The organism is Paenibacillus sp. FSL R5-0623, assembly GCF_037974265.1.
In the GTDB taxonomy this organism is placed as follows: Bacteria; Bacillota; Bacilli; order Paenibacillales; family Paenibacillaceae; genus Paenibacillus.
Map to the genome: position 1 here is coordinate 6,861,958 of NZ_CP150233.1, position 57,671 is coordinate 6,919,628.

Annotated in this window: 40 protein-coding genes and 1 pseudogene (2 of these 41 only partly in view); 15 read left to right on the forward strand and 26 right to left on the reverse strand. The window is 41.7% G+C overall.

The features are described from left to right. Positions 1–405 carry the 3' portion of an ABC transporter ATP-binding protein gene (locus MKY92_RS30030; protein WP_339298654.1) on the forward strand. It extends 396 nt beyond the left edge of the window, so 405 of the gene's 801 nt are visible here — the last part of the coding sequence; its start codon lies off the left edge, out of view; it ends in the stop codon at positions 403–405. A 235-nt stretch (positions 406–640) separates the two neighbouring features. Here the strand turns inward: MKY92_RS30030 and MKY92_RS30035 are convergent, their stop codons facing one another. From MKY92_RS30035 to MKY92_RS30050, 4 genes are all read right to left on the reverse strand, one after another. Continuing rightward, positions 641–1,780, reverse strand: a complete 1,140-nt coding sequence (locus tag MKY92_RS30035) for a 5-methyltetrahydropteroyltriglutamate--homocysteine S-methyltransferase (protein WP_339298655.1) — start codon at positions 1,778–1,780, stop codon at positions 641–643. A 192-nt stretch (positions 1,781–1,972) separates the two neighbouring features. Then, positions 1,973–3,826 carry a hypothetical protein gene (locus tag MKY92_RS30040; protein ID WP_339298656.1) on the reverse strand — a complete coding sequence of 618 codons (1,854 nt, stop codon included), beginning with the start codon at positions 3,824–3,826 and terminating at the stop codon, positions 1,973–1,975. A gap of 11 nt (positions 3,827–3,837) precedes the next feature. Beyond that, positions 3,838–6,129 (reverse strand): glycosyltransferase family 2 protein, encoded by a 2,292-nt coding sequence (locus MKY92_RS30045; RefSeq protein ID WP_339298657.1) that lies wholly within the window; start codon positions 6,127–6,129, stop codon positions 3,838–3,840. After that, on the reverse strand, positions 6,129–7,223 hold the full coding sequence (locus tag MKY92_RS30050; RefSeq protein WP_339298658.1) for a bifunctional glycosyltransferase family 2/GtrA family protein: 1,095 nt from the start codon (positions 7,221–7,223) through the stop codon (positions 6,129–6,131). The genes MKY92_RS30045 and MKY92_RS30050 overlap by 1 nt, the downstream gene beginning before the upstream one ends. A 397-nt stretch (positions 7,224–7,620) precedes the next feature. Between MKY92_RS30050 and MKY92_RS30055 the strand changes: the two genes are divergently transcribed. Further along, positions 7,621–8,343 (forward strand): YheC/YheD family protein, encoded by a 723-nt coding sequence (locus MKY92_RS30055; RefSeq protein WP_339298659.1) that lies wholly within the window; start codon positions 7,621–7,623, stop codon positions 8,341–8,343. An 85-nt stretch (positions 8,344–8,428) separates the two neighbouring features. Here the strand turns inward: MKY92_RS30055 and MKY92_RS30060 are convergent, their stop codons facing one another. The 8 genes from MKY92_RS30060 to MKY92_RS30095 all read right to left on the reverse strand — a co-directional run bounded on the left by MKY92_RS30060 (position 8,429) and on the right by MKY92_RS30095 (position 18,288). After that, positions 8,429–8,770, reverse strand: coding sequence for a hypothetical protein (locus tag MKY92_RS30060; RefSeq protein ID WP_047841001.1), 342 nt, complete (start codon positions 8,768–8,770; stop codon positions 8,429–8,431). A 277-nt stretch (positions 8,771–9,047) separates the two neighbouring features. Next, positions 9,048–9,608 (reverse strand): DUF4303 domain-containing protein, encoded by a 561-nt coding sequence (locus tag MKY92_RS30065; protein WP_339298660.1) that lies wholly within the window; start codon positions 9,606–9,608, stop codon positions 9,048–9,050. Positions 9,609–9,636: 28 nt separating this feature from the next. Next, entirely contained in the window at positions 9,637–9,915 is a 279-nt protein-coding gene (locus tag MKY92_RS30070; protein WP_339298661.1) for a hypothetical protein, read from the reverse strand. Positions 9,916–9,927: 12 nt separating this feature from the next. Continuing rightward, positions 9,928–10,545, reverse strand: a complete 618-nt coding sequence (locus tag MKY92_RS30075; RefSeq protein ID WP_339298662.1) for a hypothetical protein — start codon at positions 10,543–10,545, stop codon at positions 9,928–9,930. Positions 10,546–10,882: 337 nt separating this feature from the next. Further along, positions 10,883–11,428, reverse strand: a complete 546-nt coding sequence (locus MKY92_RS30080) for a 50S ribosomal protein L25 (protein ID WP_339298663.1) — start codon at positions 11,426–11,428, stop codon at positions 10,883–10,885. A gap of 366 nt (positions 11,429–11,794) precedes the next feature. Next, positions 11,795–12,913: a GNAT family N-acetyltransferase gene (locus MKY92_RS30085; protein ID WP_339298664.1), complete on the reverse strand. Its 1,119-nt coding sequence runs from the start codon at positions 12,911–12,913 to the stop codon at positions 11,795–11,797. A gap of 203 nt (positions 12,914–13,116) precedes the next feature. Then, positions 13,117–15,240 carry a 5'-nucleotidase C-terminal domain-containing protein gene (locus MKY92_RS30090; protein ID WP_339298665.1) on the reverse strand — a complete coding sequence of 708 codons (2,124 nt, stop codon included), beginning with the start codon at positions 15,238–15,240 and terminating at the stop codon, positions 13,117–13,119. Between the two features lie 366 nt (positions 15,241–15,606). Continuing rightward, on the reverse strand, positions 15,607–18,288 hold the full coding sequence (locus tag MKY92_RS30095; RefSeq protein WP_339298666.1) for an Ig-like domain-containing protein: 2,682 nt from the start codon (positions 18,286–18,288) through the stop codon (positions 15,607–15,609). 568 nt (positions 18,289–18,856) lie between these two features. Here MKY92_RS30095 and MKY92_RS30100 point away from each other — a divergent pair. Further along, positions 18,857–19,480 (forward strand): hypothetical protein, encoded by a 624-nt coding sequence (locus tag MKY92_RS30100; protein WP_339298667.1) that lies wholly within the window; start codon positions 18,857–18,859, stop codon positions 19,478–19,480. A 179-nt stretch (positions 19,481–19,659) separates the two neighbouring features. On the opposite strand, the gene MKY92_RS30105 is transcribed toward MKY92_RS30100, so the two are convergent. Continuing rightward, the gene (locus MKY92_RS30105) at positions 19,660–21,024 is read right to left on the reverse strand and encodes an extracellular solute-binding protein (RefSeq protein ID WP_339298668.1); all 1,365 of its coding nucleotides are present in this window, start codon (positions 21,022–21,024) and stop codon (positions 19,660–19,662) included. Between the two features lie 203 nt (positions 21,025–21,227). On the opposite strand from MKY92_RS30105, the gene MKY92_RS30110 reads away from it, so the two are divergent. Together MKY92_RS30110 and MKY92_RS30115 are read left to right on the forward strand one after the other, a co-directional pair. Further along, positions 21,228–21,941: a response regulator transcription factor gene (locus MKY92_RS30110; RefSeq protein WP_145324950.1), complete on the forward strand. Its 714-nt coding sequence runs from the start codon at positions 21,228–21,230 to the stop codon at positions 21,939–21,941. Further along, positions 21,934–23,880: an ATP-binding protein gene (locus MKY92_RS30115; protein WP_339298669.1), complete on the forward strand. Its 1,947-nt coding sequence runs from the start codon at positions 21,934–21,936 to the stop codon at positions 23,878–23,880. Before MKY92_RS30110 ends, MKY92_RS30115 begins: the two co-directional genes overlap by 8 nt. Before the next feature lie 172 nt (positions 23,881–24,052). Here the strand turns inward: MKY92_RS30115 and MKY92_RS30120 are convergent, their stop codons facing one another. Further along, positions 24,053–24,715, reverse strand: a complete 663-nt coding sequence (locus tag MKY92_RS30120; RefSeq protein WP_339298670.1) for a DNA alkylation repair protein — start codon at positions 24,713–24,715, stop codon at positions 24,053–24,055. Positions 24,716–24,953: 238 nt separating this feature from the next. On the opposite strand from MKY92_RS30120, the gene MKY92_RS30125 reads away from it, so the two are divergent. Continuing rightward, entirely contained in the window at positions 24,954–25,910 is a 957-nt protein-coding gene (locus tag MKY92_RS30125; RefSeq protein WP_339298671.1) for a YndJ family transporter, read from the forward strand. An 85-nt stretch (positions 25,911–25,995) separates the two neighbouring features. Continuing rightward, the gene (locus tag MKY92_RS30130; RefSeq protein ID WP_339298672.1) at positions 25,996–26,448 is read left to right on the forward strand and encodes a HEAT repeat domain-containing protein; all 453 of its coding nucleotides are present in this window, start codon (positions 25,996–25,998) and stop codon (positions 26,446–26,448) included. A gap of 220 nt (positions 26,449–26,668) precedes the next feature. Here the strand turns inward: MKY92_RS30130 and MKY92_RS30135 are convergent. Together MKY92_RS30135 and MKY92_RS30140 are read right to left on the reverse strand one after the other, a co-directional pair. Beyond that, a pseudogene (locus MKY92_RS30135) lies at positions 26,669–28,159 on the reverse strand (aldehyde dehydrogenase family protein). A 28-nt stretch (positions 28,160–28,187) separates the two neighbouring features. Next, positions 28,188–29,273, reverse strand: a complete 1,086-nt coding sequence (locus MKY92_RS30140) for a 5-methyltetrahydropteroyltriglutamate--homocysteine S-methyltransferase (RefSeq protein WP_339298673.1) — start codon at positions 29,271–29,273, stop codon at positions 28,188–28,190. Between the two features lie 274 nt (positions 29,274–29,547). On the opposite strand from MKY92_RS30140, the gene MKY92_RS30145 reads away from it, so the two are divergent. Continuing rightward, the gene (locus MKY92_RS30145) at positions 29,548–31,572 is read left to right on the forward strand and encodes a right-handed parallel beta-helix repeat-containing protein (RefSeq protein WP_339298674.1); all 2,025 of its coding nucleotides are present in this window, start codon (positions 29,548–29,550) and stop codon (positions 31,570–31,572) included. On the opposite strand, the gene MKY92_RS30150 is transcribed toward MKY92_RS30145, so the two are convergent. Continuing rightward, on the reverse strand, positions 31,537–32,094 hold the full coding sequence (locus MKY92_RS30150) for a hypothetical protein (RefSeq protein ID WP_339298675.1): 558 nt from the start codon (positions 32,092–32,094) through the stop codon (positions 31,537–31,539). The two genes, MKY92_RS30145 and MKY92_RS30150, sit on opposite strands and share 36 nt — an antisense overlap. Positions 32,095–32,468: 374 nt before the next feature. On the opposite strand from MKY92_RS30150, the gene dndB reads away from it, so the two are divergent. The 7 genes from dndB to MKY92_RS30185 all read left to right on the forward strand — a co-directional run bounded on the left by dndB (position 32,469) and on the right by MKY92_RS30185 (position 41,368). After that, positions 32,469–33,572 carry a DNA sulfur modification protein DndB gene (gene dndB / locus MKY92_RS30155; RefSeq protein WP_339298676.1) on the forward strand — a complete coding sequence of 368 codons (1,104 nt, stop codon included), beginning with the start codon at positions 32,469–32,471 and terminating at the stop codon, positions 33,570–33,572. After that, a complete protein-coding gene (dndC, locus tag MKY92_RS30160) occupies positions 33,562–35,067 on the forward strand; it encodes a DNA phosphorothioation system sulfurtransferase DndC (protein ID WP_339298677.1) in 1,506 nt (501 codons plus the stop codon). Before dndB ends, dndC begins: the two co-directional genes overlap by 11 nt. An 18-nt stretch (positions 35,068–35,085) precedes the next feature. After that, a complete protein-coding gene (gene dndD, locus MKY92_RS30165) occupies positions 35,086–37,092 on the forward strand; it encodes a DNA sulfur modification protein DndD (RefSeq protein ID WP_339298678.1) in 2,007 nt (668 codons plus the stop codon). Then, positions 37,089–37,454, forward strand: a complete 366-nt coding sequence (locus MKY92_RS30170) for a DndE family protein (RefSeq protein WP_069012346.1) — start codon at positions 37,089–37,091, stop codon at positions 37,452–37,454. Before dndD (MKY92_RS30165) ends, MKY92_RS30170 begins: the two co-directional genes overlap by 4 nt. A 21-nt stretch (positions 37,455–37,475) precedes the next feature. Next, positions 37,476–38,606 (forward strand): aminotransferase class V-fold PLP-dependent enzyme, encoded by a 1,131-nt coding sequence (locus tag MKY92_RS30175; RefSeq protein WP_339298679.1) that lies wholly within the window; start codon positions 37,476–37,478, stop codon positions 38,604–38,606. Between the two features lie 360 nt (positions 38,607–38,966). Beyond that, positions 38,967–40,991, forward strand: coding sequence for a DNA sulfur modification protein DndD (gene dndD / locus MKY92_RS30180; protein ID WP_339298680.1), 2,025 nt, complete (start codon positions 38,967–38,969; stop codon positions 40,989–40,991). A gap of 2 nt (positions 40,992–40,993) precedes the next feature. Next, on the forward strand, positions 40,994–41,368 hold the full coding sequence (locus tag MKY92_RS30185) for a hypothetical protein (RefSeq protein ID WP_339298681.1): 375 nt from the start codon (positions 40,994–40,996) through the stop codon (positions 41,366–41,368). A 57-nt stretch (positions 41,369–41,425) separates the two neighbouring features. Here the strand turns inward: MKY92_RS30185 and MKY92_RS30190 are convergent. The 9 genes from MKY92_RS30190 to MKY92_RS30230 form a co-directional block, all read right to left on the reverse strand. Next, a protein-coding gene (locus MKY92_RS30190; RefSeq protein WP_260411030.1) for an IS3 family transposase occupies positions 41,426–42,753 on the reverse strand; the annotation gives its coding sequence in 2 pieces (ribosomal slippage) (positions 41,426–42,384 and positions 42,384–42,753; 1,329 coding nt in all). 116 nt (positions 42,754–42,869) lie between these two features. Continuing rightward, complete coding sequence (gene dptH, locus MKY92_RS30195) at positions 42,870–48,248, reverse strand: DNA phosphorothioation-dependent restriction protein DptH (protein WP_339298682.1); 5,379 nt, start codon at positions 48,246–48,248, stop codon at positions 42,870–42,872. After that, positions 48,196–49,572 carry a DNA phosphorothioation-dependent restriction protein DptG gene (gene dptG, locus MKY92_RS30200; RefSeq protein ID WP_339298683.1) on the reverse strand — a complete coding sequence of 459 codons (1,377 nt, stop codon included), beginning with the start codon at positions 49,570–49,572 and terminating at the stop codon, positions 48,196–48,198. The genes dptH and dptG overlap by 53 nt, the downstream gene beginning before the upstream one ends. Continuing rightward, positions 49,572–51,845 (reverse strand): DNA phosphorothioation-dependent restriction protein DptF, encoded by a 2,274-nt coding sequence (gene dptF / locus MKY92_RS30205; protein WP_339298684.1) that lies wholly within the window; start codon positions 51,843–51,845, stop codon positions 49,572–49,574. The genes dptG and dptF overlap by 1 nt, the downstream gene beginning before the upstream one ends. A 920-nt stretch (positions 51,846–52,765) precedes the next feature. Beyond that, complete coding sequence (gene rlmH, locus MKY92_RS30210) at positions 52,766–53,245, reverse strand: 23S rRNA (pseudouridine(1915)-N(3))-methyltransferase RlmH (protein ID WP_339298685.1); 480 nt, start codon at positions 53,243–53,245, stop codon at positions 52,766–52,768. Between the two features lie 677 nt (positions 53,246–53,922). After that, the gene (locus MKY92_RS30215; RefSeq protein ID WP_017691462.1) at positions 53,923–54,090 is read right to left on the reverse strand and encodes a CxxH/CxxC protein; all 168 of its coding nucleotides are present in this window, start codon (positions 54,088–54,090) and stop codon (positions 53,923–53,925) included. Between the two features lie 206 nt (positions 54,091–54,296). Further along, positions 54,297–55,268: an MBL fold metallo-hydrolase gene (locus MKY92_RS30220; protein ID WP_339298686.1), complete on the reverse strand. Its 972-nt coding sequence runs from the start codon at positions 55,266–55,268 to the stop codon at positions 54,297–54,299. Between the two features lie 391 nt (positions 55,269–55,659). Further along, positions 55,660–56,184, reverse strand: coding sequence for a hypothetical protein (locus MKY92_RS30225; RefSeq protein ID WP_339298687.1), 525 nt, complete (start codon positions 56,182–56,184; stop codon positions 55,660–55,662). A gap of 295 nt (positions 56,185–56,479) precedes the next feature. Then, positions 56,480–57,671, reverse strand: the 3' portion of a protein-coding gene (locus tag MKY92_RS30230; protein ID WP_339298688.1) for a trypsin-like peptidase domain-containing protein. It continues 77 nt past the right edge of the window; only the last 1,192 of its 1,269 coding nucleotides appear in the window; the start codon falls outside the window, past its right edge; its stop codon occupies positions 56,480–56,482.

The window sequence follows — 57,671 nt, forward strand, 5'->3', positions numbered from 1 at the left end:
ACCGAGTTTGCCAATCACAATATTGATGAGCTTTCAGGTGGACAGCGTCAGCGTGTGTGGATTGCCATGGCGCTGGCGCAACAGACAGATATCCTTTTTCTCGATGAGCCTACGACCTTCTTGGATATCACGTATCAAGTCGAGATTCTCGACCTGCTTACCGAGCTGAATCGTAAACACGGAACGACCATTGTAATGGTCCTGCACGATATCAACTTATCGGCGCGATATGCAGATCATATCTTTGCACTTCACACCGGAAAACTTGTGGCTGAGGGTAAGCCCGCAGAGGTGATAACTGCCCCACAGGTTAAAGACATTTTCGGATTGGAATGTACGGTCATAGAAGACCCCGTTTCGGGATCACCGATGGTGGTGCCTAAAGGACGATATCATGCGAGATAGACAAATAGCGGCAATTGCGACAAAGATTCCTTTGTCCTAAATGTCGCTTTTTTTTGTGGTCCACCACCTCTTCCTCAGCATGCCGCTTCCTGATCCGTTAATCTCATCTCTATCCCATTGTTTCACTCTCTTGGCGGTTATGGGCTCTGATCAAACATGCACTCAAAAGTGAGGATACACCAAAAAGCCATACGGATGATGGTCCGTACGGCTAAGATGAATGACGTTGAAAAAGTTACTTCCAGAGCTCTTCAGCAATTTCCTTAATGAAGGCAAGCTTGCGCCATTGTTGTTCCTCGGTCAGATGGTTGCCTTCTTCCGTGGAAGCGAAGCCGCATTGTGGGCTCAGGCAGATTCGATCCAGATCAACATATTGTGTAGCTTCCTCAATCCGTTTCAGGATATCTTCCTTGTTCTCCAACTCTCCGAATTTGGAAGAGAAGAGGCCAAGTACAACCTGCTGATTGTCCTTCAGGAAACGAAGTGGTTTGAAGTCACCAGCCCGTTCCGTATCAAACTCCAGATAGAATCCAGAGTAGTTATCGATGCTCAGAAGTGTCTGCGCAATCGGCTCATAACCGCCACCAACTCCTGCAAATGTCGAAACATAATTACCGCGGCAGACATGAGTGGTTACCACGAGGTCTTCCGGCAGGCCAGATACCACATCTTCGTTCAGTTTTGCGAGTTCGTTGGCGTACTCTTCCACATTAACGCCAATCTGCTCCATCACTGTGATGAACTGTTGATCACACAATGCACCCCATGTGCAATCATCAATCTGGATGCTGCGGCAGCCGGCTTCATAAAAGGCCAAGATGGATGCTTTGTACGCCCCGGCAATGTCCGAGAGAAGCTCTTGGCGGTTCGGGTAGATGGCCTGTGTGCTTTCCTTGTTATCTGCCCGGTCCAATTCGAATAGGAACTGTGCAGCTGCTGGGATGGACTGACGGGCAACAACGTCTTCCCCAGCCGCTTCTTTCAAGAAGGCATAATGCGCTACAAATGGATGACTGCTATAGCTGATTTTGCCGCTCAGACGAGCTGTTTCCGGTCTGGATGTCGCACCGTTGAATCGGTAGCCTTCCTCAATGATCGTCCGCTCTACACCATCCAGTCCCCAGAAGAAGTCCAGATGCCACCAAGAGCGGCGGAATTCGCCGTCCGTTACAGCCTGAAGGCCAACTTCTTTTTGCTTCTGTACAAGTTTCACAATCTCGGCATTCTCCACTTCATTCAACTGTTCCGTGGTAATTTCGCCGTTTTGGTATTTTAATCGGGCATCCTTCAACGCACTCGGGCGCAGGAAACTGCCAACAATATCATATCGAAATGGAGTGACTGTTCGTTGTTTAGGTTCTGTTTGTAGGCTCATAGTTTAATCTCCCCGTTTATCATTATAGAGTTAAATATAACATATCCGATCGGAATAACTGTTCTACGAAAGAGTTATAGCCCGCTATAGGTATTAGCTATAGCGGGCTATATTTAAGGAGACTCTATATACAATCATGTATTCCATCTTACCTGACCGGATACCCGGAACAGGGTTTCAACATCTATGATCTCAAGTCAACGTAAGAACGATCTGGTCCCCGGAACGGGTGATTTTGTAGATCCCCTCTTGCATGTCGATGCCATAATGCTTTTTCAGCAACCACTTGGCGTTGAGATCGGTCTCGACAACCACGAGATAATCGTAGCCGCTCAGAAGGTTGTCCATATTATCCTCATAGAACAACACAATCCCGTCCACATGAGGAGCATACAAGAAATACTTCCCTACATATTGCATGTAATAGTTCGTGACCTGCTGGTCTCTGTCTGAGGCGTAGAAGAGATATCTGTTATTATCCTCTTGCCCACCTGGGTACCACCGATCACCAGTAACCGCATGAATCTTGTAAGGGAGCGTTGTATCATAGCTTTGGGCGATAGACACGATACCATTGTATTCGGACAAAAGGATGGTGGCCGCAACCGCCATACAGCCGATAATGCCTTTTTGATAATGGCCTTTCGTTTCAACCGTCTTAAAGGACTGATAATCTGGTACTTCACCGATCCGATAGTGGAATGAACGCTCCAGGTCAATCGCAGCGCACAACACCAGCCCACCGGCGAACAGCACCACGATACTGGACGCATAACGTTCAAATCCAGCCAGGACAATTGCTTCATCCAATGGCATGGAGAAGAGATACAACGCCAGAATACCCGCATAGTATAGTAATAGCACAACGTCCAAAGCAATTAATGCTTTCCACAAGTTCCACTTCTTCTTGAGCACCACGATGGCAAATACAGATGCTGCAATCGCGATAAGCTGGAAAATAACAATGCCGATCACTGGCCGTGTCGTCAGATCCGTACTGGCCTTCAGGAAAGTCCACAGAATCTCACGCATCTGCTCTGGTGTTTTGCCGGCTTGAATCCCCGAGGTAGCCACATCGAACTTGTTATCAATCCCTTGGAACACCATCGCCATTCGCCAGCTCCAGCCGAAGTAGGGAATCAGCGCGCCACAGATCGTACCCACTACAGCGAGCGCTGTTTTCCGACTGAACTTTTGCTTATGTTTTAGCCATGTATACACTAAGAAAATCAGACTGATCACGGCGAAAATAATACCCGTGCTTTTGATAATGGTCAGTAATCCCGCAAGCGGAAGAACAACAATACATGCCTTTTTGATCTCATTACGATATTGGTAGATCACCGCCAAGATCGCGAGCGCGTAAATGGGAAGTAGGAAATCCACGAGCAAATTAGTGATCCGAATCGTAAGATTGAAAAAAGAAAGTGTAGATAACCCGAGTCCAAGAAAAGCATACAGAAGAAAGCGTTTCTTCTCCGAAACAATGCCAAACATGGCATAAAAACAGGAAAAGATAAGCAAACCTTGTGCCAAAAGCATCACGGACTGGGAGTGCCCCATGAAGCGACAGACATAATAAATGAAAGATGAAGTCCCCAGCGGATAGTTTTTAAAATCAATCAGGTTGGAGTCTGGCGTCGGAAAGGCATCTGTAATCAGCATCTGCTTCAATACGATAGCCCAGTGTGAGAAATTATCGTAATGTGTTAATTGGTTCTGAAAGAGTACCAGCAAGAAAACAAAGGTCCCTGCCAGAAATGAAAATTGGAATATAGAAAAAGACATACGTAATGATGCCCCTCGGCGCAGCCTGAGAAACAACATTCCCCCATATAAAAGTAAACCTGCAATCAGGATGACAAGGCTGCCCGTAAAGAGCTGCCCTGCCAAACCACTTAGAAAAACAAGGCAAGCAATCGAGGAAAATACAAATACAGGGATGAACTCCCAACGTAGTGAAAGTGCCTTCCGTACAAACTGCATATAACCAAGAAAGGAGAATATCAATAAAACTCCCATCACAAAATGAAGCACAATGAGCATCTCTATCTCTCCTAACCCTCTCTGGTGGAACGATCGGAATGTGGCTCAATCAAATCAGTCAACAATTGGTCGATCAGGCCCTTCTCCACAATATCATCGATATTCTCCACCGAGAGAAGCACTTCGCGCTCACGGGCTGTCGTTTTTCCCGTATGTTGCAAAATGACTTCAATATTACTCTTCGTATAAAAAGTAACGACCGCTCCTGCCGCAATATCACCATGGAAACCCGTCGCGGAGAAGAAACGATAATTGAAGCTGCGCAGCGTACAGCTAGCATCATTGGTGAAATGAACTGGAAGCTGAAGGGATAGCCGCGGCATTTTTCGCTGATCCGATCTGGGTTGAACAACCCGTCTTTTCACATTACGTAACATATCGTCATAAGCCGTATCCCACAGATTCATCTGCTCTGGCAATGAGTGTTTACGGTCGTAGATGATTTGCATGTATTGGCGGTTATCATTCTCATCAATCGGCTGAACCGTTGCGGAGTAACGCCAGCCCTCTCCATCCTGTTTCACATAAACGATGACTGCATCGAGATTGGCCTCATACCGGTCGGTTTTGACAACCAGTGAGATGATCTTCTGCTCAGCCAAATAAATGGGATAAGGAACATAGAAGGCAATACCTTGCTCAGATACATCCACCGTCTTGGCCTGATAACGCAGATTGTTGGCTTGGTCATGAATCGTCACATCCTCCTGCGCCCGAATCCGTTCTGTCTCCCGGTACGCACGGCGGCCGATCATGAAGAACAGGGCGTAACACAGCGCAATCATGTTATGAATCAGCCAGAAAATAATGATACTGCTGAAGAACAGCGCAATGCCGTACTTGCCATTGACATACCGAATCACGGCTGCAATGGAAAGCAACAGCAAGAAGATATGCGGAAGTGCATATAACAGAGCAGACATCCATTGTCGACCGCTTGCTCTGCTTTTGTTGGTGACCTTGAATTTTTTCTCGCGAATTCCCAGCGTCTCCAGGAGAACCGGCCAGATCAAGTAAGGCATGAATATGGTATCGATAACCTGACTCCATCGCTGATTCCGAATATTGCTGGATAAATATCGCATGGATACACTATAGAAGAAATAAGATGGAAGCCAGAATATTAGGATTTGCCAGAAGGTTGTGTTCACAATCTGGAAGTCGAATAACGCAAATAAAATAGGTGCCAAAATGAAAATCAACCGGTTAAAGAAGGACCACCAGTATAAGAAACTGCTTAAGTAGGTCACTCTCGTCCAGAAAGGCAGCTTTCCAGATATGGGTGCACGCGTATTCTGCAGGCTCTGAATGATACCCCGTGCCCAACGAATTCGTTGTTTAATCATGCTCTTCACTGTTGTTGTTGTCTGCCCGGCAGCTTGAACCTCTTGAGTCGCATAGGTAATATAACCTTCCTGCTGCAAGCGGATGCTTGTCTCAAAGTCCTCGGTGATTGTATTGAGCGGAAAACCTCCGATGTCTTCCATACCCTGCCGGGAAATGATCGTATTACTTCCTGTATAGGCTACTGCATTGGAAGCATTACGCAGGATGTTTACTTCTCTGGAGAAGAAATCCTGTTCATTCGGAATGCCTTGCTCTGCATACAGGTTGAACTGGAATAGATCCGGATTGTAGAAGCTTTGCGGGGTCTGCACCAGACCAAGCTTGAACTTAGGGTCCATCTCGTCCTCTCGGCGAGGACGCCATACCTCATTCTCCTTAATAAACGTGGAGAGCATGAAATAGGGTACCGTTTTCATCAAAAAGGTGTGCTGTGGAATCATATCCGCATCAAAGGTTGCAATGAGCGGCGAAGAGCTTTTGCTCAATGCATTGTTCAGATTACCAGACTTGGCATCCTTGTTTCCGGGGAACCCCATATATCCCACGCCAAATTGTCTGGCAAGCTCCTCCACCTCAGGTCTTGCTCCATCGTCACAGAGATAGATATGAACCTTCTGCTTGTCCGGGTAATCCATGAACGTACAGGCATTAACGGTTTTATATAACAGATCAACAGGCTCATTATGCGTAGCAATAAATACATCCACATCCGGATAATACTCCGGCGGAACGATTGGAAAGTCGAGCTGTGTACGTTCTTTTTGCATTTTTTGAAAGAATAATTCAAAGGTTGTCAGTACGGTGACCGTTTCAGCAACAATCAACAGCATACCAAAAATGACGTTCAGAACGCCCTCACCCCATGGCAACGTAAAGAACGTACGCCATACCAAATAAATCGACATCAGGATCATCGTGATGACAAAAAAGATATTCTGCCTTTTTTCGTTTTGCACTACAACTGCTTCCTCCTTGCTGCAAATACCCATCTTCGCTGCAATTGGAAACTGAGCAGGAACAGCAAGGCATCACAGACGAATTTCGCCAATTTCTCATCTACGAAGAGAACGGTATGGAATATATATACTCCGGTACTGGACAGCAAGATCACTACTCCGCATAACGTCAGATAGCGCCATAGACTTCCCTGGCTATCCTCCTTGCGGAATACAAAGTATCTGTTCAGTACATAGTTGACCACAATGGAAATAACCCTCGCAATCACGGTTGCAAGCAGAATTCTTAAATAGTGTTGCTCACCCAACACGGGCCGCAACGCGTCGATCAAAAACCAGGCGATGCCCAAATCCACAACAGAACTGGCCACCGATGATGAAATGAACCGCAGGAAATTGGAGAACAACACCCCCATGACCCGAGCACTATCCTGGATCGCTTTAAAATGAGTGCCTGCATTGCCATTCTCATAAATGACTTGAATTGGCATCGTATGAATCGGTATGCCAGACTGAATGCACGAGATGAGCATCTGCAGCTCATATTCAAATCGAGTGCCGCGAACATCCTGCATAAACGCAAGTAACCCTGGACCGAAGGCACGAAGCCCAGTCTGGGTATCTGACAGCTTTTTACCATACAGCATGGCAAAAATAAAGGAGGTCATCCGATTGCCTAACAGGGACTTTGGGGGTATATTCCCCTCGCTGAAGTTCCTTACCCCGAGCACCAACGAATCCGGATGAAGCCTTGCTTCTTGGGCTATGCGGTATACATCCTCAGCTGCGTGCTGTCCGTCTGAATCAGCGGTTACAACGAAGGAAGATGCGTCGAATTGCCGACCAATATACTCAAATCCGGTCTTGAGTGCCGCACCCTTCCCCTGATTTTCCGCATGAGTCAGCAGAGCACAACCGTCCTCACGAAGCTCCTCGAAAATCGACTGGTAGGCCTCACCAGATCCGTCGTCCACAATAACAATATTAGTAAATCCATACTCTCGCAATTGCCTTACATAGGCTGGAAGTCTCTCATCCGGTTCAAGCGATGGAATGAGGATGATCGTTTCGCCGTTTTGTCTACCTCTAATCATCCTGATAAGCCTCAATTCGACATATTTTCACAGATTCTTTTTTGAATATTGTGAGTATAACATCGAAAAGGCATACAGTAAACGAATAACTTGTATATATATTGGTAAAAAAGTTGCAGTCTTTTATAAACTAATTCATAGGCGAAAAATACTAGTAGAGGGTTAGTCTAGCACTACTCAAACAATTGCACATTCGGCTCTCGTTTCAGCACATGTACCAGCATGGCGTGAATGAACGCCTCCCCAGAATGCAATCGTTTCTCGTAATAGTTCATCTTCTGTCTCCATCGACCGATTGGACATGCTTCGACTTACAAATCTGGACGAATGGCCACTTATGCGGATCACGAATTTGATTTAGAATTACCGTAGACGATTGAAAAAGGCTGTGATTCCAATGTTATTCGAAAGAGACAAATGGTTGCAGTATGGCATTCTGCGCGATGAGCCCTCTCTTGCTGAACGGTTGCCAGAAACACAGTTGCTTGAGAAGGATACGCTAACGAAGATGCTTCTTCAATATCCCAGCGTTGTACTGAAACCTCGCGATGGGAGTTACGGAAGGGATATCCTGTTCATTAGACGAGACGGCGCAAAAGCCTATCGTATTCAAAATGAAAATAACACGGTCACCATGAGAGACAACGATCAGTTACTCGAATGGCTCGAACAAACAAACAAAAGTGATGAATATATTGTCCAAAAGCGTCTGCAGCTTGCTCAAATTAAACACAGGCCGTTCGACATTCGGATCATGGTTCAGCGCAAAAAAGGCTCCTCGTCCAATTGGAACGTGACAGGTTCCTATGCTAAAGTTGCGGCACAAGGATACCAAGTCACCAATGTGAATAACCGCCCCATTCCAGTCCTTAAGGCACTGAGACTAGCTCGAATTGGAGATCGGCGCTTACTTGTCAAAGCGGAACAAGTTGCACGATTAGCTGCCAAACGATTGGGAGAGCATTACCCTATGCTTAGACAAGTTGGGTTCGATATAGCCATCGACAAGAAACTGCGAATTTGGATTATCGAAGGCAATTATCAACCAGCCTTACGGCCTTTCCGACTTTTGAAAGATTCCTCGATGCACCGAAGAATATTATGGTACAAAGAACATTAAACCGAAAAAGAGACGACCTGCCTATTACTCCGGGCAAGTCGTCTTTTCATGTTTCGTACCTAATCTTGATATTAACTCTCTTCGATTATTTCCGGCATTTTCTAATCGCACTTGTAACACGCGTCACTCGGAACTGATTTACCCCTACCTGTATAATGGCGAACTGGCTGTACGACGTACCAGAAGAGGTATACGGTTCAGCCTCAATATTTCCACTCGGTGTTCTAACCGTCGCGGTGATTCTAGTTACCAGGCACACACCACGGTCGGATGATCTCCAAGTCTCGTCACGCTGAACACTATATCTATCGTTACTACAAAAGATGGATGCATACTCCACTACTCCACTCGCATTAAACGAAGTAGAGTTATAGATCTGAACAGGGTCATAACCACCTCTAGGTGCTCCAGGTCTTCTATTTCCCATTCTCAAAACCTCCTTTTTTATTGATAGTCTATTAAATGCAATTAAATAGTTTTAGTGAGGTATAAATGTGGACAAGGCAGAAAAAGTGTGTTTGTACAGTGGTAGAGGGGGAACTGGTAGCTTCTGATGTCGTAGCTCAAACACGAAAAAGAACCACCCTTTAATGTACAAAGGTAGTTCGGGAAATTTGATCGTCTACTATTTTCCGATTCAGTAAGATTGTCTAGATTAAGTCGTATGTATGCCTTGCGAGCATCGTAGTAACGCTCCTGATGCCCTATTCTGCCGCCTCCGCCAACCATGCTTGCACAGCCGAAGACTCCGCCCGATTCAAACGTAAGGCAATTTCAGTATTGATCTTATCCGGTGGCATGACTTCAACAAGGACACATACGGACTCTCGAGGTTGATTTAAGGCAAATATACCTTCATCATCGAGCATTTTCATCGCCAGCTCCATGGCGTTTAACCTCACATCCAACTCGCAATTCCAATCATCATACTCCAGTTCCACAATGAAAGGACGCTCGTTATATCGTTGTTTGACACCGTCAAAGTACTCATCCCCAAAACAGCAATAGGGCGAATCTGCATACGACCATTTGATGAGATCCGCAATCGTGGATACCGGCGTATCACTTTCCTCTGCTTGCCTAGCCAACTCCAATGCCAAAGCTTCCCACGACCAAGCAGAGATGCTTGGCGCATGTCCTTCTCCAGTAGTGTATAACGTACAATAATAGTAACGTTCACCATTTTCAAAAAGAGTGCAAAAAGATGTTCTGGCGGCAGCGGCGATCTCTATGGCCAGTGTCTCTATTTCTTGCATTGGCTTCATGAATAGAGTTCCCCTTTCCATTCGTTGATCATTTGCCCCTTCGATATGAATTGGCTATTTGGACTAGATACCAGACACCCGCACCCACAAGTGCAGCAAACACCAGATTAATGCAGCCGAACACGATGAGTGACTTTGCTTGGCCTGGACCGATCCGGAAAGCGGTAACAAGCTGGAAGACAGCCGGTAGCAAAAATGCCAGCCAGGAGATAGTTATAAGCTTTTCTGTTCTGAAGCTCCACCATACTGCGGAACATGAGGCAACTAGCAGTACCCAGGTACAGATAATATTTAGGGCGGACATCATTTCAGCCCCCTCCTATTTGCCATGAATCACAAGTCCATATTTATTGAAGATCCACGATTGGCTCAAGTCGTGCATTGCATCATGGCTTATACGCACAGAGGGCTTTTGCTCCTTCATCGCATCTGCATCACGGGCTGAGAAGCGAAGGGGTTTGGTCATTTTTTTGATAGATTCTCTTATTTCATCAAAAAACGCATAGGTCAGCGGCTTATGGTCCCGGATATCCTCATAAATATAGTACTTTCCTTTTTCATCTTCCGAATTAACTTGAAAACCTTTCGGAAATGAAATCAAGATACACGGCAGTTCATCCTCTGCCCATTGTCCGTGATATGGAAAAGAAACCCCTTCATTTCTTACAAAAAATCCTGAACTTTCTTGATCTGATGCAATAGAAATAGAGTAAACAAAGAAGGGATGGATGTCATCTCTCTTTTCTCCTGCCACAAAATACTGATAGAACGTCTGATACGCCTCGTACACCTGATTATAATCATGCTCTGTTCGGGCAGCATTGGTACGATAGAATTGCGCTTGCCGATGCTCCAAAAGCTGCAAAAGGCTTTTAAACTCTTCAGGAGTGATGAAGAATCTCAGTTTATAGAATCCGCTATTCTTTAATTTGTCCATTTCTTTTCGCTCACCGCCCTGTTTAGAAATGTTATGCCAATTGACCTTAGCGGTTCAGGTTCAACTATATATGTATCTTATTTCCATTATAGTGATTACCTTTCCTGAGTCTACCTACTTTACACCTGAATTTTGCGAATGAACTGAGAAAGGGTAGCGAAATATAAGGATCATTGCGCTTGTACGCGAGCAAAAGACATGCGTGAGGTAATTCCAGGCTACCCCTCCTTGTGAGGATGGGAGCACGCCAACATCTCGTAATCAGCACAAATTAGCCGTACGGATGATCACCCGTACGGCTAATTTTGAATTATTCAGCTTTGCGAATTTGGAATTGTTAAGGTTTAACTACAGAGAGAAGAGACTCATTCCCCTCAGAGATCACTGTCACATCTGGAGCAAACGTTGCATCACTTACATGTAACGTTTCTCCAAGTTCCATAGTACTAATGTCAAATTCAATCGACGTTGGCAAGTGTTTCGGCAAGGCTTCCACTTCAATAGAAGATAATTGGACTTGCACGACTCCGCCCTGTTTTGTACCAATCGGTGTGCCGTTGAACTTCACAGGAATTTTAGTACGCAGGATCTCATTGGTCTGCACCTGCTGAAAATCCACATGAAGTAAATCCCGTGTAACTGGATCACGCTGGAGATCTTCCAACAATACAGTCAATGAGCCTTTCTCCTCAAACTGCAGTTCGATAAAACCAGACGTACCCTGCTTCAACCATTTTTGAAATTGTATTGTTGGAATATGAATCATTTCATTCTCCGTATTTTTGCCAAACACAATACCTGGCAAACGCCCGGATTTACGTAAATCCCTAAGTCGGGATGTATTTAATGGAATGCGGGTCTCCGCCACAAAACTAGTAGTCATGCTATGTTCGCTCCTCTTTATTAAATGATATTTTCACATTTTTCATAGTCATCCAACCATCCCCTGTTGGGGCTAAAGAGAGAAACATAGCATCACCACCTCCATATACGATCCAATTGATTTTAAAATACATTTAATGTAAGCACCCACAATATACATGAAGGCACTCTACTCCGAAGAGTAGAATGCCTATGGGATGCTTCAACCCTATCATAGAAACCTAGATTTGTCGATTTAACCCCATAATATGATCAAAAGTGTCTCCATCCAGTCCACATCGTTGATCAGCGTAGAGACCACCCCAACGTGGAGTGGCCTTCATGTCCTCATCTCTAATTTATATATCCTTAATACTCGTTGGATTCGTCAGAATTTATCTATCTTGTACCAGAATATCGGGAGTGGAAACCATCCAACGGGCGCAGCAACTGCCATATAACGACCATGTTGTGTAAGCAGAAGCGCCTGAGCCTGCTGCTTATCAAGGACAACAGCATCGGTCTTAGCAGACCGCTCGACAGTCACACCACTCGCATCCACTCGCGCAGTAATTGGCTGACCGTCCATGACTGTTGAGAACTCCCCCTCTACTATCCCTGTGGTCTTGAACTTGAGTGTCAGATATGCCTCCAATACATTGGCAAAGTCCAGAATATGATACATATCCGATGTCTCAATAACATAGTCTTCCGCAATGTTGCCAAGTGTCGTATTCAGCGGAATATCATATTCCGGTGTAAATATAGATATACGATCTGTTCTGCTATGTACCATATAAGCCTTAATCGTCCGCGAAATATCTGCCGCATTTTCCAACGCAAATTCAGATATTTCATCGCCTGTTTCGTTTACAATTAGATACCCAATCAGTTTACCTTGATCCAGAACGCCCAGCGCCTTTTGATGGAGGCTACCGAAAATAAGTGGCAATTGCTGCACTGCACGTTCAACATAAGCAAGCCGCGAGGTGTTGATGTTATGTGCAAAGGACTCTGCTCCTTCAATCTCGAAGAACGGCCTGAAAGATATTCCTGTGTCGTTCACATGTTTTAAGCCATGGCGCACATTAGCCTCTCCCACAATATACTTGAGCTTTACACCGCCAAGCGTGAAGCCAAAATACTCATACCTCTGCCGCTGACCATATAATACAACCATATCACACGTATTGCGTAATTCCTCAAGCCACATGTCCATGAGCACCTTCATATGTCCTTCGCCACGCGCCCGTGGATGGACCGATACAGTACCTAAATAGCCGGTTCGCAGGGTATAGCCACATACCGTCAGGCGCTCTGGAAAAACAGCTACCTGCGCGCGCAGCCTGCCTTTCTCATCTACAGCTACCTTATGCATGGCAGAAGAATCTACGTTCTTCCCATACCCTTTTGGCATCAGGGTTTCAAAATCCAAGTGAAAAGCATAGTTGGCTAAATCGATACATTCTTCACGCTCATCTGGAGTTGCCATTCTGTATTCAGTCATTTGCCCTATCCTTTCATAACATCAATATTGATAAACAGCCTTCCAAAACATAATTCTAGGAGCATATTCAATATCCTGCCCAGCAGCGTAGAAGAGATCGACCGCATGTAAGCATGAAAAAAACACATCCCTAATTGGGATATAACCTTCTCCCAATCGGATGTGTTTTCCTGTTTTCATATAAAATTTGACTAAGTTCTACATTATGAAGCTTTTGCTGCAACAGCTTTTTCAATTAATGCTTTGGCATCGTTAGTAGTAAGACCTTGTTTAGGTTGAAGTGATTTTTTATCTGTTCCAGCAAAAATACCTTTGTCAATCAGTTTTGCCATAGGTTTAATTGCATAGGCAGACACGGATTTACCATCTTCGAAACTAGCAATAATCGTAGCAGCGTCTTTATCAGTCGCTTGATCTTTTACCAATTTAGCAAGAATGGTAGCTGCTTCTTCACGTGTAATATCCCGATCAGGATAGAAGTTTCCACCATAACCTTGAATGAATCCAGCATGCGTAGCTTCAGCGATTGCATCTGCATATGCAGCATCAGCCGCAACATCCTTGAATGCAGGTGCTGTAGCTACTTCGTTAAGTTTCAACATGTCGACCAGAGCACTTACAAATTCAGCACGAGAAATGACTTCTGTTGTTACAGGTGTTTCTGTTGGCTCAGTAGATGCTGCCAGGTTTGTGATACGTCCTTCATTTTTAGCTTCGATGCTACCGCCTTTATACGTATCTACGATGTACTGGTAGAATACATCCAGATCGATAGGACCTGCCAGGGATGATTTAGCATCCACTAGCACTTTATAGTTATCTCCACCTGCAGCCATAAAGTTGTTAACTACAGCCGTATATGTTTTTGCAGGGTCAATCGTTGTTCCATCTTCAAGACTGAGACCAGTAACACGCTCTGCGACAGGCTTATTGAAATCTGCAGTGTATTTCAAACCAGAGATTTGGAGTGTTTTGGTATTAGGTGTACCGTCAGCATTGGTACCCCATTGCTGCTGCAACAAGGTTTTAACCTGTTCGCCAGTCAGCTCAAGTTTTACTAGAGTATTACCAAACGGTTGGATTTTGGCAAGATCAGCAAAGGTCACATCGCCTTGTGGCAGATCCGCACGAATACCGCCTGGATTCATAAATGCAAAGTCAGCAGCACTTGCCTTATCCCCAAAGTCTGCTTCACGCATTGAATCTGCAATGAGGTTACCTAGAGGGGCTTCGTTATTATAAGCATCTGTACGGGTAACAGAACCATCCGTTGTACCTACTGGCTTCGTCAGCTCAGGATGCTTGTCTAATGATTTTTTAATAATAGCTAAAGATTCAGGGTCTTCTTTTACACCCTCTTGGAAAGTCGTTGTAACAGTCGCTGATTTTTCAGTTACATCCCCGGTAGCAGGGTCAATCATCAGCTTGATATCTTCAAATGCCGTGCCATAGGAGTAAGCTTGAACGATCAACTTTCCATTCACTTCACCGTTAGCCAAAGCATGATTGTCACCTGCAACGATAACGTCAACAGGGGAATCCGCCGGTAAAGCTTTTGCCAGATCAGCTGCTTCTCCAGTGGTTACGCCTTCTTTGGTTGATGCTGGATCATGTGCCAAAACAATGATCGTTTCTACACCTTGGTCTTGCAATTCTTTAGCATATTTATTAACGGCTTCCACTTCTTCTTCTGCGCTTAAGAAACGTACGCCAGCTGTCCCAGATGGAGATACTTTGGCAGGTGTGGATTTCGTCACTAGTCCGATGAATCCAATTTTGACTCCGCCCACTTCTTTAATCACATACGGCTTAATCAATGTTTTTCCTGTGGCAGTTTCAATCACGTTTGCATTGACGTAATCAAATTTTGCACCGGCATGCGTTACCTTACCTTCTTTTGGATCAAGGCCACCAAAGATCTGTGCCTTTAAAGCAGCGACACCTTGGTCGAATTCGTGATTCCCTAAGGACCCTACATCGAAGCCCATCATATTCATCCATTCCATGGTAGGCTCGTCACGATCCAAAGATGAGGCTGGAGCAGATGCACCAACAGAGTCTCCATTATGGAATAGTAGGGAGTGTTCATATTTGGCTTGAGCTTCTTTGAGATAGGTTGCTAGAATTGGAGCCGTTCCTGCCTTCTTATCACCCACGATTGATGTGGTATCTAACTGACCGTGGAAATCATTGATTCCAATCAAGTGTACTTCTACATCGTTACCTGCGGCAGAGACAGAACCTGCTGCGCCCAATAGTTGCGTGAGTAATAGTGCAGCGGTGGCTACACGCAGTGTGCTTTTACCCAAAACTTTTTTCCAAAACATGAATGAAAAAACCCCTCTCCAATTTTAGATCCTGAGATATTTTACCATAGTTCAATTCATAAAAATCATTAAATATATAAAATGGATGTAAAAAGTTGAGAGATTGATAGAACAGCAACATGACATGTTACATTTCAGCCAAAACTTCACTATTGGTACTCTGACACGCAGCTCAATTCTTCTTACGCTATCACCTACTGGGTACGTTCGACATAGTACACTGGCACTGGCTAAAAAAAAAGACACCCTGCAGGGTGCCTTAGTTTCTTCATATAATATCTCAAAACACTCAGACGACGAGGTATCTATCTTTTACTCCAACTTGCTTTCCTCTTTATAGAGGTAGAGATGTTTCTCGGTTGACTACTATTCTGCTTTGGTTTTATCTATCATGTTCATTAATATAACAACAGCCTCTGCTCTGGTGGTTTGCGCTTTAGGTTTGAAATCGTTGTTACCCATGCCTTCTACAAGACCAAGTTCCTTCAGAGCTTCCACAGAAGTTTTCGCCCAAACAGGAATAGATTTGTCATCTGCAAAAGACGTTGTAGCATTGCCTGTAATAGATACCTTTATCGCATTCGCAACCATCACTACCATCTCGGCACGTGTTATATTGGTGTTCGGACGGAACGTGTCGTCCGGATAACCGCTAATAATGCCTTCTTGCACGGCTTGCGAGACTGCCATTTTGGCCCAAGTTCCGATCTCGGTTTTATCTGAGAATACCAGTTCCAATTCTGCTTTTTGTGAACTCAATGCACCCATCAGCATAACTGAGAACTCGGCACGTGTGATGTTCTTCCCCGGATTGAACGTTCCATCCGGATAACCGTTGATGATGCCTTTGCTTGAAGCTTGTTTAATTCTTGCTTCAGCCCAGTGTCCCGAGATATCGCTAAAACCAGGTTCCGTCGTGGGTTCAACTGGATTATTCAAGACCGGCTTCCCGCTAATTTTATCTATAACAAGGACAGCATACTTCGTAAAGTGATTAACCTCAACTATGATTTGGTTCCCTTTTATAATGCCTCCGTCCACTTTCTCCCATGCCTTGTTCACTTCATTATAATAATATACAGCTGTCGAATGATGACTCTCAAGACCTGATGAATCAAATGTAAAGGTCATTTTTACCGGCTTGAGGAAGTTCTCCGGGAAATTCTTCAAAAGCTCAAAAACTGGGCTGGCCAGAATCTCTTTATTTGTTAGCAAAATTTCGGTATTAGACACTTTATCAATCGATAGAGTCAGTTCTTGAGATGATCCTCCTGCTGGAATTGAGATCTGAATCTCTTTACCTAAGCTAACCAACCCTGATTTTCCCACCGGAACGGTTATTTTACCCGTTGTTGAAGTGACTGTATTGTCTATAGGAGCCATTGGTGCTGAAGGAGTACTCGGACTTGTTGTTTGTACGGGCTGTACAGTGAAAACTGAATACGGATTGGACTCCGTTATCCCCTGTCCTGCATTACCGGCACCATTGGACACTCCATTATTCTGAAGGGTAATAACATTGACCGATTTGTTAACGTTACCTTGAGGTGTTAACGTTGCTGTCCACGTCACACCCCCATCGGATGATTGAACAGCACTCAGTGTACCACTTGCAACCGTCAGATCTGCATTATCAAAACCCGACACGGCCTCAGAGAATGTGATCGTTACCGCTGATGTTTTGCCACTGGTCAGCGTTGTATCGGCTACAACAATCGTTGCTGTTGGTTGGGCGGTATAAACCGTATAATTATTCGAATCCGTTGTACCCGTTCCGGCATTGCCTGCAACATCACTGATGCCTGTATTATCAAGCGTAATGATATTTGTGCCATCCGTGGTGCCAACAGCCGGCGTCAATGTCGCAGTCCATGTAATACCTCCATTGGATGAACTAACGGCACTCAGCGTACCGTTTGCAACGGTCAGGTCGTCATTGGTAAATCCTGTAACTCCTTCGGAAAAAGTGAAGTTGACCTGCGATGTCTTCCCGGCAGTCATTGTCGTATCGGTGACGTCAATCGTTGCTGTAGGTCTAACCGTATCAATGGCGTAGTTATTGGAATCCGTTGTACCCGTACCTGTTATGCCGCCTTGATTCATCACACCCGTATTGTCGAGTGTAATCTTATTGGTTCCAGCAGTCATGCCGACAGTCGGGGTTAGTTCTGCTGTATAGATAATATTATCGTTAGTAGCCAGATTGTTAATGGTTCCATTCATCGCTGCAAGGTCTGCAACAGTAAATCCTGTAACTGGTTCAGAGAATGTGATGGTGACCTGTGATGTTTTACCAATGATCAGCGTTGTATCGGCTACTACAATCGTTGCCGTTGGCCGGGCGGTATAGACCTCATAATTATTCGAGATCGTTGTCCCTATGCCAGCATTGCCTACATCATTGCTCATGCCTGTATTATCAAGCGTGATGATGTTGGTTTCATCCGTGATACCATAAGCTGGCGTCAATGTCGCAGTCCATGTAATACCTCCATTGGATGAACTAAGGTCGCTCACCGTACCGTTCTCAACCAAAAGGTCAGCGACGTCAAAACCTGTCACTGCTTCGGAAAACGTAATAGTAACCAGTGATGTCTGCCCAGCAGTAAGGACCGTACCAGCTATGATAATATTTGCTGTGGGTCTTATTGTATCAATCGCATAATTACTCGAGGTGGTTATACCTACACCTACAGTACGGTCTTGATTCATCACACCTGAGTTGTCGAGAGTAATGACGTTCAATGCATCTGTAGTGTCGGGTTTAGGTGTGAGAGTTGCGGTCCAAGTAGTGCCTCCATCTGAAGATGAAGGTGCAGTCAGTGTAGCGTTTGGAACCGTTAAGTCTCCATTATCCAACCCTTGTACCGCTTCCGAGAACGTAAAGGTTACCTGTGATGTGCTGCCAATTCTCAGCAGTGTGTTATCCATTGTGATTGTTGACGTTGGAGCCGCAGCATACACCTTATCTGATGGTTTTAAGTACAACAGTCCTGTAATGAGAGACAAGACCAGAATGAAGCTCCCTATCCTTTTGCCAAAAATCATATGACCCTCCTCGTATCTTTCCTCTGGATGAGAAAATCTTCTGAAACCCTTCTTAAATACTTCAAATTCAATCTAATCAATCATTCGACACATTCGTCCAAATTCCTATATCCACAAATAAAAATAAATCGTTCGTCACAGCTGAACTACTAACTGTAAGTCGAGAGTGAGACTAGTTAAAAGTATTCATTTATGCCTTCCACAATCACCCGGAAAGATTTTCATAGAAAATAATGTATTTTATCTTTTTAGTTGCTATAATGGAATAAAAAGTAATATCATCTACATAGTCCACTGAATAGCAAGTTTCCACCGAGCCTTCCCCCCTCCACTCTAGGTATCACATCCATTTACATATAGTGCATTCAAGCAACTAATTTTGTCTATTAAAGGAGGTGAACCGAGAGCATTTTATATCTGATTTCCCTTTAATTATCATTGGGGGATGTGTTGATTGCTCTTCCACCACTCCTAACCGAACGCTGCGCAGAAATACGCAATAATTGTAAGGGTTTGTTTTTCTATGTATTTAGCTTTAACCATTATAAAGAACATAGGAGCGTGTCCAATGAATAAATTGTTCCCGAAATCTTTTCGAGTTTTTTTGGTTTGCTTGTTGATTCTTGCATTTGCCGTACCAGCAACGGCTTCTGCTGGCTATCTTGGAGATAAGCTCACAATCGGCCAAAGCATGGCGAAGGGTGACTATCTCACCTCCCAAGATGGTAGATTTTCAGCCATTTGGCAGAATGACGGGAACTTCGTTATCTATCAAAACGGTTCTTCTCTCTGGAGTAGCGGTACCAGTAACAGTGGGGCTCTTTCGTTCAATTTTGAATCACAGTACGGGAAACCTGTCATCTATAAATATGGCATGAAATATCAAGACGTTTACCAATATGGTTATCGTTATGGTTTCAACCCGGCTACAGGTAAATTCGAATATTACACCGGTTGGGGGTGGGATAAAGTTTTGATGATTGATACTTCCGTACAGGTAGCTGCTTGGTCTCCCAATACCACCTCATGGATTCCAGGTCATCACGGGAGCAGCTTACCGGCTAACACAACGGGTGACACACTGGTCATGCAAAGTGATGGGAATTTAGTTCTCTATAACACAACCCTGACCAATAGCAATTATCCGAACAGTTGGATTCCTGTCTGGGCTTCGAATACGGGCGGGCGTTAAAATCAGATCGAGAGCCGCATGATGAGCGGCTCTTTTTTTGTTTATCCAGGGAAGCTGATAGACTCACTACTTAACCCAAAGAGGTCAACCAGTAAAACGGCTGACCTCTATACATAAATGTCGTATGGACTATTCCGCTCTCTATATTTCGGGGAAATATAATAACTGTAGAGAGTCTATTACTTTACCGTCTGAGCCTTCTTCAATTTATCAGCAACGGCTTGAGTGTTGGATTGAATAGCAGCAGTTGCTTTGTCTAATGTTTTCTTCCCGTTTACTACCTGTGTCAATTCTTTCAATACAATTGACCGAAATCTCAATTCAAAATTTGGTGACTTGTTCATGAGAACATAACTTGTTATCGATGAATCCAGATCAGGTTTTAATTTATAGAATGCATCCAACTTGTACCCTGAGTACTCCTTAATCATGCGAGATAGAGGAGCACCGATACTATTGTTCGAGTTCTTGGGTTTATAGTATTCATTAGCGTAGTCATCTCCATTGAAATATTTGATGAAATCCCAAGCTGCATCAACATGAGATGCGCCTGCTGGAATTGCAAATATCTCATTAACATACACGTTCCCTGTTGACTTTCGGTCCTTAGCGGCTGGACCGGTAGCAATACCAAGCGTGAAAGGTTTATAATTCTTCACACCTTTTTTGGCTGCTTGCAGGGATTGCAACTGACTAATAGAGGCTACTTTCATAGCTGATCGTCCCATAATGAACGAGCTGCTTTCCAAGTAACTTTTGCCGGACAGACTGATCATCTCGTCAAGTACTCCGGACTTCGTTGCCTCGCTCGACAGACGATAAGCATTTTTCCACGCAGTTGTATTTGCAGTAGCCTTAAGGGTGTTTGGATCCATGTACGTTAATCCTTCTGTTCTGGCGATTTCCATTACCAGATTGCTTGATCCAGTGGAGCTTAGGCCCCAAATTCGGGAGTTCTTATCTCCCTTAGTAGGGAATTTCTTAGCAAGATTCAATATCTCTTCCCATGTCATCCCATCTGTTGGTGTTTTAACATTGTACTTTTTAAATAAATCAGCATTATACAGAAGAGCGTAGGAATCCGCTTTTGGGCTTAACCCATAAAGTTTGCCACCGCCTTGTTTCTTCAATTCATCAAGCAAGCCGGGGTATAACGTTGTCGTATCATACGTATCTCGCTTAATTAAAGGTTCTAAATCGACTAGCTTTTTATCTTTAGACATTTGTTGGTATTGGTAAGGGGGTAGCATCACAAGATCGGGTGAATACTTATTGATTGCCCCGTTGTAATCCTTAATCGACTCCATACCTCCAGGTGTAACTACTTCGATATTTACATTCGGGTACTTCTGACTAAACAGATCTCCATACGTCATTTTGAAATCATCTTCGTTCCAGTACAATACTTTTAAAGTACGTGCCGAATCTGCCTCGTTATCCGAATTTGCAGAGACTTGCTTGCCTGTGCTAAAAACTGTTGAAATACCGATTAACATAACACTTAGGCTAACAAGCATGGCCTTCTGTAATACCTTATGCTTCAAAAATAAAACCTCCACTCGTGTATTGTTCAAACGATGATTCGCTTGTGTTGTACTCAGTATAGAAGTGAAAGCTTATCATCTAACTACCGAACTTCTTATCATTTCCTTAAATCGTCCTGACGTTATTCAATGCATAAGAAATATCGCTTATAATTATCGTGATGCTCTTCAATTGAAGGAAGATGCTGGAATAGGGAGGATCTATGGCGGAAAGCACAATTTTAATGGTGGATGATGAAGCGGAAATCATCCAATTAATGAGTATTTATTTCAATAACGAAGGTTATAAGTTGCTGCAAGCGTCGAATGGAATGGAGGCGCTGAAGATTCTGCAGACCAAGCAAGTGGATCTAATTGTACTGGATCTAATGATGCCCAAGATGGACGGTTTACAAGCGTGTATGAAAATACGAGAGACGAATCCGATTCCTATCATTATGCTGTCCGCTAAAAGCCAAGATATCGACAAAATATCAGGCCTCAGTATCGGCGCTGACGACTACGTAACCAAACCGTTCAACCCGCTCGAGCTGATCGCAAGGATCAAGTCGCAGCTTCGAAGAATGAACCAGTTCAACTCCGTTTTGGGCAATGCGAACGAAATACATATCGAAAACGTCGTGATTAATAATGCATCCCACACGGTAACGGTCGATCAGCAGGAAATCAAATTGACTCCCCGCGAGTTCGCGCTCCTTCACATGCTGGCTGTTAATAGAGGGATGGTGCTGAGTATGGACCGTATCTACGAAGAAGTATGGAATGAGCCTTTTATGGAGTCGAAGAATAGTGTCATGGTTCATATCCGTAAGCTCCGGGAGAAGATAGAATCCAATCCACGTGAACCACGGATCATTAAAACCGTGTGGGGGATTGGATACAAAATCGAAAGCGATTTAAAAGCAAGGGGTGAGTAGGATCCAACCACAGTGGCTGTATACGATTCGGTGGAGATTAATGCTGATCATGGTTGCAAGTCTGGTTTTGACAGGCGCAGCTATTTTTTTGGGGTATGTCATGACGGGAGCGCTGCAGAACATTGAATACGTGGCTGTTCCGATCAATTGGCTCATTGAGTATGCCGGGTCCGTTCGCGTGATGATCATAACCGGTATCGTTCTATTCCCCATTACTTTCTTCCTTGCCAGCCTCCGTTTGGTTCGGGATTTACGTGAAATTAACACCGGATTGCAGGAAATATCGGCAGGGCGGTTCGGGCAGGTTGTAAGGGTTAAGGGCAAGGATGAGTTAAGCGTCATTGCGGAGAGTATGAATCAATTGAGTAGTGAATGGGATCATTATCTCGCGGAAATCACACGTGGTCTAGGGGAGATTGCGAACGGGCAGTTCGACCATCAAATCCCCGAAATTGCCGATCATCAACTGGGAGAGGTAGCGCTCAGCATCAACCGGATGAGTATGCAGTTGAAGCATTCGATTGCGGAGGAACGCAAGGCGGAAAAAACCAAAAATGATCTGATCACCGGTGTATCTCATGACCTGCGAACTCCACTGACCTCGATCCTCGGTTTCCTCGAAGTCATCGAGAAGGATCGATATCAGGATGAGGTGGAGATGCGCTATTACGTCAACATTGCATATGAGAAATCTTTGGCGCTTCGGCGATTGATCGACGAACTATTCGAATACACACGGGTCAACAATGGCATGCCTCTGGAACTCAGCGAGCTTAATATGACCGGGTTAATTGGCCAGCTTGCCGAAGAATTCGTGCCGATTACCGAGAGTGCAGGCATGCAAATCAGGCTGAATGTTCAAGAAGGAGACTTCAACATTCAAGCGGACGGAGCACTGTTGGTACGGGCATACGAGAATATACTCGCCAATGCCATCCAGTACGGGCGTACGGGCAAATATATTGATATCGATATTGCACAAGATGGAGATATGCTAGTTGTACGGATTCAAAACTATGGAGTCCCTATTCCCGAGCGGGATTTACCTTTTATTTTCGATCGTTTCTACCGGGTAGACAGCTCCAGGTCGAAGCAAACCGGAGGTACAGGTCTCGGTCTCGCCATAACAAAAAGTATTGTCGAGGTACACGGAGGAGGCATCACTGCGCACAGCAGCAAAAGAGCAACCTGGTTTGAAACACGGTTATCGATGTTCGGACCCAATCAGACACAAGTGGCTGTTACGGAAGAAGTTCAAAACGAAATCAATCGGATACCGACCGTGCTTCCGGAACAACACCTTGTACCAAAACAAAGAATATTTCCTTGGCTTCGACACCTGTCTCTCTCTAGGATAGCTGCTGTACCCATGATCTTGTTGCTCGTCTGCGCGGTGGTACTATTCAGTATGAAGAATTCATTTACCTCTAACCTCGTGGTGAAGTTACCTTCCATCTTCTCTGAAAATGAAGATTCAACGCTGATGCCAACAACCGGGAAGGACGAATTGGTTCTAATCACCGGTAAAACAGACAAAGACTATACACTGCTCATTCATAACTACCGTTTCGACGGGCATGACCTAATAATCCATTACTCCATGAAACATTCTAACCAGATATCGGAGACGCAGTGGGCGAAACAATCGGTCAAACCGACTTTTATGTTGGACCCTTCAACGATAAAGATAGTTCCCGGCATCGCCACAGATTCAGGAGTAGTGTTCGCCAAAAATGGCACCCTCCATTTTTATTTTATCGAGAATTTGCCACCTCCAGACCAGTTCCTTTTGAAAGTCAACGTAAATCAGTTAGTTCTGTCCAATGGCCCGGATCAGCAGGATCTGCTCACCGGAGACTGGAGCTTCGAAATTCCTGTGAAGAAAAATTATGAGCAAAAAGCCAACGGCCAAAGCGCGCCCTTACAGGATTCAACCTAATTGAGATTCTTGAAATAAGTATTATACTTCAGAACCAATGAATTACGGTTATAATTGCCCTCCAAGCAAAAAGGATCTGGAAGCTTACTTCCAGATCCTTTTTTCATATTGAGACTTCTAATTCCTTTATTTTCACATCAAATCCTAATGAATATTTCAGGGGTAACTAATTTTAATTTCGTTTGTTAACTTCAATTGCAATGAACTCTGGCAAATAATTAGGAGTACAACCCTTTGATACCATTTCATCTTTATAAAGACCTGTATTCTCACCAAGTTTAATACAACGTGCACGATTCTTTTGATCATAAATGCCTATCCAGCCTGCAATGAAATTCATAGCCCACTGCACTTCCGGCTCTTCCTGCGAAATATTAGCTTCAATTGCAGATAGTAAGTCTTCGGTGTTATCAGGAGGCGTTTGTCCAGTCCATCTCAATCGCGCTTGATAATACCAGAAAGCTCGCCTTTGAAGAGCAGAAGGGCTATTTTCCCATGACTCCATCAATGCAATGGTCTTCTTGTCTTTGGTGAGCTGATTAGCCATTAACCAATCCATTAAGTTATTTCGCTCATCAAAAGTGTGAGTTTGCATATCCTTATCAAGCTTATTGAGCACTTCTTGTGAAAGAAGTTTTTTATCCATAATTAAAATAGCTAATAGTCTGGGTGAAAATGCTTCGGTTGACCAAAGTTCCATAGCTAGTTCGTGATCTTTTTTAATATCCTTTGCGATTTTTCGTAATTCGCCTAGCTTAGTTTTACTATTAATCTGTTGTAGAATGTCCCCTGCCTTTGAAGAGTATTTCATTTCTGTACTTTTATCCTTATTCATTTGATACCACAGCTCCTTTATCGCGAAAGTCTTTGAAAAGCGGAAGGGCTATTTCCCCTGACTCCATCAACCGCAGTAAGATAAGCTTATTTTCATATATTTACAAATAAATGTGTTAGACTACTTAAAGAAGAATTGCCGATCTATATTAAAGACTGCTACACAACTGGATACAGGCAGTTATTACGATAAACGTAGTTAGAAAGGAAACCCCATGAAAAGTTCCTTGAAACAACGAATGAAATCATTATTTTTAACAGTGTTTCCTGGTGGAATTATAACCATTCTTATATTTTCCCTTGATTACTTCCAATTTGAACTTGTTGAAAAATTTCTGCTTTTTGCGGCTTTTGTCATTGTACCTCTTGTGATTTTACTTTTGAACCATGATGAAAAGAATAAACATCAACGATTGATTTATGCTGCTATGAAATGGCTTCAAATTCCCGCTGCGCTTCTTACCCTGGCGTCGGTAATGAGTAGTAAGATGTGGGGGTTAGAAAGTACGGAAATCCCAGGAATTCTGTCTCTTGGATGGCTACTGTTCACACTGTTGCTTGGCATCTATGGCTTGACCACGATTGTAATCTCTAAAGGAAAAGCAGCTGAAATAGCGATTGGTGCGGGGCTCGTTTATTTTTTTATCGGGGGCATTTGGTTTACCTTATATCAATATCAATTGAACCTGTTCCAAGCTAATCCTTCAACGCACGCGTTAAGCTCGCTCCACTTCCATTTCTCATCTGCGATCGTTCCGATTTTTATTGGTGCACTGGGGCGCATCATGACAAAGAAAAGCTGGTATCCTTGGGTCGTTGCCATCGATATCATCGGACCCATATTGATTGCTATTGGTATGATTTTCTCCAAGCCAATTGAATACATTGGTGTCACTTTGTTCGCCTGTAATATTGTGGTTTACACCGCTTATCTCCTTACTTACTTGAGAAAAAACGCTTTGGATATTAAGGCAGCCTTCTTCTTAGGCCTTTCTTGTCTAGCCTTTTACACGGTTGTTGTCATTTCCATCTTCTATCCGTTACTGAAAAATATGTACTCCTTAACTAGACTCGATTTTATTCCCATTTATGGATCTCTGCATGCGTTTGGTTTTGTTTTATGTGGACTAATTGGTTGGGTGTATATGGTGGACTTCATTAAGGAAAAGGCTAACCAATCGGCTTCATATGAGTAGTTTAGTCAGGTTCGTGCTATAATAGTGATCACATAAATAACATTCATCATTCTGCCGAGATGGCGATGATTAAGGAGATTGAATTTTGACGAACAACCATGATATTGGAGCAGTTAACGAACTACCGGAGAACTTTGAAGAGCTCAAACGAGCGGCTAACCGGACGTCGAGCTGGAGAGAAAGACTGAATGCAGTGAACGAATTGGGGAACTGGAATACAGCCCCTACCATTAAATTGCTGCAGCATGTTTTGAAAAACGATCAAGTGTTTCAAGTGCGCGAAGCCGCATATCAAAAGCTCAAGCAGTTGGATGAAGATGTACAAATGCCTGCCAAAAACAAAGGTGAGCTGTTTAAAGGTACTAACAAAATCTTGCTACGGATTAAAAAAAGCCTTCCTGAAGGTCACACATTTGAGCAATTTAAGGAAAAATTGCAAAAGACACGTCTGGATATCTATGATACTTACGAGGGCGACAAAGATGCTGAGTTCGACTCCTGGCTCCATGGAATTTGGGAGTCACTAGGTAGAAAATAACCGCCGTTCACCGTATAGTAGCTGAGTATCAAGCCACTCCATCAATGGAGTGGCTTCTTTATTTTTTCAGCGTCACCTCCATCAGATGTGGGGTTATTTTTTCTCTAAAAAAGTCACCACTGTCAAACTGATCAGACAAAAAAACGCCCTGTCTACTGATTCTTAAAAATCAGTAGACAAAGCGCAAAGTTAGAGCCTTTTTGAACAACCTCTATACCATTTATTCTGGGATATAAGGAAGATCCAGTGTCTTCGGAACGTTGATGACATGCTTTTCTGTATAAGTGCGGATACCTTCCGCGCCGTATTCACGGCCAATACCCGATTGCTTGAAGCCACCGAAAGGGAACCGAACGTCGAGCCCCTGCACAGCAGCTGTATTGATCATGGTCGTTCCAGCTTCGAGTTGACGTGCGACGGAGATGGCATCCTCTTCTTTCCCCCACACAGAACTCGTCAATCCATATATGCTTTCATTGTGTAGATGAATAACCTGCTCTTCATCGTCAAATGGCAGAATCGGAACCGTAGGGCCAAACTGTTCCTCCACCACAATTGGATCATGAACATCGCAACCCAAAACAAGCGTAGGTTGTAAGAAGTAACCTTGGTCAAACAGCTTCTGATCCAGAATTTGCCCGAGAGGGATGACCTTAGCCCCGCGCTTTTGCGCATCTTCAACCAAACCAAGCACAACATTCTTCTGCTTCAGGTTATTAACCGGACCTATCGTTGTATTTGAATCAAATGGATCACCAATTCGAATCCAGCGATTAGCCGCCTCTATATATTTTTCCACAAACTCATCATAAATAGAACGGTGTACATACACACGTTTGGCGATCATACAGATCTGTCCTGCTGTCAAGAAATTTGAAATGACAATCCGACGCATGGCTCGCTCATCATGAACATCAAAACTTTACAAGAAGATAGCCGCATCATTACCACCAAGCTCAAGCGTCATATCCTTAATCGTTTCCGAAGCCGCTTTAATAATATGCTTAGCTGTTGCAGTTCCACCTGTAAAGGCGATTTTAGTAACAAGAGGATTACTAGTCAGTTCAACACCCACATCTGCATCACCATGAACGACATTGATTACCCCAGCCGGGAACTCACTCGCAATAATCTCTGCCACTTTCGCTGCCGCCAGTGGCGCATATGGACTTGGTTTAAGCACAATGGTGTTACCCGCAAGTAAGGCAGGAGCGATCTTAATCGTAGATAAAGCAATAGGATAGTTCCATGGACTAATCGCTGCCACCACACCAATTGGATCATAGGAAAGAATCGTTTTACCATTCTCATGCTCTTTGATCTCTTCCTGTAGAGCGGATTTGGCTTCATTACAAGCAAACTCCATCCACATTAAGGAAACATAAATTTCACCGTGTGCATCATACAGGGGCTTGCCATGCTCTCTGGACAGCAAATGAACAATTTCATTCTCAGCTGCTCTAATCTTCTCGATCGCCTTGCGCATCATCATAATGCGTTCATCAATGGAGGTCTGCTTCCATGTTTTAAAAGCTCCTGCCGCTGCTTCAATCGCTTCAACGGCTTGTTCTTTCGTAGTGACAGGGAAATAGCCTACGATCTCAGTTGGGTTGGCCGGATTCTCTTTTGCTAACTGCGAAAGGGATTTTACATTCTGACCATTAATGAACGCTTCAACGGTAATTGTCTCTTGGTCTGCTTGGATCGTCATTTTACATCCCCTCCGTTATTTAGATGGATTAATTCCAAACTTCTTCTGCAATTTCCTTAACGTAACGAAGTTTACGCCATTGTTGTTCTTCCGTTAAAATATTGCCTTCTTCTGTAGACGAAAAGCCACATTGTGGACTCAAACAAAGTTGCTCAAGTGGTACATAGGTTGCCGCCTCTGCAATCCGAGCTTTAATGTGTTCTTTATCCTCTAACTCGCCTGTTTTCGATGTGAGTAAACCAAGCACGATTTTCAAATCTTTTCGATTCACATATTTTAATGGCTCGAAACCACCTGAGCGCTCATCATCAAATTCTAAGAATAATCCGTCTACGTTTAAGCCTCCAAAGATAACTTCAGAAGCGTAATCATAACCACCCGTTGAGAAATAATTCGATTTATAGTTACCACGACAAATATGCATCGTCACAACTAAATCTGCCGGTTTATGAGACAAGGATTCATTAATCATGCGCTGCATCGTTTTCAACTCTTCCGCTGGTTCCAGACCTTTAGCACGTAGCTTATCGTGACCAGCGTCTGAGAATAGGTCTGCCCAAGCTGTATCATCTAATTGCAGATATCGACATCCCGCATCATAGAAGGCTTGAATGGCTTTTTGATACGCCGCAATCGTATCCTGAAGGAATTGCTCTCGGACCGTATAGATATTGGCGTCATTCTCCAATCGATATAGAAGCATGTTCGGGCTTGGAATGGTCTGTTTCGCCACTGCGTCGCCAGCATGCTTTTTCAAAAACTCAAAATCCTCAACAAAGGGATGACTCGAGAAATCTACTTTACCAACAACACGAAGCCCGCCCTTGCGCGTCTGCATATTATGGAATTTTGGTCCGTCTATTTGCTCATACAGCTCTACGCCATCCAAGCCGCCCAGAAAATCAAAATGCCACCAGCTTCTGCGGAATTCACCATCCGTAACTGCCAATACGCCATTTTCCTTTTGCTTTTCAATGATTCGAATAATCTCTTTATCTTCCACAGCTCTTAATTGCTCATATGTGATGTTGCCTAATTTATATTGTTCACGTGCCTGACTTAAATCTGCAGGACGTAGAAAGCTACCTACATGATCATTACGAAATGGTATCATAACTATTTCTCCTTCTAACTTTTTAGTCTAATGAGTATAGCATGATGAAAAGGAATGCTTGTTATATGAAAAAAGCATGGCTAGTCATAGCTTTTAACAATAGCTAAAAGACTTTAATACGCAAAAATCCACAACTTCATAGGGTAGTGGATGTGGTTTACCTTATATCAGTATCCATTTAGCCTAACATCCGCCTTCCTATCTCTCCCAATATATTTATTTCTAGTATAATAACGGGATACAACAAACATTTTAAAATAGAAGGAGAGTTGTTATGGAATATCATGTATCCATACATGGGAATGATCAAGGAAAAGGAACAGCGGATCAACCCCTTCGTACCATATCACGCGCTGCGGCTCATGCCATGGCCGGTGATACAGTTATTGTTCATGCGGGAGTATACAGGGAATGGGTTAACCCGGCTAATGGAGGAACAGCGGAGCATAGAATCGTATATCGATCCGCAGGAGACGGAGAAGTATTGATTACAGGAGCTGAACGGATTACCAACTGGAATTCTGAAGGAAACCATGTCTGGAGCACAGAAGTGCCCAATTCCCTCTTTTCCGTTCGCAATCCCTATGAGGTAGAGCTCAGTGGAGACTGGTTGTTTGACGGGCCCTTCCCAATTCATCTCGGCGATGTCTATTTGGATGGCAAATCATTGTATGAATGCGATAGTATTGAAAGCGTTAACAATTCTGAAGTTTGGTCCGAAGCCAAGTATCCTAAGGATTCATTGTTAAAATGGTATGCCGAGGTTGGTTCTACAACAACAAAAATCTGGGCCAACTTTGGTGGAAAAGACCCTCGTACGGAAAATGTAGAAATTAATGTACGTCCTTATTGCTTCTGGCCTGAGAAACCGGGAATTAACTACATCACCGTAAGCGGTTTCACACTTCGTCAAGCCTCCCCCCAATGGGCACCACCTACGGACTACCAGGAAGGTTTGATTGGACCTCACTGGAGTAAGGGCTGGATTATTGAAAACAATATCATCAGTGAATCCAAATGCGTTGGTATTAGCCTGGGTACCGAAATCGGTACAGGTCACACCAAGTCTTTGGAGAAGCATAGTAAAGGCGGTACTCAACGTGAGCAGGAGGTTATTTTACGAGCATTACGCTCCGGCTGGCATAAGGATAACGTCGGCAGTCACATTGTTCGAGGTAATGTAATTCATGATTGTGAACAGGCAGGTATTGTGGGTCATATGGGAGCAGCCTTCAGCCGCATTTATCAGAACCGTATTTATAATATTCACCACAAACGACTCAGACACGGTGCCGAAGTAGCGGGAATTAAACTGCATGCTTCACTGGATACTCAAATTAGCGAAAATATAATGTATAGCTGTTACCGTGCACTTTGGCTGGACTGGCAGGCACAGGGCACTCGCATCAGCCGTAATGTATTTTTTGACAATCTTTCGGAAGACCTTTTCGTTGAGGTGTGCCATGGTCCGTATATGGTCGATCACAATCTATTTCTCTCTCCGATGAATTTCAGAAATATGGCTCAGGGCGGGGCATTTGCTCATAATTTGTTTGCAGGCAGATTTGTAGTTCGTTCCGAAATTACTCGTATTACGCCATATCACTTCCCTCACGAGACGGCCATGGCCGGATACTCCAATATCACTGGAGGCGATGACAGGTACTACAACAATATCTTTATAGGTGACAATGATCCTAATAAGGAGCCTGTGCCCATCACCTTTTTTGAGCATCTTCCCCTTAAATCAAGGGATGAAGTTGGAGAGGACGGGAAGACGGTCATGGATGGTGTTCCGGACAATTCCATATGTTATCTGCATGCTGTGGGACTTGGCGGCTACGATCAACATCCGGATGTGAAAGATAAGAAATGGTGGGAATACACCAAAGAGGAGCTTATGGAGCTTGGCGATGCCGCGAAGGATTTCTTTATAGGCAATGCCGTACTTCCGGTAGCTATGGGTGGCAATGTATTTCTTAACGATGCGGTTCCAAGTCGTCACGAATCGGATGCGAAGATCTATTCACAGAAGGGTATAAACGTTGAAATTGATCCTGCGCAAGGTAAGGTGCACATTCAGATCCATGATCCCGAATTGCTTCGGGGAGTCTCTGCCCTGTTGGTTACCACGGACCTGCTTGGAAAGACTTATCACGCCAACATGAAGTTTGAGGAGCCGGACAGCAGTCCATATCATTTTAACTCCGACTTTTTCGGAACAAAGAGACCCGATGCAGATGTCACACCTGGTCCGTTTGAGTTAACCGACAAGGGTACGATTGATTTTGAAATTTAAATTTTTTATTGAGGGTCCAGTCATTTTAGGTGATTGGATCAAAATATAAACAAAGCCATTCCGGACATGGAGTGGTTTCTTTGCTTTGCATAGGACTTCTCTAATATAGAATATTAGTTCTTTGTATCCCAAGCAGTATGGTTTCCCCCAATCAGACCATAATAATTTTAATCCTTTAACTAGCCACTCTCCACCAAAAGCTATTGTTCCTTCGTGTGAAGCATAAATAATCCAGTCCATTTTGTGTGAAGTCCAAAACCCCTCACGACCTGGAAGGTCGCCGTTGTAACCATAATAAGGATACAGATTGGAAACCTGTATATTAAAAGTCTCACCTGTTTCTAGAAATTCAATCACCTGCTCAACTTCATGGTGCGTAAGCAAAGTAATAATATCATTTAGCTTTTCTCCACTCTCTATATATTCGGAATCAAAAGATATAAGGTCTTCTCTACTGCAATCGAATAATGGATACCAGTAAGGTTGTCTTATATCCCACACTCGTTCCATATCTTTTCTCAATTGGCTAGAGACCGTGAATACTGGCAATCATCCAGCAAAAGAGCATCAAGGATATTGTATTTTTCTTTGACGCTTTCCTTGAGTTTGTGCTTACTTATGGTACGGTTCACTGTATCATCCATAAAGCGAAAGCTGATAACACAGTGAAGCAGGTGTAAGCGTTACTTACTATACATGGCTTGAACAAGGACGGGCCAGAGATGTGATTTAAGATAATGCACTATGTCTTGGGAAGTGTTATCACCTTTATATTTTAGAAATTTTAATTATTATCTCCCTTTTTCGTCAATTTTCTAATATAAATATTGAACATCCGTTCGTATTGAAGTAAAATCAAACTACATTCATTAATATTACGTACGTAATAAAGGAGAATGCTCTATATGAACTTTAGTTATAGTTTTCCCGCTCTCCGTGGAATTCAAGCAGGGAGAGAATTCTATACAGTGATGTGCCCGCTCAGGCTGATTCCTAGGATATTTCTGTTTGATGAAGAAGAGATTCCCGTTGAACACCGGGCTCAGCGTCTTATGAATAAATCAAGAATTCCGGATATAACCAACTATATTCTTGAGAATCCAAAGGACTACATATTTTCTTCGTTAACGGCATCTGTAGATGGGGAATTAGTCTTTCAGGAGCATTCAAGCGAACTTAAAGATATAGGATATCTCTCGATCTCACTTGATTCAAAGTTTCTAATTAATGACGGTCAACACAGGAGAGCGTCAATTGAAGAAGCTTTGAAGATTGCTCCAGAACTCGGAGATGAGACCATTTCTGTAGTCTTTTTTCATGATTTAGGGCTTGTGCGTTCTCAGCAAATGTTCTCCGATCTTAATCGACATGCGGTGAACACAACTTCTTCTATCGGTATACTTTATGATCACCGCGATCAAATGTCTCTCATAACAAAAGGAGTAATTTCAGAGATCCCCTTGCTGGATCGATACACCGATCGGGAAAAGGTGAACCTTTCAAAAAATTCTCCTAAATTATTTGCATTAAACCATATATTCAATACGAATTGCAGACTTCTAGGCAAGCGGAAAGGCGAGATGATCTCTGAGCAAGAAAAGGAATTCTTAAATGAGTTCTGGATTCTTTTAATTGCTACTATTAATGAATGGCAGCAGGTGCTGATGAAGAAAACATCACCTAGAGATTTACGGGCAAATTCTATAGTTGCTCATGGTGTTTTCTTAGAAGCTATAGGTATTATAGGTCACTATCTTTATTTCTATCATCCAGATGAGTGGCAGAAATATATTGAGAAATTAAAACATATTGACTGGCGCAGGGATAATAAAGAAGATTGGCAAGGTCGTGCCTACAGCCATACTGGTCGTATTAATAAGAACAATCAGACTGTTCAACTAACAGCCAATCTCATTAAGAATAAAATTGGACTCCCTCTTACAGAACAAGAACAAAAAATAGAAGATAAATTTAAGGAGGTCTTTCCTCTTGGAACTTAATATTTTTAACACTGGCAGTAAATTTAATGAATCCAGAGAATTGGTGAAAGAAGTATATCTATCTGATGATCGTCCCTGGGTAATTGGCTTTAGCGGAGGTAAAGATTCCACTGCTCTGGTTCAAATAGTATTTCAGGCATTAAGCGAACTTCCACCTAACCAATTAAATAAAAAAATATATGTGATTTCTTCGGATACTCAGGTTGAAACACCACTTATTATTGATAAAATTACCCGCACCTTAGGAAGAATTCAGACTAGAGCCCTTGAAATGGGACTTCCTATTGAAACCCAAAAAGTAAGACCAAAAGCCGAGCAAACATTCTGGGCTTCTATTATTGGGAAAGGGTATCCAACTCCACGTCAAAAATTCAGATGGTGCACTGACCGGCTAAAAATTGAACCTGCCAACAGGTTCATTCTTGAAAAAGTAGATCAATTTGGTGAAGTTGTAATGCTTCTTGGGGTCCGAGATTCCGAAAGCTCTACTCGAGCCGCTGTCATGCAGTCACATACTATAGAAGGGAAAAATTTAATGCGGCACTCCACCCTGCGGAATGCCTTTGTATTTGCACCGATCAGATCATTTCATGTAGACGACATCTGGGAATTCCTGCTCCAATATCCTTCACCTTGGGGCGATGATAATAATGAACTGCTGCAATTGTACCAAGATTCCAGTAGTGAATGCCCACTGGTTGTAGATAAAGAAATTAAGGAAAGTGCGGGTTCATGCGGAAACAGTCGATTTGGATGTTGGACTTGCACAGTTGTAAACGAAGATAAAGCACTGAGTGGATTTATTAATAGCGGTGTAGAATGGCTAACTCCACTCTATGAGTTCAGAAATTACCTAGTGAATATTCGTGAAGATCGTTCTAAACGTCAAAAACATAGAATGAATGGTGAAGTTTATCTGACAACGAACCTCGGAGGAGTTAATGAAGAGGACATTAGAGCGAATAAATATAAAAGCATCAAAAAATCCGAGATCAAACAATTTATAGAAGATAACAATATAAATCTGGCAACAATTGAACAACTTGATGTATTTGTTGAAGATGAAGATGGAAAGTTCAAGCGTTTCGGGGTGGGCCCTTTCACCTTAAATGCTCGAGAAGAGATTCTCAGAGAACTACTTCGAACTCAGAAAAAAGTTCGGGAACTTTATGATCCAAATATCGAGCTCATTACTTTTGAGGAACTTAAGGAAATCCGTAAATACTGGCATAACGATCTTCAATGGGAAGATCGCCTCCCTCAAATTGTTGAAGAGGAAACCGGAGAAATCTATGATTGGCATAAAGATGACCGCCCTGTATTTAAAGAAGATCAGATTACTGATTTAGAGACACTCTGCCAGGAAGAAGGGGTAAACTTGAATCTGCTTAAAAAGCTAATTGCAGTAGAGAAGGATTACTCCGGTGTGAAAGTTCGAAGAGGGCTGATTCAGGCTTTTGACAAGACTTTAAACCAAGATTTCTTACATTTATAAAGGTGGATTAGATAATTCATGCAGATCAACAAACTGGTCCTTCGTAATATTGGTGCTTATCACGGGGATCTTAACAACTTTAACTTTAAAACAACCACTAACCATAATGTAATATTAATTGGTGGGAAAAACGGAGCTGGGAAAACTACCATTCTGGAATCCATTCGAATCGCTTTATTTGGTTCTATGGCCTACGGTTATATTACTGAGAATGAAGCTTATTTCAAGAAAATCCGATCCCTGCTTAATCGAAAAGCTCTTCATGAAAATAATCAGGATAAGTACCAAATTGTTCTTGAATATCTATCAACAGAAGAGTTTGAACCTATTACCTACTCTTTAATCCGCAGCTGGAGTATTAAAGAGAATAAGATTAGAGAATATTTTTCTGTTAAAAAAAACAATGCTCATCTTAATGCCCAGGAGATTTCTGATTTTCAAAATAAACTCAGAGAAGAAATGCCGCCAAGGTTATTTGAACTTTGTCTATTTGATGGTGAGGACATATCCAGAATTGTGTCTGAAGAGAAAATCCCTGATTATTTACAGGATGCAGGAAAGATCCTCTTTAACCTAGACCTATTTGTTAACCTAGAAAAAGATCTTCAAAACTACAGACAACAGCATGCAAAGAAAAACTCTGACGCTTCTAGGGAATTGGAAATCAAAAATTTACTTGAAATAGAAATTCATGATCTACAAAATCAATTGAAAAATCTCCAAAGTGATCTGCTTAATCATCAAGATGAAGCTGCTAAACTCACAGATTTAATAAGACAAGATAAGAAGGATTTTGAAATTCATGGTGGACTTATTCAGGAGAACAGACAGCAGTTAATCCAACAAGTCAATGAAATTGAGCAACGCAGAAAACAAAATTCTGATCAGATTAAAGCATTTACTATATCTTATCTTCCATTCTATATTGCTCGTGAAACGTTAGCAAAAGTTACAGATCAGATTGCCAAAGAGAAGGATTATGACTCTTTTGAGTATATAAATACAACCTTGAAAAAGGATCACCTATCACAATTACTAAGCAGCCTTACACCATCGTCGAATTTGAATCTTTCAGATCAACAAGTTGAAAGTTTGCACAGTGGTCTATTAGACCTTATTAAACCTTCAATTACCGAAGTGTTCCATAGATCTTCATTTGAACAACAGAATGAAGTCTACTCCATGCATAAAAACGTTCAATCAATCAAGTCACAGCATTATGTTGAATTGTTTGATGAAAATGCTGTTTTATTAGAAAAGTCTCAGGAATTACGTAAAGCGATTGATCTTAATGATAATTCAAGTGAATTCAAAGAACTTCTTGAGCGAATTGAGGAAAGTAATAGAAGATTAGAACAAATCAAAATGATATCCGAAAAACAAGAAGATGAAATCAATGAAATACATGAACAAATCAAGCATAAAGAAATCGCATTAATTAAACTTAATGATAGAATACGCGAGTATTATAAATCTGAAAGCTCTTATGCAATGACTGAGAAGTTATTGACTGTAAGTCAGCGTTTCAGGGAACGGCAGTGGCAAAAGAAACTGAACGATGTCGCTAAAGAAGCAACGAAAATGATTAATATCTTATTCCGAAAAAAGGATTATATTGACCGTATTCATATCGATTCATCAAGTTTTCAGATTACACTTTACAATAAACAAAGACATGAGATTACTAAGGAACGTTTATCAGCTGGAGAAAAGGAAATGTTAATGTTGACAGTAATCTGGGCTATGTTTAAAGTATCTGAGTGGAAACTGCCATTTGTTTTTGACACATTGTTCGGACGACTCGATCAAGACCATAAAAAGTCTCTGATTGAACATTTCATTCCGAAATGCGGGGATCAGGTATTAATGTTCACTACAGACTCAGAAATTGGAACTGAACATTTCGAAACGATTAAAGATATAACTTCAATATGCTATACATTAGAATACAACTCATTCCAGGAAACAGCTGAAATCGTTCGGGGCAGATATTTTAATATGAGTAAGGAGATAAGCCCAAAATGAATTTCACTCTCAAAACGTCTAAATATACAAAAGAAACCCTGTTACAGCTCCAAGCTTCCACAGGGATAACACCTAATATTCTGATTCGTTATGCTGTAGCTCTATCTATAAAAAAAGGGGATGTCCTCCCTCTCAGCAAAGACTTCAGTGAAGGCTTAGTTCTTAACCGAAATACAGTTACTGGGGAATTCGATTATATTTTTCGGGCAATGATTACACAGGCTGCGAATAAAGAGCTGACCGATGAAGATTACTTCCCCGGATACTTCAATGCCCATCTTGAAAGAGGTATACGTGACTTAGCCGCAGAGTACAAAGGCGCAGGAAATGCTGAAAAATTCATTCGTGCCTTGCTAATCTAACACAAAGGGCCGGGATAATATATGATCTATTTAGATAACAGCGCTACAACTAAATTACATCCAGAGGTTCTTGAGACCATGCTTCCTTATCTGAAGGAAGAGTACGGAAACCCTTCAAGCAAATTTTATTTATTAGCTGAGAATGCTAAAAAGGCGGTAAAAATTGCGCGAGAACAAGTAGCTCTATTACTTGGGTGTGATGATGATGAAATTGTATTTACCAGCGGTGCAACGGAGAGTAACAACATGATCATCAAAGGGGTACAAGACTATTACGGAAGATTATCTGAAAACTCAAATTACATGATCACATCTCAAGCGGAGCACCCTTCTGTATTAGAATCTTTCCGATATCTGGAGGAACGTGGAACGAATGTGAAGTATCTTGAAGTCGATTCTTTTGCAAGGGTTAATGTGAACGAACTTACCGAAGAACTGAAGCACCAACCACTTCTTACATCCATTATTTGGGGTAATAATGAAATTGGATCCTTAAATCCTATACCAGATCTTGCTCAACGATTTGAGAAGAATAATCTATTCTTCCATACAGATGCTACACAAATCATTGGTAAAGTTCCATTCTACCTAAAAGAACTACCAGGGATTCGTTTCTTATCCATGTCTGGCCATAAAATAGGCGGTCCTAAAGGAATCGGAGTAGCTGTAATTCGGAAACAATCCAAAGAGATTTATACCAAGTTAACTCCCCTATTACACGGGGGCGGTCAAGAAAATGATTACCGAAGTGGAACGCTTGCCGTTCATAATATTGTAGGATTAGGAAAAGCAGCTGAAATTGCCCATAAACATTTAAACGAGAATATCACCAAACTGAAAGAATTAGAAGAATACCTGATTGCACTACTTTCGGAAAATTTGGGTAATAAAATAACGTTTAACATTGACACCGAGAATAAAATTCCCGGCCTTATTAGTTTGCAATTTATAGGAGTAAACAATGAACTTCTACTCAAAAAGTTATCTCCATTTGTAGCACTTTCTTCGGGCTCAGCTTGCAGTTCAAGCAAACCAAGCCATGTCCTTACTTCAGCAGGACTAACTCTTGAGGAAGTCAGACAAACCATTCGAATCACTTTAAATCCAAATATCAGCAAATCAGATTTAGATATTTTCAGAAATATTAAGTAGAAAGCATTAAGACCAGTCAGATTTCAATCTGCCTGGTCTTTTTTACTCTTTATAAAATCATCCCCCCTTCTTATCCTAATGCTTCAACATATATGCTATAGTTAATTAGGTAAAATTATCTACTTTAACTAGTTACTAATTACTATATAAATCGAAAGGTGATTTCATGGAAACACTAAAACAACAAGAAAAAAAACTATTAAACGATCTCTGTGATCTATATAATCTTACTCCGGACTTAATTAATCTCCTAGTCAGAACCGCAGAAAAGAACATGCACGAAAACATATCATTAGCTGAAAAACGCACCGATTATATTGATTTGGTCGGTTATCATACGAAGGGAAAGGTATAATCTTCATGATTATTAAGAAACTAGTTCTCAATAACTACAAAACATTTTATGGACATCAAGAATTAGATCTAGATATCCCTGACAACTCACGTCAAGATAACAAGAACATTATATTAATTGGAGGTCTTAACGGTTCAGGCAAGACTTCGATTTTAAAAGCCATACACTATAGTTTATTCGGCAAACGCGGAATGTCTCCTGAGGAGTATAAACGTATTTTTTCAAATGTAATTAATAACACCTTTTTTAACGAAGGCGGAAGAGAGTGCTACATAGTCCTGACTGTCGAAGTTAATAACAAAGAAGAATGGGAATTAAAAACAAAGTGGATATTTGATCATAGTAAGATCCAGGTCTATGAGACAAGAGAAATTACAATCCGTAAACCAGGAGCGCGAATCGGCCGTACACAGATCATCAATAATATGGAAACCTACAATCGCTTTATTGATCGAACGATTCCGTATCACGTTGCGCCCTTTTTTATATTTGATGGAGAAGAAATTAAAGATATCATTTTAAGACAAAATAGTTATGAGATGAAGGAAGCTATACAAAAATTAAGTGGTCTGGAAGCTTATAAAGCACTAAGAACAGATTTGACGGATGCTCTTTCTTTTCTGAGCACCAAGATTTTTAAAGCTAATGCGAGTAAGTCTCCTGAAACCAATCAGGATAAAGTTAAGTATGAGCTCGCAGAAACGAATAAATCATTAGATGAATCTAAAGCCAGAAAAGACAAAGAAGAGAATCGAAAGACGAAGCTGCTGGATCAAATCCAGGCTTTAAAGAAAGAACGCGAGAATAAAATTAAACTCAATGCATCATCAAGAGAAGTTTATATCAAAAAGCTGACAGCTAGTGAAACCAAACTCCAAAGTTTTGAAACTAACTTCACTAAAGAGTTTATGGATTCTGCTTTTGACATACTGTTAAGAGATCAATACCTGCTGTTGCAGAAAGAGTTAAAGAAAGAAGAAAGCTATATGCAGCAAAAGTTAGTTAAAGAAGCTTCACTAGTTCCATATCAAAATTTCATATCAAACTTATTTGAAGTTGAACTAGATCCTCCTCTTACATCGACCCAAAAAGAGAATCTTATGCTATCAGGGGAAAAAATTTGGTCCAAACTAAATAAAATTAATTCAGAGCTTGAGGAAATCGAGCTGCTCCATGACTTAAATAAAGAACAGCACCGAAATTTAATGAACTTACCCATAAAGACTTCTCAACATTTAACGAGCATTTACAATCAAATGGAGAAAGAAAGAACTTTGATTCAACAATATGAATCGGAGATTAGAAAAGCCCCTGAATCGGTAGATATAGAGGAAGAAAACGAAAGAATTGATAATTTAACCAAAATGCTTGGTGAAGTAGAACTGAGATTAAAATCAGCTACCCGGAAAATCAATACATTAAGCGAAGAAAGAGCTCGTCTTAGCAAAAAACTAACGCAAACTGAGAAGAAAGAAGATAACAACAACCAGTATCAAGAACAATTTGAAGCCATCGCTTTGATTATCCAGTTTCTCGATGACTATATCGAAAAATTAACTGAATTAAAAGCCAACTTTATACGTGAACAATTCAAACTCATGCTTAACCAATTATTTCGTAAACAAGATGAATTCGGGAAGATTGAATTCGATATGAGTTCTTTTACGATCCGGTTATACAATGACCGAAACCAAGAAATTAGTGTCCATGATCGTTCTGCTGGAGAAATGCAGATTATTTCATCTGCTCTGATCTGGGCTCTTACAAAGTCATCCCGTTATGCGCTACCTATGATTATCGATACGCCGCTGGGAAGACTGGATAGTTATCATCGCTCATATCTTATTAATCATTACTATAAAGAGTTAAGTGAACAAGTCATTATCTTATCAACGGATACAGAAATTACTGAGGATTATATTAAACAGATTAAGGACAGTACCTATAAACAATTCACGTTAGATTATGATCAGAATAGAAAATATACACTAATCATACCAGGATATTTTCAGGCTAAGGGGGACGTCTAAGTATGGCAGGTTTTAAAAGAAAGCATCTTAGTTATGAAGGAAAAATACTGCTCGATTACTTTGCCGATGCCCTTTCCACTGACCGGCCATTTATAATGAAACTCGCATTAGCTAAAGGCCTCTCCTCACAGCGAAATATTGATATCATCAGACAAAGTGACGGAAACAGATGGGAAATCCCTGACTTCTTCAATGTGGATGAATATAACATGTACTCACACATTATCATTAACCAAGCTAGAAAAGTATTAAGTTCCGAAGAAATCAATAATGTAATCTTAAACCAGATTGAAAAAGGACTTCGAATATTGGAACAAATACAACAGGAAAAAAACTCGCTTGACGACTTAAAACTTGCAATATTAACAATGAATTAAGAAAAAGGGCAATCCAAATTTAAAATGTACCCCTTGTAAAGGACAAATTAAAAAAGGTTAGGCTGCTTCAAGCTGCTGTCTGTATCGCGCAGGCGGCAGCTTGTTTAAGTTCCATTGACCTCGATAATGATTGTAATAGATCATGTAGCTTTTCACTTCTTGCTTAACCTCTTCCAGGGTCATACATGTTTTGAAATTCGTTTCATCTTTAAAATGCCCAAAGAAGGATTCTTGTGGAGCATTGTCCCAACAGTTTCCTCGACGCGACATGGATTGACCTAGCCCCATGTTCTTCACAAGCTTTTGAAACTTTGGGTTCGTATAGTGAAATCCTTGATCCGAATGAATCAACGCATTCGAGGTGAGATGACGATGCTTTTTGAGTTGTTTCAACGTCTCCATCGCAATGTCCAAACCGAGTGAAGCAGAGACTTCATAAGCTAAAATCTCATTACTTTCAGCATCTTTAATGGTCGATAGGTAGGCTCGCTTATTTTTCCCATACGTTAAATACGTGATGTCTGTTAATAGTACCTTACCTGCAATCCCTTGCTTAAAAGCTCGATTTAACGTGTTAGGACAGGTTCGATGCTCTTGGGTGGCCTTGGCCATACGACGTGCGGGATTCGCTTTGCGAATCGGACAAACGATGTTGTACTTTTGCATGACACGACGAATTCGCTTGAGATTGTATGTGACTCCATAGTGGAGCTCCAGCGTCATTTTGATTTGACGGGCACCTTTCTTTCTTCCACGGTAATGGTAGGCTTTCAGAACGATTGCTTTTACTTTCTGATCGTCTTGTTCCTGATTTTGACGATGTAACCGAGCATCTTTGCTACAATATTGGTAATAGCCCGAACGTGAAACTCCAGCAATTTCACAAAGAACATGCACCTTGCGTTGGAAAGGGTATGTATGCATCATCTGTTGAATCAGTTCGAATTTTTGCCGCGTACTTAGTTGGATGTCTTTTTTCTCATCTGCCTTTCGAGTTGATCGAGCTTTTTTAAGAATTCATTCTCCGCTTCAAGCCATTTCATTTTCGCTTCCAAACGGGCATATTTTTCTTCAAGACTTAATTCACGGGTCAGCGGACGGCCTGAGGCGTGTTTTCTACCGTCAGTTAATCCAGTAGGTCCTTGTTCTTGAAAAGCCATACGCCATCGATTGGAAGCCTTTCGAATCCGGGTAGCACCCAAGACGTCAAGGGGAAAGCCTGCTTCCTGAAAAATCTCACGGGGAAGCGTACCTTGACTGTATTCTTGAATAAATCGTTCTTTGAACGCATCCGTGTACGTAATAGCTTTAGCACTGACATTTTTCACATAGGGATTTCTTCTTAACTGATCTTGCTCTTGAGTTGTAAAGTGTTTTTTTGACATTCGCTTGACCACCGCTCGTTTTTTTATTCATTGTACACAAAAAGACCCTACAAGATGACCTTTTTTAAAGTGTCCATCTTATAGGGTACATTTTAATTTGGATTTGCCCTTTTGTATTAAAGCCTATTCTGCAATGGAGTAATATTCACAACCGTTTCCGTCGGAGGGGTCAGTTCACCACGATCCATCAATTGTGGTCCCTGTACAATACATTGACCTTTACGGAGGTTATTTAATCTTTCTTCCCACTGCTTACGTTTACTTGATTCCGTAGCTAATGAACTTGCTACAAAGGATACCTCTTGATCCGTTTGAGCAAAGTATATCTTTTGTGCTGAGTTTTGCATTCTCGCTAATTCATCAGCATCTAACTGGGATTTTAAAAACTGGGTTGCAAACCAGCCTGACCAGCCAAATTTACGACCTTCTGTCAAGATTTTAGCAGACGGAGATTGCTCCCGGTGGTCCAAATTTTGTGCTTCATCCAAAATTAACGGTACAGGCTTAATTTTATTTCCGTTTCTCAATAGGTAATTCCATAAATCCCATAAAATAAATTCGGTAATAATACGCTGTACATCATTTGGATAACCGGTTAATTGAATGATATTGACCGAACCATTGTTGTCAATCATATCACTCCAGGAAAAGTTCTGGTCATTTATAAATACTTGCCGGTCGATGAAAGGCCTGATTTGTGACAATGCTGTTTTTGAGGCACTTCCAGTATCCTCCTCCAGCATCTCCCTCATCAGATTAAGATCCATCCCGTCCTGAGAGCGTTCAAGCCCTTTCAATACCGCTTCATAAATAGCATTTAACTGCTGGATTCCAAGTGATTTATAAACGGAAGCAAACACACTCTTAATTCTCTCAGCAATATCGGTATCCGATTCAGGGAGTGTAATCCCGCCTATATCTCTTATGTTTCTTTTAAACGGATTAATAGGCACTTTTTGATTGTATACAACTCTTTGATTAAGCTTGGAGCCCAGAAATCCTACAAACTCGGGTTCAAGCTGATTTGGTAAGAAGCCTTCTGTATAATCAATAACAATACTCGAGATACCTTGTTTAGATAACTCCAGCAGCAGACACTGCATAAAATAGGTTTTACCCTGCCCGGATTTACCTGAGATGAGCAAATGTCTGTTAGCCAGACCAGAATGATCATACTCCCAGTATATTTTTCTTGTGCTATTCTCCGCAGTACCAAGAAGAACCCTTATATTTCGTTCTTTCTCATTTGCAGTATCACTATTTTCTTGATCCTTTTCAATATGAGTTGGAGTGTCATTCTGTTTAACCGTTTCCTTCTCAATTTCTACAGGTTCAGGAGACTCCTTTATTTCTACTGGCTCTTCTTGCACTTTCTCTTCCTTAAGCGGTTTTTTCCTATCTTCTACGAGACTTTCTGCCTCACTACTGATCAAATCTGAACTCAACTTTGAACTTTCCCCAGCAGCTGCAGTTTCCTGCATAAACCCATTAGAAATGCTGGCATAGCTAGGCACAGACGGACTAGAAGCATAATGAACGCTAGGAACATCAGATTTCATATTATAACGATGTGATAGTAAACTATCTTTAGTCAAATCGTTGTCTCTATGCTGCATCCATTCATACATTTCCTCCATCGATTTGACCAAACCATACAACCCATCAGACTCCGTTAAATTAAGATAGGTCACCTGATCTGTAAATTCGGTAGAACGATGATAAGCATCTTTCTGAAACGAAATTACAGCACCTGCGCCAATTATACGATCAATATCGAAGCTTATTTCAATTTGATCATGAATTAGCCTCTCAATAATATGATCAGGCATATCAAAGTTCTTTTCAGGCCAGAAATCACTGGAGTGAAGTTTTGCTGCATTTACAATAAATAATTGAGCAAAGAAGTACCGATAGAATTTTGAAGTGAACGGTTTCTCCGGATTGCTGAGTGCATCTTGGAAGATCTTCTTCGTTTTCAGAACCTGAATAGCGGCTTTATCCATAACACCATTACTGTTTATGCCTATTTTGACTTCTACAGGATAGAAATGAATAAGCAGCTTCTGCTCTCTCTCTTCAATACCCATCAATAACATATCATCACTATGAACGCCTTTTACCCCTAAGTTCTTGGCCGTAAATGTTCCGTCTGATTTACTCAGGTTTGAACTGCCTGCGACCCTTAGAATTTCTTCTAACGAAATTGGAACCCAGCAAATATCCGAATGATCGAAATAAGCAAGAGCAAATTTGATAGCGGATATAATACTGAATTTCTCACGGGAATAATGCCCTTTACTTCCTATAATTCTTAGAAGCCATTCACCATTAAATGTGTTAAAGGCTTTTATAATATCGATCGCTTTGTCTTCTCCAACACTTAGTTGATGAGACCCGAGATACTCACTAATGACGGAAAGATAATGATTAGATTTATTGGTCACTGTAATTGCATCATATCCATTGGAAGAAGAGTACTGATCACTATAGTGAATAACAAATAAATTCTCATCTAACTGATTGAAATAGTTAAGATCTAAATGCGAATCCACAAAGGTAACCCAATGAGATGCATTAAATATCTTTTGTAAGAATTGTTCATCTGCCGTTGTAGTTCTTGAAGTAATGGCCTCTCCTTTATGGAAAGAATCGTTTCCATCATTTTTCAGATTAGCCGCAAGTTCATTCAACCCCATACTAAGATCAATTAATGAGTTGGAATCCTGATTATTAACATAATATTTCGTACCAAAACCTGAACGATAGTTCTCTTCATATTTGAATGATGGCAGGTAAGAGTATATACCATTGAGCGCGATTCCGGCAGGCATCTCATTCATAGGTTGAACAGCATAACTTTCTTTCATATTCATTCTATAAAATGTGATATGTGCGTAATCTAAATCTTTCGCAGGTTCTATATATTTCTTGTAGTACCAAATGGAATTCCGGATCAATCTAAGAATATGGCTTGAATCGATTTCTTCGTGCTTCCATGTAATACCGAAGTACGCGAATATTTCTTCTGCCGTATTTAAAACGGATAACTGATCAAACTCTGTTTCCAAACTATACTCCCGGTAAAGGTTAATGTGAAGTCGACGAAGATGGTCTACTCCCTTTTTCTTGATGGTCTCCATAAACCACTGCAGCATTCCTTTTACAACTTCATGGTCGTTCTCAATGTTAATCAGATTAATCTTGTATGGTGCTTTAATCTGATCGCTGAACAGATAAGAGAAATGCTCTTCAAATTGTTTGAGTTTATGCATGACAATGCTTGATAAGTATTTATTGGCGTCTGTTACACTGACTTTATTAATGTTTTTATAGATGACCCACTCATAAGCGTCAGTAATAGTATCGGATTTATAAAGACATTCTTCTCTTTTATTCTCATATATAAATGGCAACAAACTTTCTGGCCGAAGTCTCTCAAGAATACGATCATCTACTTGTTCATCCTGAACATCTTGCCCTAACTGCAGCTGATAAGCAATATTTAATGGGTGATATGGGGTAAACAATACATCTTCATTATGGTGGATAACACCTAATTTAAAAAGATCTCTTCCTCTTTTGCCTGCCGGTCTCCCCTCTTCAAAAGAGTTAATTCCCTTGATATATTCATTGATGTATTCTCTTGCACGTTCATCAATTTCATCGTTCATATAGCTTAAGCTTGGAGTCGTTTTATGTGTCACATACGAATTGATCAAGCGATTATAGGCATCTAATAATTTTGGATTAAGATCCAGATCTACTGGATGCAGCTGGTCGGATTCTAAAACCGCACTCTTTAATCCTTTTTCCTTCCACTGCTCTTCCCATTCAAGATATTTTATAAATTCATTACTTCCATAAAATACAGAGCTTCCAACCCTTAACTTGCTACCCTCTCTATGAAAGATTAATTTTTCCTCTCTTTTACGTTTCCAAAGGCGGAATGCAGTAATAGGGACATTGCTCTTGTCCTCGATTATAAATTGAACAGGGACAGTAACTTCCTGAGAAACAAAATGAAGCTGCAGCGGTAATTGGTTCTGCTCATTAAACAGGTCACTATTTAATGAAATCTCTAGTAAATCATCATTATTAATATGAATTTGCTGACCTACTGCATTGATCTCTACTTCCCTTTTCGGATAACCTTCTGTTCCAAGTAGATAGGTTTCCTGGTCCGTCAGAATATTGATCGCCCGGTTCTTCGTATCGACGAAATAATCAATCTCCAGAAACGAGCACTGTTGAACTGAAAGAGGAAGGACAACTATCTGTAATTCACAACCTAAATTCGCTTTTCCGTTATGTTTATAAGTGATCCTAATAAATGTAGGCTGAGTCGGGTTCGATAAACTGCATTGGAGGCTAACGTTTGTTCTAGCTACTTGAGAATTGACTTTCGCTTCTGTTGTAATTACTTTGAACTGGTTGGACTGCAGGCTTCTGCTTTCTCCTTCCACTAAAAAGGAAAAGGATAAATTAATTTCTGCTTTTTTATCCGGATTGAAGATAACCACATGCCGTTTTCTCTCTCCAGCAGCTGTCTGCTTGTTAGGCTTATTCCACATATAAAGCTGATCTTTTAGATCAATCTGCTTAAGCTCAACGGTTTGTTTTCCTGACTTCTGAGCTTCTTCATATGCTTTCTTTACATCCGTATAAGGAGTATTGGTCCATTCCTCTACATTTCTCAGTTTTGGAGCAACGCTGGTCGAGAGCTTCTTCTCTAATTCCTCACTCTCCAAACCTAAATCATGAATATGACGGACAAACTCAAACAGTTCACGGTTCCTAGATATTCTTTCTTGCATTTCTTTTTTACTGTATGTGCCCAGATCTGGGTCTTCGAATAACCCGAAATCCTTGTATTCGCCAGGGTCTATTTTCCCTTTGGAGAGAGCCGTAAATATTTCTTCGAAATCAAAAAAAGTAATTTGCTGAAAGCTGGATTCAGACGAAATCTGCTTCTTTCTCTCTGAAAGGATGGTCTGATCTACCTTATCTAATACACTGCTATCGATCTTCTCCTGCAATCCTGCCTCAAATGTTTTAGGGTGTAAGGGCATACCTTCTTTTTGTAAATCTGTACTTCCCCCTTGAATGGAATCTAACTGTTTAAATACAATACTTAGTAATGCAGTATCTTTCCAGATTCCCTTCTGCTCTCCGACCTGGTTTCTCAGCGTTACCAAAAAGTCCGGATTAACTTCATCGGATGTATAAGCAATCACTAAATTCACATTATTTATATCTATACTAAAAGAATGATAAGCTGAACCTTGGTTATGTTGATATACAAACGGCGTACTGATCCATTGGTCACGGAGTGACTCAGCTAAAGTAAGGACTTCCTCTTCATTTTCTAATTGAAGAAAATATCGCTGCCCGGGTTGAATGTTTATATCACTAAAAAAACTAATCAATAGATTAGATACATAGTTATAGAATTGGTTTGACATATTGCGCATCCCCGCTATCACTTTTTTTATCAATGAAGTTCAAATTATCTAACGTTTCCAGAACAACCTTCTTGGAATGCCGATCTAAGGCTACGCCTCTTTTCTCATATTCACTAAACAATTGATTAATAGGTATACGCTTATCCTTAACAGAGACGGCAGTCAGCAAGAGCAGCATTTCATGATTTAGCATTAAAATCGTTCCGCTGCTTCCTCTTGTTCTTAAAAACTCCGATCCGAAATGCTCAATACTGTTGCCATAACCGATGCGTGCTCCTTCATTCATACCTTCTTTAATACTTTCGAACAGTACACGAAATGCCGTTTTAAGATCTCCTGCCTGCTCTTTAGGAGTGACTCTCTCACCAAAAATCCCTCTATATTGCTCGATCCAATTGTTCACATCACTCAAATACTCCTGCTCTTTTTCAGAGCCACTGAAATATTCTATGAGTTCAGGATAAGTAAAAAAACTATCGTTTGTATTTCCATGGAACGTACTTAACTGCGACATGGTATGAATATGAGGAAACAAAAACGGAGATCTCTGTTTAATTCTTTTGAATCCATCCACATCACTAGCTGCCTTTCTTCGTTTAGAAATAACCCCTTCCCAATCAAGCGCATAGTAAAGAGGCGTGGACGCGGTGTAATCACCTTTATCGAACTGCTCAAACTTCAGCATTAACTGGCATATATAGGTAAATAAATAAAAGTGAGTCAAAGTAGGTAGTGATTTGATAAAGTATTCGTGATGACCGCTTATGTAAATAAGATCTTCACAGTACAAATTATTCAAAAATTCCAACTTACATTGATAAATAGTTTCTGAAAAACTTCCATCCGTTGATCGATTTAGAGCCCCAATGATTAGCTCAGATAATACATCCTCTGTTTCTGTATCTTTAAATATATTCGCGATCCGCTGATCATTATTAACTAATACATCAGAAGCACATTTTGCTACTTTACGAAATAAATTGTCAGAATCAGACCCCTGCAGGTAATTATATATATAAGGATGTATTAATTTAATATCACCCTTTTCCCCATATAAATAATGTTGCAGAAAGTTTTCAAGTTCGTGCTGAAGGTGATCCTCCGGATTAATACTTTCTGCAATTCTATGAATAAAGGGATCTACTCCAAGAGCATCCAGTGAACTCGTTTTTTGTTTTTTTGTTTTAATCTTCGTAATATTACGAACATAATCTCCCAGAAGCGGCTGAAAACTACCCTTCACATATTTCTTAGTTGTAGCAAAGGGAAGTACTTTTTTTATCTCACCTTCATTGTGTGAGGGTGGTTTCTTTTTGGTCAGGTTACGATTTATCTCTTCCGTTTTTAAGATCGGCATTACATGTTCCCTCCGGTAAATGAATATCCAGAAAATTCGTCTTTGCTCAAGTAGAAAATTTTATTATCAGTAATATAGTGAATTAGAAGCTGATCTTTCTTTTCTCCGCTACGCATTAATTTTTCAATAAATTCAATAAAGTGAACCATTTCCTCTTCATCTTGTCTATTAGGCCGGTAACCATCCAACACTCTTCTGAACAGATGGAAAAGAGTGTAGTCAATCTCTAAAAGATGAACCGAGCCGCCAATTTCAAAAGCGATATTGATCCGATCCTTAAAGATCTCCAGTTTTTCGCCGATCTGCATTTCTATATGTTTAATATTTGGGCTTAACTTCATTCGCTGTGCCAATCTGTACTTCTCATGAACAGGACTAATATAGATATATTCTTCCTTAGGTGTTCCTTTCCACTGATAGATTACACTTTTAGTTTCATTGTAAATTTCACGAATCGAATCCATATCTTTTGCATTAAACCCGTAAAGTCTATGAGTATATAACTTATAATCCTGATCTCTAGTCTTGTCAAAGAAGTCCTTATTTTGTAAATGGGCAGTCAGGATAATTGCATCAGAGATTTTATTAAACGCATGGTGATCAACCTGTTCATTTCCTTCCCAAAATTTCAGGAACCAGTGATTAGCAACATCATCATGGATATATTCTTTAATCACTTCCTGCTTATTATGTAGGGAATGAAGTGCCACAATTAACTCGTCAATCTCCTTAGAACGGATCCGATTAAGAGGACTAATCTTATGGAACCATTTCAATAGAACCGAACGATCTTCCCGATTGAATAATAAGTTAGGTGTCATATTGTCCAGTACATCATATTCATCCATTTTCACGATGCTCATCGGATGATCCGGCATAATAATATCAACTATAAAATTCAAGTAAGTACGTGCCGAAATGACTAATTTATACTTAATGATGATCTCAATAACCAGCTCTAATATCGATTTCTGTATTTGTTCATTCTGTAAAAGCTCATAATTATAGTGAGCGATGGTATAAACACTTGATTCTAGATCCTCCTGGTGTGCCAGATAGAAAGGATTCTTCTCAGATTTCATAAAAATCTTATTCATAAATTCACTGTAAAAATCAGAAGTTGGGCCTTCTGCAGTCAGCTCATAAGGATGGTAGTCTCCAAAGCTCACCAAATCGAAATGTTCAGAGGTAAAGTAAGGTGTCAACTCTGGTGTGAATAATTTACTGTTTTCTATAAAAGAAGCTAGTTCTTTAAACTCAGCATTATTTGGATCATATAAAAAATTATGAAGAACACCCATATTAATGGCTAGTATCACTTTTTGATTGGATGTACTCAAATTCTGATCTTTAAATCCTTCAAGTGCCTTCACCAAGGTCTCCATCGCATTCATTTCTGGAGAATAACTTTCGGTTGCATCGTTGATAATCGTATACTCTTTGATCAGCTCAGGACGATGCGAGCGCAAGTAAGCAAGCAGATGGGATTTTCCATCGCCTACACTTCCGCAAATAAATAATAAATTGGAACCCTGCTGATCAAGTTTTCGCTCTAGCATTTTCTCTACTTGTGCTTGTGGTCCGCGCTTTACATGAAGATAGTCTTTGTAATAAGAGAAGGATCCTGCTGATTCTACAGCTTCTTTCGAAGACTCCTGAAGGCGCTTTAACTCCCGGATTAAATAGCTCTCTCCCTTAGGAAGATCTTTATTTAGAATAGAAATCTCTTCTTGGTTTATTTCTTTATCGGTAGGTTCGGTTTTCTGGTCTCGTATGAGCCCATTCTCTTTCAGATACGATTTAACCATCGATTTTATTTCCGAGGCATTCAAATCAGATTGAGGCTTAGGTTCTTCATATTTAGGAGCTTCAAAGTACTGTTTCGAATATAGCTCTAAGAACCATACACCAACACTGTGAGCATTTTTGTGTGCGGAAAACACATCAGGGTAGGTAATATCTGAACCATCATGTGCTGCCTTATTGCCAATCTTTCTGACGGAGTTCATTGCCAGCTGAATATCTTGTCCTACAAATCCTTCTGCCACGAGATAACTAATCTTATCTACAAGTTTTGCATATACTATGGATGGCATATTAATATTGTCCTTCTCCAATTCCAGCACCTTGTTAATAACTAACTCTAAGAAGGTTCTTGCTTTAACCGCAGCACTGCCCTTATCTTGAAAGAATAATTGGTTCATTAGTCCGAATTCTCTTGCTGCTTCTGGAGATATAGATTCTAATGAATCAGTCAATGCTCCTAAACTCATAAAATTTACTCCCTTTATGATTTTCAAAATCAAATGTATTTAAATCGATATCCCTATAACGTATCTTATTATTTCATTATAATGAATTGTTTTTGAAAATACCTCTAAAATCTATCTTTAAATATGGATTTTGTGAAAAAATTAAACAAATTAGTAGTGCATATCTCCTATTTATGGTTTCGTAAAAAGTAAATGATCCTATGGACATATAGCAAATCGACAACCAAGCCGGGCTATGAAACAGGCGAGCATAGATCTCATAACGAAAAAACCTCCCGGCTTTCAATATGTATATTTTAAAGTAAAAAACACCTTTTCCAGGCGGCTTTAAGGTCCCTTACTTGTCACAATTCACAAAATGCATTAAATGAAGATCGGAAGCGGCATTCGATGCAATTTTCCCCACACCATGCTAGCCGCCCATGAAGTTTCTTTAGATTCATCACTTTTCTCTAAATGCACACTCTTGTTATATGTATAACTACCCCCATATATCTTTTGGGGAATGGCTTTGTCCATTTTTAGTTTGGCGAATTTACTGTTGGTGTACCTTATTTCGAATTTGCCTCATTTAATGCTGATGTAGTTGTTAAACAAATTGAAATTTGATTTATTATTTGGTTCTCAAGAAATAAAAAGGTCGAACGAGAAGTATCATAAGAATGAAATAAGCTACTTGTTATCAGAGAATAAACTATTGGGGTTGACTGCCAAAAATATATAAATTATTATATGCTCAACATTTACGTCTTTAAAGTCAAAGCCAGGCACAATATCCGTAAACAGAAAAAATCATCACATTTTAAGGCACCCTACCGGATGCCCCTAAATTAATTATATATTTACTTCTTTATTACTTATCATTCACTACTATTTACTGCTCATTAAAATTCAAGAGGTCTCCCTTAGTAAATTTCGCTCTATTTATGGTACGGTTCCCCCCGATTTATCTTCACTGCGCGATAAATCTGCTCCACCAGCACCAGCCGCATAAGCTGATGCGGCAGGGTCATGCGCCCGAAGCTCAAGCGCTGCTTCGCGCGGCGCAATACCTCATCGGAGAGCCCGTGGCTTCCTCCGATGACAAACACGACATGGCTCGTCCCATACGTGCCGAGCTTGTCGATCTCCATTGCCAGCTCCTCTGAACTCCAGAGCTGGCCATCCAAAGCGAGCGCGACCACGTGCGCCTCGCTCTTCACATGCGCGAGGATGCGTTCGCCCTCGCGCTCTTTTACCGCCCGAACCTCAGCTTCGCTCAGGGTATCGGGCGCCTTTTCGTCTGCGACCTCGATCATCTGAAACTTGATGTACGGGGCGAGACGCTTGGCATATTCCTGAATGCCCAGCGTTAAATATTTTTCCTTCAATTTGCCTACGCCAATAATCTGAATAAACATGAAATTCATTCCTCCTAAATTGTCTTGCGAGATATTCTATAAGTAAGATGCTTCATCGCATCGTTTGTTCCAACTGTATTATACCTATACTACACATTTCTCCAAATTCTAACGAATCCCACACACCTTATTCAGCCCCATTTCGGCTACTTTAAAATCTAACGAATCTGAAACACGCTATTCCGCACCCACCGAGCACTCCCCACCACTTTCGAGGCCATTTCAGCAATCTAACGTGTCTACGATTCGTTAGATTTCAACCAGGCTGTGTTTGCCCCAATTAAGACGTCTCCGGTTCGTTATAGCAACTTCACCGGTCCACACCTACGTCCCTACCCACATCGCTGTTACCCAACGTCACTTTCCCCCATGCTCGGGCTTCCATTTCTATTACCTACAACTTGCACCTTTACTACAACTGAGCTCCTTCCCAAATCGGAACTCGGCACCTACACCTACCTTAATCTTCCCCTACCCTCGCCTACTCCCACGTTAACCCCTACGTCCCCACCCATCTCCACGCTGCCTAACAACCACCACCAATTCCCCACACAAAGACAAAAAGAGCGCTCATCACGCTCTCCTTGGCTTCTTGCTGTGATGTTCATACCGGATGGAAAGTCAGCCTGAAGCGCCACATTAAGTCACGCCTCCAGCCGTCTAAGTCCTACAGTACGCTAAACGACGAGAAATTCCGCATGCTGTTCGCACTCTGCGCACTTCGCAGGCGGGTCCCAATCGGCAAATTCCGTCTCCTTCAGATCAACGATATCTGGAGCGTCCTCATACTCATCGACAAACATGTCAATGGCAATGTCCACGTGTTCTTTGCATACAACGTACATCCGTTAAGCATCCTTTCTGTAACCAGCTATGTTCCCGATTCACAACCGCGTATCCCATTACAGGATAGCCACTTCTCAGTTCTATCACACCTGCCGCCGAAAAGAAACCCCTACACGCCTAATGACAGCAAAAACATCCCTCCCACATAACAGGATAAGGATGTTTGCCTTTTACTTATACCGTTTCTAGAAGTCCATCGTTCAACTTAAGGCCAAGAAATTTCGCCTTTAATTACCTGAGCGCTCGTCTCCAGATCGCCTGTATTCGTAAAGTCCGGATATGCTTTTTCCATGGCTGCAATCAGTTCTTTAGAATCTTTGGCTGTCTCTGCCTCTGCTTCGAACTTAGCAATATAATCACGAGTGAATGTAACACTCGATATATCCCCGGCACTGGTACCCAGGTAATGACCTGGAATCACTCGCTCTGGATTCAATGCAATAATTTGGTCTAGCAATTGGCGCCAGTAGTCACGGCTCTCTGGCGTTTGGTTATCTGCAATCCAGACATGCGAATTTTCGTAGACAGGAACACCACCAAGAACAGTCTTAATGGAAGGAATCCACAGGAACGTATGGGATGGATCGGAACCATCTAGACCGATAATCTCTACGGTTTCCCCATCTACAGTCAATTGAGCACCGTCAAGTACGTCCGGAACAATCTGTGCAGTTGGTGCATTTTCTTTCAGAATCGGATTCCAATACTCATTCTTCACTTGAATTGTTTCCTTGATTCCTTCCACCGTTGCTGGAGTCGCAACGATTTTTGCATCAGGGAACGCCTCACGGATTACCGATAGACCGAAGTAATAGTCCGGGTCCTTGTGGCTGATATATACGGTGGTCAGTTTTTTACCCGTATCTTTAATCATTTTGACCAATTGCTCGGCATCATTCTTTTGGAACTGCGCATCAACGAGCACGACTTCAGTTGGACCTTCAATCAGATTTGATGAAACGCCAAAAATGCTGTTTTCCCCAGGATTATAGGTAGTCACTTTCAGCTCCACCGCTGGTGTGTTTGTTTCCTCGCTCTTTGTATTTCCAGCACTAGCAGCATTGGATGAAGAGTCTTCCGTATTTTCGGTTTTACTTGCTGTACCCGCACAAGCACTCAGAATTAACATGAAACATAGAACGAGCATAACGCCCATTGATGATTTTTTAGTAAACATTTAATTGATCTTCCTCTCTTTATGTCGCTGCCATTCATCCATATCAATGCATCTAGCAGCCAATTCGTTGATTATTTATTCCGTCCTATAGTCTGGTTGTACAATTGCTTCGACTAACATTATTTTAGTATGATAATCCCCCTTCAAATCATTATATGTAACAATTATTGTTACAACTTATATGATGTAATGATTATAGTTACAACTAACTGTGAATGTCAAGTTATTTATTCAAAAAATCTACTTCTAATAACTTTTCCGCTACTCACAAACATTATAAAAACAATAAAAAAACCAACCAGAATTTTCTAATTGGCCCCCACTTAACTTCCCCTAACCCTGTAATACGCCTTATTCCAAAGATTCAGACTCTTCATGTCCAATACTAATTTTACTTCAATCCCGACTGCGCCTTCGTTAACAGCTTCCCGCCTTGAAAAGCAATAACGGCATTGGCACCATTGCCGGCTGTGCCTTTATAGTTGTAAACCACCATATTCTCCGCTTCACTCAGTGCTTCACCTTCGCCGCCAAGGATCTCGATGACATCTTCCACCGACATGCCAACCTCAAGCTTCTCATACTGGGCAAAGGTAATCAGCACCCCATCGCCTTTCCCGGCCGATCCGTTGTTTCCCGATGTTACAGGCGTTTGACCACCAGCCTCACCTACCGCAATCACATTTGTACTCAACTCATTCAACTTGGTCTCAAGTGCTGCGATCTTTTGCTCCTGCTCAACGCTCTTGGCTCCCTGCTCCACCAGTTTCTTCTCAAGCCCTGCAATCTTCTCTTGCAGAGCACTTGTATCTACAGATGCTCCTGTCGTAGCTACCTCAGACCCACAGGCAGACAGCATGAACAGGGACAGCGCCAAGCTCGTTCCCCCAAGCATCTTTTTCTTCAAATGTTTCATTAGAAATACCCCTTCCATTCTGAAATAAAATCAGATCGACAAACAGATGTTATTGCATCAGCGACCGTCTCCAAACATATTGACAACAGTTTACCATAGCCCAAGTCGTATGTATCTGCTCCTTTGGCTCCGGGTCTAACTGATCATGGGAACATAAAATGGTTGATCTACTCATTTACTGTCGAATGAACACGTCCACTCATAATAACTAAAAAAGAGTGGTCAGTTGATCTGATCACTCTTCTAGCATTCCCTATTTCAATCCGTGCAACAGTATGGGCTCGTTAGGCTCCCTTTACTCCGGTTTATCCGTCAACTTCACCGATACTTTCTCAGCTTTGCCATCCCGGTAGAAGGTCACTTCAATTGTATCCCCAATCTTCTTCTGATCGTACAGATATTTCCGCAGATCGAGCGTGGAGGTAATTTTTTGCCCGTCGAATTCCGTAATGACATCATTCAGCTTCATGCCCGCATCAGATGCCGGACCGGATGCTTCCAGCACAACCACACCGCTGTCCACATGAGATGGCAGCTTCAGATCCTTACGCTGCTCGTCATCCAGTGGTGCATAAGGGTTGCTCAGATCTACCGTGTACACGCCCAGGTATGGACGAGATACTTTGCCGTTCAGTAGCAGGGAATCTACCGTTTTCATCACTTCGTTCATCGGAATGGCGAAGCCGAGACCCTCAACGCCCGTATCCGAGATCTTCATCGTGTTGATGCCAACCACTTTGCCGTTCAAATCCACCAAAGCACCGCCGCTATTGCCTTCATTAATCGCCGCATCCGTCTGGATCACGTTTTGCTCCCAGTCGTACACCCCGTCCTGATTAATTGATACAGGTAGAATACGATCCGTGTAACTGACAATACCGGATGTCAGCGTACCGCCCAGACCAAGCGGGTTCCCGATTGCCAACACCGTTTGACCCCGCTGAAGTTTGCTGGAATCACCAATCTCCGCGACTGCACCTAGCCCTTTATCTTCTGCGGATAATACCGCAATGTCACTTACACGGTCTTTACCGACCAGCTTCGCTTTATGTGTCTCCCCATCTACGGTCACAATCTCCAGATCACTCGCACCCTCCACAACGTGGTGGTTGGTCATAATATAAGCCTTGCCATCTTCCTTCTTGAAAATGACCCCTGAGCCCAGCGCCGAATCTTCCATCGATAGACTGCTACCCGTTTTATGGTTCACAATGCTCACCACGGAAGGACGAACATGGGCTGCTGCCTGGATAATCCGGTCGTATGGATCAGCTGTCTGTGCACCGCCTCCACCACCATTACCTGTAGCATTAGCCAGCGGTAACGAAGCGGGCTGTGTGATGAAGCTAAACAGCATGACGGTCACGATGGAGCTGATCACCGAGCTAATCACAGCTACCTTCACTGTGGAACTGATTCCCGTTCGCGATCTGCGCGGATTACTCCAGCGGTCACGTCCACGTGCTCTGCCTCCAGGGCGGATGATC

What these genes read in the sequence shown, in the direction of transcription:
- MKY92_RS30055 (WP_339298659.1), top strand. Translation starts at nt 7,621, where the DNA reads ATGTTATTCGAAAGAGACAAATGGTTGCAGTATGGCATTCTGCGCGAT.
- MKY92_RS30080 (WP_339298663.1), bottom strand. Translation starts at nt 11,428, where the DNA reads ATGACTACTAGTTTTGTGGCGGAGACCCGCATTCCATTAAATACATCC.
- MKY92_RS30225 (WP_339298687.1), bottom strand. Translation starts at nt 56,184, where the DNA reads ATGAAACATTTGAAGAAAAAGATGCTTGGGGGAACGAGCTTGGCGCTG.
- MKY92_RS30060 (WP_047841001.1), bottom strand. Translation starts at nt 8,770, where the DNA reads ATGGGAAATAGAAGACCTGGAGCACCTAGAGGTGGTTATGACCCTGTT.
- MKY92_RS30050 (WP_339298658.1), bottom strand. Translation starts at nt 7,223, where the DNA reads ATGATTAGAGGTAGACAAAACGGCGAAACGATCATCCTCATTCCATCG.
- MKY92_RS30175 (WP_339298679.1), top strand. Translation starts at nt 37,476, where the DNA reads ATGATCTATTTAGATAACAGCGCTACAACTAAATTACATCCAGAGGTT.
- MKY92_RS30090 (WP_339298665.1), bottom strand. Translation starts at nt 15,240, where the DNA reads ATGTTTTGGAAAAAAGTTTTGGGTAAAAGCACACTGCGTGTAGCCACC.
- MKY92_RS30100 (WP_339298667.1), top strand. Translation starts at nt 18,857, where the DNA reads ATGAATAAATTGTTCCCGAAATCTTTTCGAGTTTTTTTGGTTTGCTTG.
- MKY92_RS30220 (WP_339298686.1), bottom strand. Translation starts at nt 55,268, where the DNA reads ATGTTTACTAAAAAATCATCAATGGGCGTTATGCTCGTTCTATGTTTC.
- dndB (WP_339298676.1), top strand. Translation starts at nt 32,469, where the DNA reads ATGCTCTATATGAACTTTAGTTATAGTTTTCCCGCTCTCCGTGGAATT.
- MKY92_RS30145 (WP_339298674.1), top strand. Translation starts at nt 29,548, where the DNA reads ATGGAATATCATGTATCCATACATGGGAATGATCAAGGAAAAGGAACA.
- rlmH (WP_339298685.1), bottom strand. Translation starts at nt 53,245, where the DNA reads ATGTTTATTCAGATTATTGGCGTAGGCAAATTGAAGGAAAAATATTTA.
- MKY92_RS30035 (WP_339298655.1), bottom strand. Translation starts at nt 1,780, where the DNA reads ATGAGCCTACAAACAGAACCTAAACAACGAACAGTCACTCCATTTCGA.
- MKY92_RS30120 (WP_339298670.1), bottom strand. Translation starts at nt 24,715, where the DNA reads ATGAATAAGGATAAAAGTACAGAAATGAAATACTCTTCAAAGGCAGGG.
- MKY92_RS30140 (WP_339298673.1), bottom strand. Translation starts at nt 29,273, where the DNA reads ATGATACCATTTCGTAATGATCATGTAGGTAGCTTTCTACGTCCTGCA.
- MKY92_RS30095 (WP_339298666.1), bottom strand. Translation starts at nt 18,288, where the DNA reads ATGATTTTTGGCAAAAGGATAGGGAGCTTCATTCTGGTCTTGTCTCTC.
- MKY92_RS30040 (WP_339298656.1), bottom strand. Translation starts at nt 3,826, where the DNA reads ATGCTCATTGTGCTTCATTTTGTGATGGGAGTTTTATTGATATTCTCC.
- MKY92_RS30065 (WP_339298660.1), bottom strand. Translation starts at nt 9,608, where the DNA reads ATGAAGCCAATGCAAGAAATAGAGACACTGGCCATAGAGATCGCCGCT.
- MKY92_RS30075 (WP_339298662.1), bottom strand. Translation starts at nt 10,545, where the DNA reads ATGGACAAATTAAAGAATAGCGGATTCTATAAACTGAGATTCTTCATC.
- MKY92_RS30125 (WP_339298671.1), top strand. Translation starts at nt 24,954, where the DNA reads ATGAAATCATTATTTTTAACAGTGTTTCCTGGTGGAATTATAACCATT.
- MKY92_RS30170 (WP_069012346.1), top strand. Translation starts at nt 37,089, where the DNA reads ATGAATTTCACTCTCAAAACGTCTAAATATACAAAAGAAACCCTGTTA.
- dndD (WP_339298680.1), top strand. Translation starts at nt 38,967, where the DNA reads ATGATTATTAAGAAACTAGTTCTCAATAACTACAAAACATTTTATGGA.
- MKY92_RS30185 (WP_339298681.1), top strand. Translation starts at nt 40,994, where the DNA reads ATGGCAGGTTTTAAAAGAAAGCATCTTAGTTATGAAGGAAAAATACTG.
- dndD (WP_339298678.1), top strand. Translation starts at nt 35,086, where the DNA reads ATGCAGATCAACAAACTGGTCCTTCGTAATATTGGTGCTTATCACGGG.
- MKY92_RS30110 (WP_145324950.1), top strand. Translation starts at nt 21,228, where the DNA reads ATGGCGGAAAGCACAATTTTAATGGTGGATGATGAAGCGGAAATCATC.
- MKY92_RS30215 (WP_017691462.1), bottom strand. Translation starts at nt 54,090, where the DNA reads ATGTACGTTGTATGCAAAGAACACGTGGACATTGCCATTGACATGTTT.
- dptF (WP_339298684.1), bottom strand. Translation starts at nt 51,845, where the DNA reads ATGAGTTTAGGAGCATTGACTGATTCATTAGAATCTATATCTCCAGAA.
- dptG (WP_339298683.1), bottom strand. Translation starts at nt 49,572, where the DNA reads ATGCCGATCTTAAAAACGGAAGAGATAAATCGTAACCTGACCAAAAAG.
- MKY92_RS30085 (WP_339298664.1), bottom strand. Translation starts at nt 12,913, where the DNA reads ATGACTGAATACAGAATGGCAACTCCAGATGAGCGTGAAGAATGTATC.
- MKY92_RS30070 (WP_339298661.1), bottom strand. Translation starts at nt 9,915, where the DNA reads ATGATGTCCGCCCTAAATATTATCTGTACCTGGGTACTGCTAGTTGCC.